This window comes from Sphaerisporangium perillae (genome assembly GCF_023276435.1).
Classification (GTDB): domain Bacteria; phylum Actinomycetota; class Actinomycetes; order Streptosporangiales; family Streptosporangiaceae; genus Sphaerisporangium; species Sphaerisporangium perillae.
Map to the genome: position 1 here is coordinate 171,073 of NZ_JALLPO010000009.1, position 55,572 is coordinate 226,644.

The 55,572-nt window shown below is 70.6% G+C and carries 53 protein-coding genes, 4 tRNA genes and 2 riboswitches (1 of these 59 only partly in view); of the genes, 20 read left to right on the top strand and 37 right to left on the bottom strand.

The window, feature by feature from the left end; genetic code table 11:
- Window positions 1–251: 251 nt before the first annotated feature.
- Both MYF83_RS11265 and MYF83_RS11270 read right to left on the bottom strand, forming a co-directional pair.
- Window positions 252–1,235, bottom strand: a complete 984-nt coding sequence (locus MYF83_RS11265) for an integrase core domain-containing protein (protein ID WP_248960195.1) — start codon at window positions 1,233–1,235, stop codon at window positions 252–254.
- A gap of 313 nt (window positions 1,236–1,548) precedes the next feature.
- Complete coding sequence (locus MYF83_RS11270; RefSeq protein ID WP_248960196.1) at window positions 1,549–2,019, bottom strand: DUF3293 domain-containing protein; 471 nt, start codon at window positions 2,017–2,019, stop codon at window positions 1,549–1,551.
- A 45-nt stretch (window positions 2,020–2,064) separates the two neighbouring features.
- A riboswitch (SAM riboswitch) is annotated at window positions 2,065–2,182 on the bottom strand.
- An 81-nt stretch (window positions 2,183–2,263) separates the two neighbouring features.
- Window positions 2,264–2,372: riboswitch (SAM riboswitch) on the top strand.
- Window positions 2,373–2,422: 50 nt separating this feature from the next.
- On the opposite strand from MYF83_RS11270, the gene MYF83_RS11275 reads away from it, so the two are divergent.
- Window positions 2,423–3,385, top strand: coding sequence for a DUF3293 domain-containing protein (locus MYF83_RS11275; RefSeq protein WP_248960197.1), 963 nt, complete (start codon window positions 2,423–2,425; stop codon window positions 3,383–3,385).
- A gap of 69 nt (window positions 3,386–3,454) precedes the next feature.
- On the opposite strand, the gene MYF83_RS11280 is transcribed toward MYF83_RS11275, so the two are convergent.
- Together MYF83_RS11280 and MYF83_RS11285 are read right to left on the bottom strand one after the other, a co-directional pair.
- Entirely contained in the window at window positions 3,455–3,727 is a 273-nt protein-coding gene (locus MYF83_RS11280) for a hypothetical protein (RefSeq protein WP_248960198.1), read from the bottom strand.
- A gap of 205 nt (window positions 3,728–3,932) precedes the next feature.
- A complete protein-coding gene (locus tag MYF83_RS11285; RefSeq protein WP_248960199.1) occupies window positions 3,933–4,154 on the bottom strand; it encodes a hypothetical protein in 222 nt (73 codons plus the stop codon).
- Here MYF83_RS11285 and MYF83_RS11290 point away from each other — a divergent pair.
- The 3 genes from MYF83_RS11290 to MYF83_RS11300 all read left to right on the top strand — a co-directional run bounded on the left by MYF83_RS11290 (window position 4,137) and on the right by MYF83_RS11300 (window position 6,008).
- Window positions 4,137–4,838 carry a hypothetical protein gene (locus MYF83_RS11290; protein ID WP_248960200.1) on the top strand — a complete coding sequence of 234 codons (702 nt, stop codon included), beginning with the start codon at window positions 4,137–4,139 and terminating at the stop codon, window positions 4,836–4,838. The two genes, MYF83_RS11285 and MYF83_RS11290, sit on opposite strands and share 18 nt — an antisense overlap.
- Before the next feature lie 301 nt (window positions 4,839–5,139).
- Window positions 5,140–5,364: a hypothetical protein gene (locus tag MYF83_RS11295; RefSeq protein ID WP_248960201.1), complete on the top strand. Its 225-nt coding sequence runs from the start codon at window positions 5,140–5,142 to the stop codon at window positions 5,362–5,364.
- A 2-nt stretch (window positions 5,365–5,366) separates the two neighbouring features.
- Complete coding sequence (locus MYF83_RS11300; protein ID WP_248960255.1) at window positions 5,367–6,008, top strand: IS3 family transposase; 642 nt, start codon at window positions 5,367–5,369, stop codon at window positions 6,006–6,008.
- A 69-nt stretch (window positions 6,009–6,077) separates the two neighbouring features.
- Here the strand turns inward: MYF83_RS11300 and MYF83_RS11305 are convergent.
- Window positions 6,078–6,149, bottom strand: a tRNA-Val gene (locus MYF83_RS11305).
- Between the two features lie 443 nt (window positions 6,150–6,592).
- Between MYF83_RS11305 and MYF83_RS11310 the strand changes: the two genes are divergently transcribed.
- Window positions 6,593–7,006: an SsgA family sporulation/cell division regulator gene (locus MYF83_RS11310; protein ID WP_248960202.1), complete on the top strand. Its 414-nt coding sequence runs from the start codon at window positions 6,593–6,595 to the stop codon at window positions 7,004–7,006.
- A 131-nt stretch (window positions 7,007–7,137) separates the two neighbouring features.
- Here MYF83_RS11310 and MYF83_RS11315 read toward each other — a convergent pair whose 3' ends face one another.
- Window positions 7,138–7,770, bottom strand: coding sequence for a DUF305 domain-containing protein (locus MYF83_RS11315; protein ID WP_248960203.1), 633 nt, complete (start codon window positions 7,768–7,770; stop codon window positions 7,138–7,140).
- Window positions 7,771–7,869: 99 nt separating this feature from the next.
- Between MYF83_RS11315 and MYF83_RS11320 the strand changes: the two genes are divergently transcribed.
- On the top strand, window positions 7,870–9,291 hold the full coding sequence (locus tag MYF83_RS11320) for an LVIVD repeat-containing protein (protein WP_248960204.1): 1,422 nt from the start codon (window positions 7,870–7,872) through the stop codon (window positions 9,289–9,291).
- Between the two features lie 26 nt (window positions 9,292–9,317).
- Here the strand turns inward: MYF83_RS11320 and MYF83_RS11325 are convergent, their stop codons facing one another.
- Both MYF83_RS11325 and MYF83_RS11330 read right to left on the bottom strand, forming a co-directional pair.
- Complete coding sequence (locus tag MYF83_RS11325) at window positions 9,318–10,148, bottom strand: aminotransferase class IV (RefSeq protein ID WP_248960205.1); 831 nt, start codon at window positions 10,146–10,148, stop codon at window positions 9,318–9,320.
- A gap of 279 nt (window positions 10,149–10,427) precedes the next feature.
- A complete protein-coding gene (locus tag MYF83_RS11330) occupies window positions 10,428–11,438 on the bottom strand; it encodes a chorismate-binding protein (RefSeq protein ID WP_248960206.1) in 1,011 nt (336 codons plus the stop codon).
- A gap of 168 nt (window positions 11,439–11,606) precedes the next feature.
- On the opposite strand from MYF83_RS11330, the gene MYF83_RS11335 reads away from it, so the two are divergent.
- The gene (locus MYF83_RS11335; RefSeq protein ID WP_372500131.1) at window positions 11,607–12,461 is read left to right on the top strand and encodes an NAD(P)-dependent oxidoreductase; all 855 of its coding nucleotides are present in this window, start codon (window positions 11,607–11,609) and stop codon (window positions 12,459–12,461) included.
- Between the two features lie 7 nt (window positions 12,462–12,468).
- On the opposite strand, the gene hutH is transcribed toward MYF83_RS11335, so the two are convergent.
- Both hutH and MYF83_RS11345 read right to left on the bottom strand, forming a co-directional pair.
- Window positions 12,469–14,016: a histidine ammonia-lyase gene (gene hutH / locus MYF83_RS11340; protein ID WP_248960208.1), complete on the bottom strand. Its 1,548-nt coding sequence runs from the start codon at window positions 14,014–14,016 to the stop codon at window positions 12,469–12,471.
- 57 nt (window positions 14,017–14,073) lie between these two features.
- A complete protein-coding gene (locus MYF83_RS11345; protein WP_248960209.1) occupies window positions 14,074–14,784 on the bottom strand; it encodes an ArsR/SmtB family transcription factor in 711 nt (236 codons plus the stop codon).
- Window positions 14,785–14,808: 24 nt separating this feature from the next.
- Between MYF83_RS11345 and MYF83_RS11350 the strand changes: the two genes are divergently transcribed.
- The 4 genes from MYF83_RS11350 (at window position 14,809) to MYF83_RS11365 (ending at window position 15,322) form a co-directional block, all read left to right on the top strand.
- Entirely contained in the window at window positions 14,809–15,015 is a 207-nt protein-coding gene (locus MYF83_RS11350; protein WP_248960210.1) for a hypothetical protein, read from the top strand.
- A 39-nt stretch (window positions 15,016–15,054) separates the two neighbouring features.
- Window positions 15,055–15,127: transfer RNA gene (locus MYF83_RS11355), tRNA-Gly, on the top strand.
- 32 nt (window positions 15,128–15,159) lie between these two features.
- Window positions 15,160–15,230, top strand: a tRNA-Cys gene (locus MYF83_RS11360).
- A gap of 17 nt (window positions 15,231–15,247) precedes the next feature.
- Window positions 15,248–15,322: transfer RNA gene (locus tag MYF83_RS11365), tRNA-Val, on the top strand.
- A gap of 172 nt (window positions 15,323–15,494) precedes the next feature.
- Here MYF83_RS11365 and MYF83_RS11370 read toward each other — a convergent pair.
- From MYF83_RS11370 to MYF83_RS11405, 8 genes are all read right to left on the bottom strand, one after another.
- On the bottom strand, window positions 15,495–16,379 hold the full coding sequence (locus tag MYF83_RS11370; protein ID WP_248960256.1) for an ATP-binding cassette domain-containing protein: 885 nt from the start codon (window positions 16,377–16,379) through the stop codon (window positions 15,495–15,497).
- Window positions 16,379–17,323, bottom strand: coding sequence for an ABC transporter ATP-binding protein (locus MYF83_RS11375; protein WP_248960211.1), 945 nt, complete (start codon window positions 17,321–17,323; stop codon window positions 16,379–16,381). Before MYF83_RS11375 ends, MYF83_RS11370 begins: the two co-directional genes overlap by 1 nt.
- A complete protein-coding gene (locus MYF83_RS11380; protein WP_248960212.1) occupies window positions 17,320–18,204 on the bottom strand; it encodes an ABC transporter permease in 885 nt (294 codons plus the stop codon). The genes MYF83_RS11375 and MYF83_RS11380 overlap by 4 nt, the downstream gene beginning before the upstream one ends.
- The gene (locus tag MYF83_RS11385; RefSeq protein ID WP_372500132.1) at window positions 18,201–19,196 is read right to left on the bottom strand and encodes an ABC transporter permease; all 996 of its coding nucleotides are present in this window, start codon (window positions 19,194–19,196) and stop codon (window positions 18,201–18,203) included. Before MYF83_RS11385 ends, MYF83_RS11380 begins: the two co-directional genes overlap by 4 nt.
- Before the next feature lie 57 nt (window positions 19,197–19,253).
- Window positions 19,254–21,011, bottom strand: coding sequence for an ABC transporter substrate-binding protein (locus MYF83_RS11390; RefSeq protein WP_372500136.1), 1,758 nt, complete (start codon window positions 21,009–21,011; stop codon window positions 19,254–19,256).
- Between the two features lie 775 nt (window positions 21,012–21,786).
- Complete coding sequence (locus tag MYF83_RS11395; RefSeq protein ID WP_248960214.1) at window positions 21,787–23,244, bottom strand: ATP-binding protein; 1,458 nt, start codon at window positions 23,242–23,244, stop codon at window positions 21,787–21,789.
- Entirely contained in the window at window positions 23,241–24,899 is a 1,659-nt protein-coding gene (locus MYF83_RS11400; RefSeq protein WP_248960215.1) for an NAD(P)/FAD-dependent oxidoreductase, read from the bottom strand. Before MYF83_RS11400 ends, MYF83_RS11395 begins: the two co-directional genes overlap by 4 nt.
- A gap of 84 nt (window positions 24,900–24,983) precedes the next feature.
- Window positions 24,984–26,411, bottom strand: a complete 1,428-nt coding sequence (locus MYF83_RS11405) for an L-fucose/L-arabinose isomerase family protein (protein WP_248960216.1) — start codon at window positions 26,409–26,411, stop codon at window positions 24,984–24,986.
- Between the two features lie 273 nt (window positions 26,412–26,684).
- On the opposite strand from MYF83_RS11405, the gene MYF83_RS11410 reads away from it, so the two are divergent.
- The 3 genes from MYF83_RS11410 (at window position 26,685) to MYF83_RS11420 (ending at window position 28,770) form a co-directional block, all read left to right on the top strand.
- Window positions 26,685–27,221 (top strand): hypothetical protein, encoded by a 537-nt coding sequence (locus MYF83_RS11410; protein ID WP_248960217.1) that lies wholly within the window; start codon window positions 26,685–26,687, stop codon window positions 27,219–27,221.
- Window positions 27,222–27,266: 45 nt separating this feature from the next.
- A complete protein-coding gene (locus tag MYF83_RS11415) occupies window positions 27,267–27,818 on the top strand; it encodes a hypothetical protein (protein WP_248960218.1) in 552 nt (183 codons plus the stop codon).
- Window positions 27,819–27,948: 130 nt separating this feature from the next.
- A complete protein-coding gene (locus MYF83_RS11420; RefSeq protein ID WP_248960219.1) occupies window positions 27,949–28,770 on the top strand; it encodes an SAM-dependent methyltransferase in 822 nt (273 codons plus the stop codon).
- Window positions 28,771–28,970: 200 nt separating this feature from the next.
- Here the strand turns inward: MYF83_RS11420 and ptsP are convergent, their stop codons facing one another.
- From ptsP to MYF83_RS11465, 9 genes are all read right to left on the bottom strand, one after another.
- Entirely contained in the window at window positions 28,971–30,620 is a 1,650-nt protein-coding gene (gene ptsP, locus MYF83_RS11425) for a phosphoenolpyruvate--protein phosphotransferase (protein WP_248960220.1), read from the bottom strand.
- Entirely contained in the window at window positions 30,613–30,897 is a 285-nt protein-coding gene (locus tag MYF83_RS11430; protein ID WP_248960221.1) for an HPr family phosphocarrier protein, read from the bottom strand. The genes ptsP and MYF83_RS11430 overlap by 8 nt, the downstream gene beginning before the upstream one ends.
- 80 nt (window positions 30,898–30,977) lie before the next feature.
- Window positions 30,978–32,018, bottom strand: coding sequence for a zinc-dependent dehydrogenase (locus MYF83_RS43690; RefSeq protein WP_248960222.1), 1,041 nt, complete (start codon window positions 32,016–32,018; stop codon window positions 30,978–30,980).
- Window positions 32,015–32,506 carry a PTS mannitol transporter subunit IIA gene (locus MYF83_RS11440; RefSeq protein WP_248960223.1) on the bottom strand — a complete coding sequence of 164 codons (492 nt, stop codon included), beginning with the start codon at window positions 32,504–32,506 and terminating at the stop codon, window positions 32,015–32,017. The genes MYF83_RS43690 and MYF83_RS11440 overlap by 4 nt, the downstream gene beginning before the upstream one ends.
- Window positions 32,499–32,816 carry a PTS sugar transporter subunit IIBC family protein gene (locus MYF83_RS11445; RefSeq protein WP_308201434.1) on the bottom strand — a complete coding sequence of 106 codons (318 nt, stop codon included), beginning with the start codon at window positions 32,814–32,816 and terminating at the stop codon, window positions 32,499–32,501. The genes MYF83_RS11440 and MYF83_RS11445 overlap by 8 nt, the downstream gene beginning before the upstream one ends.
- Window positions 32,813–33,973, bottom strand: coding sequence for a mannitol-specific PTS transporter subunit IIC (mtlA, locus tag MYF83_RS11450; RefSeq protein WP_248960224.1), 1,161 nt, complete (start codon window positions 33,971–33,973; stop codon window positions 32,813–32,815). The genes MYF83_RS11445 and mtlA overlap by 4 nt, the downstream gene beginning before the upstream one ends.
- A 63-nt stretch (window positions 33,974–34,036) precedes the next feature.
- Complete coding sequence (pfkB, locus tag MYF83_RS11455) at window positions 34,037–34,978, bottom strand: 1-phosphofructokinase (protein ID WP_248960225.1); 942 nt, start codon at window positions 34,976–34,978, stop codon at window positions 34,037–34,039.
- The gene (locus MYF83_RS11460; RefSeq protein ID WP_248960226.1) at window positions 34,975–35,736 is read right to left on the bottom strand and encodes a DeoR/GlpR family DNA-binding transcription regulator; all 762 of its coding nucleotides are present in this window, start codon (window positions 35,734–35,736) and stop codon (window positions 34,975–34,977) included. The genes pfkB and MYF83_RS11460 overlap by 4 nt, the downstream gene beginning before the upstream one ends.
- 170 nt (window positions 35,737–35,906) lie before the next feature.
- Window positions 35,907–36,542: a hypothetical protein gene (locus tag MYF83_RS11465; RefSeq protein ID WP_248960227.1), complete on the bottom strand. Its 636-nt coding sequence runs from the start codon at window positions 36,540–36,542 to the stop codon at window positions 35,907–35,909.
- A gap of 316 nt (window positions 36,543–36,858) precedes the next feature.
- Here MYF83_RS11465 and MYF83_RS11470 point away from each other — a divergent pair, with 316 nt between their 5' ends.
- Window positions 36,859–37,878 (top strand): N-acetylglucosamine kinase, encoded by a 1,020-nt coding sequence (locus MYF83_RS11470; protein WP_248960228.1) that lies wholly within the window; start codon window positions 36,859–36,861, stop codon window positions 37,876–37,878.
- 56 nt (window positions 37,879–37,934) lie between these two features.
- Here the strand turns inward: MYF83_RS11470 and MYF83_RS11475 are convergent, their stop codons facing one another.
- Window positions 37,935–39,584 (bottom strand): glycoside hydrolase family 10-like protein, encoded by a 1,650-nt coding sequence (locus MYF83_RS11475; RefSeq protein ID WP_248960229.1) that lies wholly within the window; start codon window positions 39,582–39,584, stop codon window positions 37,935–37,937.
- A 279-nt stretch (window positions 39,585–39,863) separates the two neighbouring features.
- Here MYF83_RS11475 and MYF83_RS11480 point away from each other — a divergent pair, with 279 nt between their 5' ends.
- A complete protein-coding gene (locus MYF83_RS11480; protein WP_248960230.1) occupies window positions 39,864–41,507 on the top strand; it encodes a glycoside hydrolase family 3 N-terminal domain-containing protein in 1,644 nt (547 codons plus the stop codon).
- 281 nt (window positions 41,508–41,788) lie between these two features.
- Window positions 41,789–42,697 (top strand): MurR/RpiR family transcriptional regulator, encoded by a 909-nt coding sequence (locus tag MYF83_RS11485; protein ID WP_248960231.1) that lies wholly within the window; start codon window positions 41,789–41,791, stop codon window positions 42,695–42,697.
- An 88-nt stretch (window positions 42,698–42,785) separates the two neighbouring features.
- Here the strand turns inward: MYF83_RS11485 and MYF83_RS11490 are convergent, their stop codons facing one another.
- The 7 genes from MYF83_RS11490 to MYF83_RS43695 form a co-directional block, all read right to left on the bottom strand.
- Window positions 42,786–43,211, bottom strand: coding sequence for a hypothetical protein (locus MYF83_RS11490; RefSeq protein WP_248960232.1), 426 nt, complete (start codon window positions 43,209–43,211; stop codon window positions 42,786–42,788).
- Window positions 43,212–43,358: 147 nt separating this feature from the next.
- On the bottom strand, window positions 43,359–43,526 hold the full coding sequence (locus tag MYF83_RS11495) for a hypothetical protein (protein WP_248960233.1): 168 nt from the start codon (window positions 43,524–43,526) through the stop codon (window positions 43,359–43,361).
- 280 nt (window positions 43,527–43,806) lie between these two features.
- Entirely contained in the window at window positions 43,807–44,520 is a 714-nt protein-coding gene (locus MYF83_RS11500) for a hypothetical protein (RefSeq protein ID WP_248960234.1), read from the bottom strand.
- 334 nt (window positions 44,521–44,854) lie between these two features.
- A complete protein-coding gene (locus MYF83_RS11505) occupies window positions 44,855–45,913 on the bottom strand; it encodes a hypothetical protein (protein WP_248960235.1) in 1,059 nt (352 codons plus the stop codon).
- A 239-nt stretch (window positions 45,914–46,152) separates the two neighbouring features.
- Entirely contained in the window at window positions 46,153–49,293 is a 3,141-nt protein-coding gene (locus MYF83_RS11510) for an ATP-binding protein (RefSeq protein WP_248960236.1), read from the bottom strand.
- Window positions 49,290–50,003 (bottom strand): hypothetical protein, encoded by a 714-nt coding sequence (locus MYF83_RS11515; RefSeq protein ID WP_248960237.1) that lies wholly within the window; start codon window positions 50,001–50,003, stop codon window positions 49,290–49,292. The genes MYF83_RS11510 and MYF83_RS11515 overlap by 4 nt, the downstream gene beginning before the upstream one ends.
- A gap of 4 nt (window positions 50,004–50,007) precedes the next feature.
- Window positions 50,008–51,045, bottom strand: a complete 1,038-nt coding sequence (locus tag MYF83_RS43695) for an endonuclease domain-containing protein (protein ID WP_248960238.1) — start codon at window positions 51,043–51,045, stop codon at window positions 50,008–50,010.
- 200 nt (window positions 51,046–51,245) lie between these two features.
- On the opposite strand from MYF83_RS43695, the gene MYF83_RS11525 reads away from it, so the two are divergent.
- The 3 genes from MYF83_RS11525 to MYF83_RS11535 all read left to right on the top strand — a co-directional run bounded on the left by MYF83_RS11525 (window position 51,246) and on the right by MYF83_RS11535 (window position 53,238).
- Window positions 51,246–51,428, top strand: a complete 183-nt coding sequence (locus MYF83_RS11525) for a hypothetical protein (RefSeq protein WP_248960239.1) — start codon at window positions 51,246–51,248, stop codon at window positions 51,426–51,428.
- Between the two features lie 296 nt (window positions 51,429–51,724).
- Entirely contained in the window at window positions 51,725–52,642 is a 918-nt protein-coding gene (locus MYF83_RS11530; protein WP_248960240.1) for a lytic polysaccharide monooxygenase, read from the top strand.
- Window positions 52,639–53,238, top strand: a complete 600-nt coding sequence (locus tag MYF83_RS11535; protein WP_248960241.1) for a DUF305 domain-containing protein — start codon at window positions 52,639–52,641, stop codon at window positions 53,236–53,238. The genes MYF83_RS11530 and MYF83_RS11535 overlap by 4 nt, the downstream gene beginning before the upstream one ends.
- A gap of 432 nt (window positions 53,239–53,670) precedes the next feature.
- On the opposite strand, the gene MYF83_RS11540 is transcribed toward MYF83_RS11535, so the two are convergent.
- Together MYF83_RS11540 and MYF83_RS11545 are read right to left on the bottom strand one after the other, a co-directional pair.
- The gene (locus tag MYF83_RS11540; RefSeq protein ID WP_248960242.1) at window positions 53,671–55,077 is read right to left on the bottom strand and encodes a GH12 family glycosyl hydrolase domain-containing protein; all 1,407 of its coding nucleotides are present in this window, start codon (window positions 55,075–55,077) and stop codon (window positions 53,671–53,673) included.
- An 85-nt stretch (window positions 55,078–55,162) separates the two neighbouring features.
- Window positions 55,163–55,572, bottom strand: the end of a protein-coding gene (locus MYF83_RS11545; RefSeq protein ID WP_248960243.1) for an SDR family oxidoreductase. Its footprint extends 1,114 nt past the window's final position; the window shows 410 of its 1,524 coding nt (coding positions 1,115–1,524); its start codon lies off the right edge, out of view — the gene reads right to left on this strand; its stop codon occupies window positions 55,163–55,165.

Sequence of the window (55,572 nt, forward strand, 5' to 3'; positions counted from 1 at the left end):
CCCTTTGGCGTCCCCGGAGCTGTCCGCCTCATTCGCGGACATGCGGTTCGGCAGGGCTCGTGCGGTCTTCGCTGACTTTCGCTGACTGCGATCAGCAGTGAAGATCAGAAAGCCGCCGGCAAGCGATCCGAGGGAGATCCCTCCGGGGGCGGTCCGTCGACATTGCCCTGGACAGCAGTAGGACCCTGAAGGGTGTCAAAATTCGGCCATGAGTGTTGACTTGCGGCCTTCGCAGCCGAGCCTGTCCTTGGTCAGCCTGCTCTCTCGTACTCGTTGATCAGACCGCCGAGGACTTGGCGGCGTTCGATCCAGCCGACCGGGAGGCGGATCAGGTCTGCGCCGTCGGCGGGAGGTCGAAGATCCAAGGATCGGTGTGGCCTGTGCTGGTTGTAGTGGGCCGCGTATTCGGTCAGCATCATCCGCAGGTGCCACTCCCCGAAGATCAACATCCGGTCAGTGCACTCGCAACGCGCTGTCCGCACCCACCGCTCCGCGAACGCATTCGCGCGAGGCGAGCGGGGCGGGATTTTGATCACTCTTGTGCCATTCCCGGCCATGACCTCATCGAAGGCCCGCGTGAACTTGGCGTCCCGGTCGCGGACAAGGAACCGAAACTCGCCAGCACGGTCCCCTAGATCGATCAGGAGGTTGCGGGCCTGCTGGGCGACCCATGCTCCGTCTGGTCTGGCGGTCACGCCCAGGACGTGAACGAACCGGGTTCCGACCTCGGCCACGAAGAAGACGTACAAGCGGCGCAGCGTAACGGTGTCGACCGAGAAGAAGTCACACGCCAGCGTGCTGGCTGCGTGGGCGCGGATGAAATCGCGCCACTGGTCATTGCCGCGCCGAGGTGCAGGCTCCAGGCCGGCCCGCTTCAAGATCCGGCGGATCGTCGCACCGCTGACCCTGTACCCGAGATTCTTCAGCTCGCCGCGTATCCGCTCGTACCCCCACGACGAGTTCTCCCGGGCCAGCCTCAGCACTAGCGCCACGATCGTCGGGTCGGTCGGTGGCCTGCCCGGTTTTCGCTGAGGATAGGTCCACTGGCGGGCGACCAGTCGCTGGTGCCAGCGCAACAGTGTGCCTGGCGTCACCAGCCGATGCACACGTAGCGCCTTCGGCAGTGGTCTGACCAACGCGGACAAGATCGCACGATCGGCCCACGACAACCGCGGCCGGTCCACCTGACGGCGTAGGACGGCGACCTCATGACGCAGCACCAGGATCTCCAGCACCTTCGCGGCATCGTTACGAGCCAACAGGGACAGCCAGCCGACCAATCAGCAGAAGATCAAATACATCAAGTGCAGCGCCACGACTGTCGAGGATGCCAGACCCAGCCACCTCTTCGAGAGCTATCGATTACACATCACCGCAGCTCACGACCTCGCGGCAGAGTTTTGACACCCTTCAGGGCTGTGAAGTAGGCCCGAGTTACGGAAGCCGGGCCATCGCCCCCGCTAGCACTCCCTCTGGCGGACGAGCTCTGCCACCGGCACCCGTCGATGTACTCACTGAGTCAGCCATGTGCTGAGACCCGCTCCTTTCTCACCAACGCCGGTCCCACCGGCCTCCGTCGCAGCATGTACGAGTGGTCCAGCCGGACGTGGCGGTCCGGCCGTCCTGGCAGGACAGCAGGTGCCAGGCGTCGGGGGTCCAGGCGAAGATGGCGTCCTGGCCGTAGCGGCGGCCGATGGCGCGGGCCTTACGGTCGTCGAGACCGGCCACGGCGACGCTGTCCTCCGCGTGGCCGGCGGTGAAGTCACCGCCTACGGCGGGCCGCCATGTCAGGCCGAGCGCGTCGAGTTCGGCGACGAGCGCGGTTTGTGCGCGGGCGTTGACGGCGGCGGCAGCCATGCGGCCGCCCGGGTTGAACCCCGTGATCACGTGCAGGGTGACGTCGCCGAAGGGTGTGGCGCCTGTGCGTACCCCGGGCGCGGCAGGGGTCAACTCCAGGACGTGGTCATCCAGCCAGAAGCGGACCGTCGCGGTGCCGTACATCTCCCAGGTCGAGGTCATGAGGGTCCTTGTCGTTCCGGGACCCCCTTACCCCGCGGGCAGGGAGATCCGCGCTTGCCCCTGCCGTGCCGGCAGCGGCCAGGTCTTCCCTGGAGGGCACCTTGCGCGGTTAGGCGAGGTTGCCAGCCGAGGATCGTCCAGGGGCGCAATCGGCTTCGTGACCCGGCGCAGATGTTGGCACACCACGCCTGCGCCTGTCCAGAGATTGACCATTGCCCGATCGCGTCGCTAATGTCCCGGTCTGGGTCACGAGTTCCAGCGTCAAGCCCCGGCTCGCTGGACGGCATCCCGCCCGCTGCGGGTGCCCCGGGTGACGACCCGCTCCACGCAGGGAGCGTGGAGAACGGCGGATCACCGGGGCCGCAGGTTACCGGGGTCCACGTGGATCTCCGGAGATGTGCCCATGACCGTCCCCAGCGACTCCTACGCCCGGCGCCACAAGTACTGCCCCGGCTGCGACATCTTCTTCAGCCTCGTCGGTTTGGGTGCTGCCGAGCCCATCACCGAAGCCGACCCCGGCGTCTACTACGCCGAATGCCGCCATTGCCGGGCACGCTGGCACGTCCACCGCCCCGGCACTCCAGAGCGCGAGCGAGCCGAACCCGAGGTCGCCAAGCGGCCTATCGAGCAGCCCGACATGGCCGCGGCATGGTCCGGCGGCGTCCTGCGCCTCACCCTGGACGGGCATGTCCATGAGGCAGCCGCGAGGGCCGTCCTTCCGAAAGACGCTGACATCGTCGCCCACCCCTTCACCGAGGGCGCCCACGTGCTGACCGCGTGGAACCCCGGCGGGAGGCCTGGACGGCTGGATGAGAACCTGGCCACGCACGCGGCTCTGCTCGCGCGCCTGCGCGACTACGACTGGCACCTCCTGGCCGAGGCCGCCTCCCGTCACCCCGGCTTCGCCTGGGCCGAGCAGTCGGTCGTGATCGTCGGAGCGGGCGAAGACCAGGTCACGGCTCTCGCGCGGGAGTTCGGCCAGCCCGCTGTGCTGCGCTGGACCCCTGGGCTGCTCACCGCTATCGACACCGCCACCGGCGCGTCGCTCAGCCCCGGCGAGCCGGTCGTCGTCGCCCGGTTGCCCCATCGCCCGTGCGTGATGAAGGGCGAGGTCCGCGACGAGGTCTGCCGCAACCCCGGCGGGCCGTGGATCAGCAGGGCCATGCAGTACGCCAGGGACTGGAGCGAGCGGCGCACCTCTTTGTTCGCCGCCCTCGGCTGCGACACCTGCCTGGGCGGACCGGCCGAGGGACCGATGGGCAAGCGAGCCGACTCCGGCCGCCTTCAGGATCGGCAGGCCGTGCCCAGCCGGTACGGAGTCGGCCGCCGCCCCGACACACCTCCACGAGCATCGCGTAAGCCCTGAAAGTCCTCACGCAGCCGTTACACCCGCCTGGCCGCGAACGAGCAATCCATGATATATTGTGTACTCTATTCACATCACTTTCACCTGTGCCTGACGGTTCAGGTGGATATGTTCATCGCACCTAAGCCACCAGAGGGTTGGCGCATGGGAAACGGCTACGGAACCTGCATCTACTGCAACAACGGACGCTGCGACCTGTGCAGTGGCAGCCGCTGCTCGTGCGCCGACCAGCAGCACCGTCGTTAGTCCTGGATCCCCGAACCCCGTCCGATAAGGGAAAACGATGACGACCATTCGTATCCGGATCGACCACCAGTGGATCACGGTGGTGTCCGCCGGCATCGGCACCGCCTCGGGGGCACGGCCCGCACCGGCCGAAACCCCCATCCACGTCATCGGCGGTACCGGGACGGACGGCTCCTGGCCGGCCGAGTATGGCGAGCCTGGCCGCGCGACCCCGGCATTCGCGCTCACCGGCCTGACCCACGATGAGGCCTGCGAGCTTGGTCCAGACGGACTCCAGAGGTGCACCGTGCCCGATTCCCGATCACTCATCCCCGCCGACGCAGTCGCCCCGCTTGCGCTGCTCCGCTGGCACGACCACGGGAGACGTGCGATCCCTGCCGATGAGGCCGACGACCTGCTCGACCTGCCACCGAAAGAGCTCTGGAGCTGGCTCGGCGGTGACCACGAGGCCCTCGTCCCCTGCGGGAGGAGGTACTGCCGGATCGTCCTCCATGACGGCGGGCGTGTGGACCGGCTCGATCATCGGCGTGACGATGCCCTGAAGGACACCTGCGGCAGAGTCGTGAAGTTCCTACGGGCATCTCGCGGCCTGACCAACGTCTGGCCGTGGGCATCGCCTGATCGCCGCGACTGGCGGCGGGAGGCCCTCGACCCGCACGCCGGCGCTCTGATCGTCGGATTCCTGCTTCATCAATGGCGCGGTGATCCTTCACCGTCCGATGAGAAGTGGGAGCGGATTCGCTGGGGCATCGGCCCGAAGAGCCCTGTCAAGCCGCCCGCCCTTGGGGAGTTTCCGGCCCGGCGTCCGCCCTACCTGGGGACCGGATTTCCCGGCGGCGTTGCCATGACGAGCCCCGGCATCTGGAGGAAAGCCCAGGAATCGGGAGCTCAGCGCAGGGCATGCACCATCTGCTGGGAGTACGGGGTCCGCGATTTCATGGCGGACATCTGCAGGCGCTGCACCGACCTGATCAGCAGCAGGCAGAAATTCTTCACCCAGCCCGGACACCCGCTGGCGCTCGATGACCTTCGCTGCGCGCTCATCAGCCTGTCCGTGCTGTCTCCGGCGCTCAGGACCCTTCCCGACGAGGACCTTGAGTCCAACGACCCTCTGCTCAAGGATGCGATCCGCGCGCTGCTGACGGCCGACGGCTACCCGGAATCGCTGGCACGCCTCATCTGGCCCGAACCTGGGAAGGGCCGCTGAGGGACCTTGCGCGCTGACCGTTCCCTTCTCGCCCCGAAGCGGGCAAGGGAGTTCACGAGGTCCAGGTCGGCGAATGGCACGACCAATTCCCGCCCTGGACCTCGGCCACCTTGCCGGGCGTCTCAACCGGCTGACCGCGTAGATCCCCAAGCCCCCCAACATCCGTCACAACCGCCCCCTCTAGAAGATCGGACACGATATTGAGCACCAGCCCGCGAGAGCAGCCGAACCTCAACATCGGGGAAGCTCGCGAAATGTTCGCCGCCGCTATCGGAAGCGCGGTTCTTATAACTGGGTGCAGATGGATCGGCTTGCGGAGGACAACAGCGGTGATGGCGGAGGCGGGAAGCTGAGCGAGTCCGAACGCGAGGAGCTGGCGCGGCTGCGTCGGCAGAAGGCCGAGATGGCCCGCGAGTACGCCAGGGAGAAGGCGGCCTGGGACAAGGAGCGCGCCGAGCTGAAGATGGAGCGCGATGTTCTCAAACGATCCGTGGTCCTGTGGGTGAAGGACTCGATGGGCCGTTGATCGTGGCGGCTTTCATCGCGTCCCAGAGGACCGAACACGGTGTTCCTCACGAGATCTCTTGCCGGGCGCTGGGAGTGTCGCCCTCCTGGTTCTACAAGTGGAAGACACGTACCCCGACCGCGCGGGAACAGCGGCGCGCCCGCTTGGATGAGGAGATTGGCAAGCACTTCACCGCCTCTGGCGGCACCTACGGGTCCCCGCGGATCGCTCGTGACTTGCGGGAGGTGGGTTGGCGGGTGTCGGAGAACACGGTCGCTCCGCGGATGGTCGAGCTCGGCCTGGCCGGGCGCACGCCCAAGAGGCCGCGGTCTTTGACCCGTCAGGGTAGGCGGGCCGCTGCGCCGGACCTGGTCAGGCGGAAGTTCACGGCGGTCGCGCCGGATGTGCTGTGGGTGGGCGACGGGACGATGATCCACACCGGCGAGGGGCCGCTCTACCTGGCCACGGTGGAGGACCTGTTCTCCCGCCGGCTGCTCGGTTTCGCCATGTCCGAGCACCACGACGCCGCGTTGACGGTGGCGTCGTTGCAGATGGCCGTCGCGACACGGGGCGGCGACGTGGACGGGGTGATCTTCCACTCCGATCGCGGCTCGGAAGCCGAAGCGATGGACCGGATCTTCCCGAACGTCGACGACGGAGCCTAGTCACTCAGTTGGTCACTCGGAAGATCAAAAAGGCCGCTTCCCCGAAAGGGGAGCGGCCTTTGAGCTGGGTGGGCGATACTGGGATCGAACCAGTGACTTCTTCGGTGTGAACGAAGCGCTCTCCCGCTGAGCTAATCGCCCTCCAGTGCCGGACCCTCGCTCGGAGGGCTTGCCGACGGGGAAAACCATACCTCACTCCGAGGGCTCCTGGCGAAGCGGGCCGAGGATCCGGAAGGAAAGGTTGGCCGGAGTCCGGCGGCGTGGCGCCCTGTTGTCATAGCATCGTCATGCCCCATACTCATCCGAATCGCACCACTTATGATCTTTACCCCGAGACACCCGCAGATGCACCGAAGGACGGCAGGATCGACGCGCAAAACCCTTGCAAACACGCACCTCTAAGCGATGTTTGACCAGGTAGAGGCACAAATGTCGCGCTGTGATATGCGTTACAGAAGGGCCCAGGAGCGGAATCTCTCCTGCAGGTCTCTTCGTTTCGCAGACACAGCTCCGAGCGAAGTCCTTCAGAGCACCGCAACCCAAGCCCCGCGCAGGGGACCCACCGACGAAAGGTTTGGCTGACGATGAACGCCACCGTCTCTGCCGAGCTGGGCCTTCGACTTGTGGTCCCCGACCGTACGACCGTCCCCCTCCTCGCCGGCCTGAGCTATACGGCCGACGACCCGTACGCCATCAGGATGGCCTTCCACGTGGGGAACGACGAGCCGGTCGAGTGGATCTTCGCCCGCGAGCTGCTGACCGTCGGCATCGTCCGGCGGGTCGGCGACGGCGACGTCCAGGTGTGGCCGGCGCGGGCGGACGGCGAGCGCACGCTGAACATCAGCCTCACCTCGCCCTTCGGGCAGGCGCTGTTCGAGGTCCCGCTGCCGCCGCTGACCGAGTTCCTGCACCGCACCTACGAGCTGGTCTCCGCCGGCCGTGAGACCGACTTCATGGACCTGGACGAAGAGCTGACCAACATGCTGTGGAGTTCCTGACCGACTCCTCGCCCGCTTTTGCACCGCCTCCGACCGGCAGGCGGTAAGGCGCGCCCGGCGGGCCCACCGTGAGGCCGTGAAGCCAAAGGGCTGTGAAGCCACGAGCCGTGGGGCCGGGAAGCCACGAAGCCCTATCTCATCAGTTTCCGCATCCTGCCGATCTCCACGCGCTGCCCGGAGGCCATGTCCTGGGCCATCTTGCGCATGATCTGGTCTGTGCCGCCCGAGAGCTCCTCCCCCGCCATCTTCACGGCCCCCTCGTGATGCCTGATCATCAGGCGCAGGAACAGCGCGTCGAACGCGGTCTCGCGTGAGGAGCGCAGCCGGTTCATCTCCGCGAGGCTCGCCATGCCGTACCCGCCCGGGTCCGGTGTGGCGGCGTGGTCGTCGTGGCCGTCCCCGGCGGCGCGGCCGAGTGACCGCAGCCACCGCGACATCACGTCGATCTCCGGCCGCTGGCCCACCGCGATCCGCTCGGCGATGCGCCGGAGGCCCCGGTTGGAGGTGCGGGAGGGGGCGAGGCCGGCCATCTCCAGCGCCTGCCGGTGGTGGGGGATCATCCGCTGGGTGAACAGCACGTCGGTGGCGGACGGTCCTGGACCCGACAAGCCGACCCGCTCGCCGGGCCTCGCCGTGCGTCCCTGGTCGCCGGGCGCGCCCGGGACGATCACCGGCGCGTCGGTGCCGGCGACCAGGGGCGTACCGGTCCGCGGCCCCTCGCTTGTGCAGCCGGCGAGCGCGCAGGCCGGCCCCGATGCCAGCACAACCGTTACGAAAACCCTGCACATGCGGCCCCGGATCGACATAACTTCCATACTGGGGCACTTTCCCAAATATGGACGAGCAACGGGGGCATTGTGGGCATGCGGCGAATCGGTGCGATGGCGTCTGCGGCGGGCGCGGTCCTGCTTCTGGGGGCCTGTTCCGGCGGCCCGCAGCCCTCCGCCCCCGCCGCCTCCCGCGAGTCGCCCGGCGCCCCGCCGTCCGCATCCGCATCCGCCTCCGACGCCCGGCACAGCGCCAACGCGAGGATCGTGGCGAACGTCCCGCTCTCCGCGCCGTTCGACGGCGAGGAGGCCATCGGCACCGACCTGGCCTTCCAGGGCAACTACGCCTTCGTCGGCAACTACGAGGGCTTCACGATCCACGACATCAGCGACCCGGCCAAGCCGAAGGTGGTCACCCGGGTCGCCTGCCCTGGCGGCCAGAACGACATCTCGGTCACCGGGAACCTGCTGTTCCTCTCAGTGGACGACCCCAGGGACGGCGACACCTGCGACAGCAGCGGCAGCCCCGACCCCGACGGCGGCTGGGAGGGCATCCGGATCTTCGACATCTCGGACAAGACCCACCCCCGCTACCTCAAGTCCCTCGCCACAGCGTGCGGGTCGCACACCCACACGCTGGTGCCCGGTAAGGATCCCGGCAAGGTCTACCTGTACGTCTCCTCGTTCGGGCCGGACGCCGGGTCCACGACCTGCAAGCCGCCGCACGACTCCATCGCGATCGTCGAGGTCCCCGTCGGCTCCCCCGCTCAGGCGAAGATCGTCGCCCAGCCGGTGCTGTTCCACGACGGCGCCGCGGACGACGACACCACGCCGGGCGCCACGAGTGGCTGCCACGACATCACGGTGTACCCGGAGAAGGACCTGGCCGCCGGGGCGTGCCTCGGGAACGGCATCCTCATGGACATCTCGGACCGGGTGAACCCCAAGGTCCTCCAGGAGGTCACCGACACCGAGAACTTCTCGATCTGGCACTCGGCGACGTTCAGCAACGACGCGAGCAGGGTCGTGTTCTCCGACGAGCTCGGCGGCGGCGTGGCCCCGGCGTGCGACGCCAAGACCGGGCCGACACGGGGGGCCGACGCCGTGTACGACATCACCGCGGACCGCAAGCTGGAGCGCCGCGGATTCTTCAAGATCCCTCGCTACCAGACGGAGACCGAGAACTGCGTCGCGCACAACGGCTCGCTGCTCCCCGTGCCCGGAAAGACCATCATGGTGCAGGCCTGGTACCAGGGCGGCGTGTCGGTGATCGACTTCACCGACGCCGACCACCCCAAGGAGATCGCCTACGTCGACCCCGCCCCCCTCAGCGGCCCCGAGGAGCAGCCGAGGCTTGGCGGATCATGGTCGGCGTACTACTACAACGGCTACATCTACTCCAGCGACATCACCAAGGGCCTGGACGTCATCGCGATCGACGACCCCCTCACCGACCCGGCGAAGAAGGTCAAGGTGACCGAGCTCAACGCCCAGACCCAGGTGTCCTACCCGGAGTGATCACCGGCAGGCGCCGGGAGTGACGATCAGGGGTCGATGTCGGCCGCGCTGCGCTCGGCGAAGACGCGCATCGCCTTGGCGGTGACCGGCCCGGGCGTCGCGGGGAGCACGGTGTCGTCCACGAGCCGGATCGGCTGGACGTCACGGGTCGTGGAGGTCAGGAACGCCTCATCGGCCTCGTACAGCGCCGAGATCGGCACGTCGGCCTCCTCGCCGCCGTTCCACTCGAGCACCAGGGCGCGCGTGACGCCGGCCAGGCAGCCGGAGGCGAGCGTGGGCGTGATCAGGTGGCCGTCGCGGACAATGAAGATGTTGCTGCCCGTGCCCTCGCACAGGTTGCCGGCCAGGTTCTCGAAGATGGCCTCCTGGCCGCCGCGCTCCTTGGCGTACGCGAGCGCCTTGGCGTTGTCACCGTAGGAGGTGCTCTTCACCCCCGAGAGCGCCCCGCGCTCGTTGCGGGGCCAGGGGACGACGGTGACGGCCGCGCTCTCGGGGAACGGCGCCTGCGCCCCCACGATCACCACGGCGGTGGTGCCCTGGTTGCCGCGGTCGGAGCCGAGCGGGCCGTTGCCGCTGGTGTAGGTGACCCGGATGCGGCCGAGCGGCCACGGCGGCGCCGCCGCCAGGCAGGCGCGCACGCCCTCGGCGATCGCGTCCACGTCGGGCGCGGGCAGGCCGAGGCGCTCGGCTGAGAGCTTCAGCCGGTCCAGGTGCCGGGTGAGGGCGAACGACTCGCCGTTCAAGCACTTGATCGTCTCGAACACACCGTCCCCGACCATCAGCCCGTGGTCGAAGACGGAGACGCTGGCCTGCGTGGGATCGAGCAGTTCGCCGTTGACCCAGACCGGAACGTTCATCAAAGCTCCTTGAGCGTGGAAACCCCCGCCTTCAGGCAGGGAAGGAAGCGCGGCGCGGTGCCGCAGAGTTCGGTAATGTGTGCGGCGGCGAGGATAACCAAGCCGCCGAATGCGTGACCAGCAGTGCCCTCGCCGCCGGGCTGGCGGAGAGGTGAAACGCCTGTAGAGCTGGTGTAAGACCTCAAGGAGAGTCCTCTCTGGCAGGCGACTGGCTGTGAAGCAGGAAGCCCAGCCCGTGAGGGTTGGATTCCCCCCCGTTCACGAGGGAGATGATGTCAGCTATCGGTTCTCCATTCTTGCTGCGTCAGGCATCCCGGAGGCGAGTGCGACGAGACGGGACGCTTTGAGCTCGGTCTCCTGCCACTCGCGCCGCGGATCGGAGCCCCAGGTGATGCCGGCTCCCGTGCCGAAACGGATGAGATCGTGCTCGATCCAGAAGGTGCGGATGCCCACGGCCAGCGCGGCCTCGCGCCGGTCGGCGTCGACCCAGCCCACTGCCCCACAGTACGGCCCCCGGGGCTCAGGTTCGAGTTCATTGATGATACGAAGCGCCGAGGACTTCGGCGCGCCGCTGATCGATCCGGCGGGGAAGGTGGCGGCGAACAGTTCCGGCCAGCCCTGCCCCGCAGCCAGTGTCGCCCGTACGGTCGAGACCAGGTGCACCAGGCCGGGATGCTCCTCGACCTCGCACAGGGCGGGAACTGTGACGGAACCCACCTCGGCGACCCTGCCGAGGTCGTTCCGCACCAGGTCCACGATCATCACGTTCTCGGCGTGGTCCTTGTCGAGCAGGTCATCGGCGGTGAGGCCCGTTCCCTTGATCGGCTTGGACTCGACGACGTTCCCCTCGCGCGAGAGGTACAGCTCCGGCGAGGCCGACACGATCGACAGGCCGGGCACCATGACGGTGGCGGCGTAGGGCGCCGGGTTGTCCCGCGCCAGCCGTCCCGCCAGCACGAGCGGGTCGGAGCCGGCGGGCAGCCGCGCCGTGAGGATCCGGCAGAGGTTCGCCTGGTAGACCTCGCCGTGCTCGATCTCGTCGCGGATCCGCCGCACGCCGTCCTCGTACCCCCGCTGGTCGAGCGAGGTGGTCCACTCCAGCGTCGCGGGCCATGGGCCGGTGGGCTCGGGGAGCGGCGCCGGCCGGACCTCGTCGAAGCGGGCACAGGTGACCTTGCCTTCGTAGGTGACCACGACGGCCCACCAGCCGGTCCCGTCGAGGGCGCCGAGATCGGTGGTCACATCCCGCAGCCCGGTGGCCCACCGGCCGCCGACATGGGCGAAATACACCTCTCCATTGTCTCGCGACCTGGGGGTGCCCTGAATACGTCTCCGCGCGACCGGCACGGCCCCGGCGGGCCGCCGAGCACGTCCGCCTCGCGACATTCCTCCCCCGAATGGGTGCTATGCCATCTTTGCGCTGGTGACCGGCCCGGCGGATGGCATAGCGTCGCGACAGTGATCGCATTTCTCGGACTGGGGCGCATGGGCGCCCCCATGGCCCGCCGTCTCGTGGACGCCGGGCACGACGTGACGGTGTGGAACCGTACGCCCCGTGCGGTGCCGGGCGCCGCGACCGCCGCCTCGCCCGCCGAGGCCGTCGCGGACGCCGGCCTGGTCATCACCATGTTGCGCGACCCGGCGGCCGTCGAGGAGGTCCTGGAGGCGGCGGCGCCACGGCCCGGCTCGCTGGTGGTGGAGATGTCCACCATCGGGCCGGAGGCGGTCTCGCGCCTCCGCTCGCTGCTCCCCGGCGGCGTCGGACTGGTGGACGCTCCCGTGCTCGGCAGCGTCCAGCCGGCCGCCCAGGGCACGCTGACGGTGCTGGCCGGCGGGTCGGACGCCGACCTCGCGCGCTGCCGTGACGTCCTGGCCGTCTTCGGCACCGTCCGCGAGGCGGGCCCGCTCGGGGCCGGCGCGGCGCTGAAGCTGGCGGTGATGAGCACGCTGGTCCCCGCCCAGGTGCTGATCGCCGAGGCGCTGGCCTACGCGGCCGCCCGCGGCGTCGACCGCGTCGCGCTGCTGGAGGTGCTGTCCGCGACGCCGCTCGCACCGCTGGCGGAGCGCCTGCGGCCCGCCGCCCTGGACGGGCCCGCCGAGACCCGCTACGCCCTCGGCCTGGCCGCCAAGGACCTGACCCTGGCCGCCCACGAGACGCAGACCATCGCGGCCGCGGCACGCGAGCGCCTCGACGAGGCCGCGCGGGCAGGCCTCGGTGACAGCGACCTCACGGCCATCCTCACCTCCCCCACGCTGCGCGCCACGACCCGCCAGGGGGATCTGGGAGCGCGCGACGGCGAACCGGCGGAGTGAGCGCGGCTCAGGCGAGCGGGCCGGTGACCGACTCGGCGGCGGTGAGCAGCGTGCCGTCGCCGACCAGCCGCACGACCGACTCGACCTCCGGGGCGAGGAACCGGTCCGGCCCCGGCCCCGGCACCTCCTGGCGCAGGGCGGCGACCACGGCGCCGGTCGCGGGGGCGGCCCGCAGCGGCCGGCGCAGGTCGATCGCCCGCGCGGCGGTCAGGATCTCGATGGCCAGCACGCGCGTGAGCCCGTCGATCGAGCGCCGCAGCTTGCGGGCGGCCGACCAGCCCATGGAGACGTGGTCCTCCTGCATCGCCGAGCTCGGGATCGAGTCGACGCTCGCCGGGACGGCGAGGCGCTTCAGCTCCGACACGATCGCCGCCTGGGTGTACTGGGCGATCATGTGCCCGGAGTCGACGCCCGGGTCGTCGGCGAGGAAGGCGGGCAGGCCATGGCTGCGCGCGACGTCCAGCATCCGGTCGGTACGCCGCTCGGCCATCGAGGCGACGTCGGCCACGGCGATGGCGAGGAAGTCCAGCACGTAGCCCACCGGGGCGCCGTGGAAGTTGCCGTTGGACTCGACCCGGCCGTCGTCGAGCACCACGGGATTGTCGACGGCGGAGGCCAGCTCCCGGCCCGCCACCGTGGCGGCGTGCGCGGCGGTGTCCCGGGCCGCGCCGGCGACCTGGGGCGCGCAGCGCAGCGAGTAGGCGTCCTGCACGCGGGTGCACGAGTCGTCCCGGTGCGAGGCCATGATCCCCGAGTCGCGCAGGAGCGCCCGCAGGTTGGCGGCGGAGGCGGCCTGGCCGGGATGGGGGCGCAGGGCCTGCAACTCGGGCGCGAACACTCGATCGGTGCCGAGCAACGCCTCCACGCTCATCGCCGCGCTGAGGTCGGCGGTCTTGAGCAGCCGCGCCAGATCGTCCAGGGCGAGCACCAGCATGCCGAGCATGCCGTCGGTCCCGTTGATCAGGGCGAGGCCCTCCTTGGCGGCCAGCTCGACCGGCTCGAGACCGGCGCGCTTCAGCGCCTCGGCGGCGCTGGCGGGCTCGCCGGCGCGGTCGCGTACCGGCCCCTCCCCCATCAGGGCGAGGGCGACGTGGGACAGCGGGGCCAGGTCGCCGGAGCAGCCGAGGCTCCCGTACTCGTGCACGACCGGGGTGATCCCCGTGCTGAGCAGCCCCGCAAGGGCCCGCGCGGTGGACGGCCGGACCCCGGTGTGCCCGGTGGCGAGGGTGTGCAGGCGAAGCAGCATCATGGCCCGGACGACCTCGGTCTCCACCTCCGGACCCGACCCGGCGGCGTGCGAGCGGACCAGGGAACGCTGCAGCTGCGCGCGCAGCTGCGGGTCGATGTGCCGGGTGGCGAGCGCGCCGAATCCGGTCGAGACACCGTAGGCGGGAGTGGGGCTCTCGGCGAGCTCCTCGACGCGCGCCCGGGCCCTGGCCATGGCCGCGACCGCCTCGTCGGTGAGGCGCACGGCGGCGCCGTGCCGGGCGACCCTGATGACGTCGGCGAAACTCAGCGGCTCCGGACCGATCTCCACGACCTCGCTGTCGCGCATGGTGTCACTCTCTCGCTTAGGTAACTGGCATATCGCATGTTAGCCCCTTACAGCCCCTTAATAGGAGAACATCGCGGCCAGGCCCTTTCGTCCCAGGTCCGTCACCTCCAGCACCCGCCTCGCCGATCCCCGCCGGTACCAGTCGCGCTCCAGCAGCGACCTGGTGACCGCCGCGCCGAGGGCGCCCGCCAGGTGCGGCCGGCGCTCGGTCCAGTCGAGGCACGCGGGCGCGAACCTGCGCCGGGAGGCCCGCGCCGCGGCGACGTCGACGCCCAGCTCCGCCAGGGCCGCCTCGCCCGCCGCGGTCAGCTCGAAGGCGTCCTGCCCGACCAGGTGCCCGGCCTCGACCAGGTGGGTCAGCAGCTCGACTCCGGCCCGTCCGGCCAGGTGGTCGTAACAGGTGCGCGCCTCCTCCAGCAGCCGGGCCTGCCGGGACTGGCGCAGCGAGCGTACGGCCGGGCGCGGGCTGACCCGGGCCAGCACCTCCAGCACCTCGGCCACCTCTGGGCCGGACAGCCGGTAGTAGCGATGGCGGCCCTGCGTGGCCACGGTCACCAGCCCGCCGGCCAGCAACCTGGCCAGGTGGGAGCTCGCCGTGGCCGGGCTCACCCCCGCGAGCCGGGCGAGCTCCCCGGCCGCGAGCGCGCGGCCGTCCAGCAGCGCGGTGAGGACGGCGGCCCGGGTCGGGTCGGCGATCAGTGCGGCGACCTTGGCGATATCGGCGTCGTTGGCGACGTGCTCGGCGACCATGCTTCGACGGTAGCCCAACCATGGTTGCACCAGGATCGAAGCATGGACGGACACCCGGCCCGTTCGCGCTGGAGGCGGCTCGGCCGCTGCTACCTGCACCGGTACGCGGCCGCCGGCACAGGCGCCTGTGATCTCCCCCGCGACCCCGGCTGGACGCTGCGGCGCATCGCCGAACATGTGGCGGGGATCACCTGGTACGCCGAGCGGGTCGGCGGGCTTCGGTTTGGGGAGTTGGCCGGAATTCGCTAGAGTTCTCTGCGTGAGGCCGGGTGTTCACCGGCCGATCACGCGGACGTGGCTCAGCTGGTAGAGCATCACCTTGCCAAGGTGAGGGTCGCGGGTTCGAATCCCGTCGTCCGCTCGGAGAGGCCTTGCCGCGACGAGGCCTCGCCCGGTGGAGTGGCCGAGAGGCGAGGCAGCGGCCTGCAAAGCCGCGTACACGGGTTCAAATCCCGTCTCCACCTCTGTTCCACCGCAACGCGGGCGATTAGCTCAGTGGGAGAGCGCTACCTTGACACGGTAGAGGCCACTGGTTCAATCCCAGTATCGCCCACCACAGAATCCCCAGGTCAGACGCCTGGGGATTCTTCGTTTCCCGATCGACCCCGCCCCGCTCCTCCCCAGGTCATCGACCGCGACGCGTCTTCCGCGCCCTCGACGGCCGGCCCCTCACCGTCGAGCCGGACGACGGCGAGAGACCTGGATCACCGAGAAGGCGGCGGACGGCCTCAAGCGGCGGGGCCGCCGCAGTCGTCGAGTCCGGCGCACGCCACGAAGTGGCCCTCGTCGGCCGCAAGGAGCCTGCCGGTCGCGCCCTTCTGGTGGTAGAGGCAGCCGTCGGCCGGGGCCGCCTCCTCCCACGGCGAGCCCAGCCGGGGTACCGCTGACAGCAGTTGCCGGGTGTACGGGTGCAGCGGGTCGCCGAAGACCTTCTCGGTCAGTCCCATCTCGACCACCGTCCCGTGGCGCAGCACGACCGTGCGCTCGGCGAGGTAGTTGCCCAGCGACAGGTCGTGGGTGATGTACAGGACGCCGAGCCCCCGGGCCTTGAGGTCGGCGAGCAGGTTCAGCACGTCGATGCGGGTGGAGGCGTCGAGCATGCTGGTGATCTCGTCGGCGACCAGCAGCTTGATCTCCAGCAGCAGTGCCCGCGCGATGAGCAGGCGCTGGAGCTGGCCACCGCTGAGCTGGTGCGGGAACTTGTCGAGCACCTGACCCGGATTGAGGCGGACCGCCGCCAGTGCCTCCTCGACGCGATCGTCCCAGTCCGGCACCGAAGGGAAGTACTGCTCCTTGATCATCCGAAGCACGCGGTCGGCCTTGAACACCGGGTTGTAGGAGCTGAACGGGTCCTGGAAGACCCCCTGGACGCTGCGGTAGTAGGCCTTGCCGGGCTTCACCGGGGCGCCGTCGAGGGTGATCGACCCCGAGGTGAGGGAGGTGAGGCCGAGGATCATCCTGCCGATCGTGGTCTTGCCGCTGCCGCTCTCCCCGATGAGGGAGACGACCTCGCCGGTGCCGACGTCGAAGCTCACGCCATCGACGGCGGTCATGGTCTTGCCGCCGAAGGCTCCCACCTTGTAGACCTTCGTGACGTCATGAAGTTCGAGCATCATGCCTTCCAGCAGGCGACGAAGTGATCGGGCTCGACCTCGACCGCCGGTGGCTCCTCCTCGGCGCACTTGGCGAACGCGAGGGGGCAGCGGTCCCTGAACCGGCAGCCCGAGGGCGGGTCGAGCAACGAGGGCGGGCTGCCCGGGATGCCGGAGAGCCTCTTGTCGGCGTACCGCACGCCGACTTCCGGTAGCGAGTTGATCAGCAGCTGGGCGTACGGGTGCCGTGGCGCGCTGACGATCGTGTGCGCCGGGGCCTTCTCGGCCAGCTTCCCGGCGTACATCACCATGATCGTGTCGGCTATCTGATAGGTCAGCGAGATGTCGTGCGTGATGAAGATCATGCTCTTCACGAAGCCCGCGTCGCGGAACCCGACCAGCGCCTTGGCCACCGCCTTCTGCGTGGACACGTCCAGCGCCGAGGTGATCTCGTCGGCGATGAGCAGCGACGGGTTGAGCAACGTGGAGATCACCATCACCATGCGCTGCTTCATGCCGCCGGACAACTCGATCGGGTACCGGTCGAGCACCTCGCGGGGCAGCGAGACCTGGTCGAGGCGCGCGTGCAACTCGTCGCGGTCCAGTTTCACCCCCCGCGACCTGACCAGCTCGCCGACCATCTTCCCGATCTTCCGGGTCGGGTTCATGGCGCTCATGGAGTACTGCGGGATCAGCGAGACCTTGTGGAACCGGTAGGGGTTCATACGGGCGTCATCCCCGATCGGGAGCGTCTCGCCGTCGAGTTCGACGGTGCCGCCGATGTGCTTCATCCGGCCGTCCATGCGGATGAGGCCCTTGCCGAGGGTGGTCTTGCCGCAGCCGGACTCCCCCGCCAGGCCGAGGATCTCGTTGTCCGCGACCGAGAACGAGATCCCGTCGAGCGCCTTCACCTCACCCTTCAAGGTCCGGTAGTACACCTTGAGGTCGGTGACCGTGAGACTCATGTCTCCCTCAGTTTCGGGTTGAAGACCTCGTCGAGGCCGACGTTCGCGACGTACAGGGCACCGACCACCGCGGTGATCCCGGCGCCCGGCGGGATGAACCACCACCACAGCCCGAGATGCAGCGCGCTCCACTGGTGCGCGTTCTGCAGCATCAGCCCGAGCGACACACCCTCGGTCGGGCCGAGCCCGATGAAGTCGAGTGAGGAGGCGATCAGGATCGATCCGCCGAACAGCAGGATGAAGGTCATGAACAGGTAGGAGCTCATGTTCGGCGCGATCTCCCGCAGGATGATCTTCCTGCTGGGCATGCCGCTCAGCCTGGCGAGGTCCACGAAGTCCCGCGTGCGCAGCGAGAAGGTCTGAGCCCTGATGGCCCGCGCCGCCCACGGCCAGGAGGTCAGGCCGATGAACAGGGCCTGCACGCCGACGCTGCGGATGCCGAGGTAGGCGTTGATGATCAGCAGCACGGCGAGGGTGGGGATGACCAGGATGATGTTGGTGAGCATGTTCAGCACCTCGTCCACCATGCCGCCCCGGTAGCCCGCGATGAAGCCCACCGCCATGCCGATGACCGCGGCTATCCCTCCGCCGAGGGCGCCCACCTCGAAGGTGGTGCGCAGCCCGTACACGAACTGGACGAAGATGTCCTGGCCGAAGGTGTTGGTGCCGAACCAGTATTCGGACGAGGGCGACTGCATGGGCAGGCCGACGTAGTCGTTCGCGGCCCGGCCGAGCAGGACCGGGCCGATCACCGCGGTGCCGAGCAGGATGAGGATGACGCCGAGCCCGACGAGCAGCTTGCCGTTGCGCAGCGCGAAGTAGAGTGCCTCGCGCCGGACGGCCGTCGGCGTCTGCGGCAGCGCCGTGTCGATGGTGGTCATGCGGCGGCACCGGCCATTCCCGCCCTGGTGCGCGGATCGACCACGACATAGACGACGTCGATGATGAAGTTCGCGATCAGCACGCCGAGGACGATGAAGAGGAACGTCCCCTGCAGCAGGAAGAGGTCCTGGTTCTGGATCGCCTTGAGGATGAGGCTGCCCAGCCCCGGGTAGGAGAAGACGATCTCGGTCACGAGGGCGCCCGCGACCAGAACGCCCAGCTGCAGCGCCAGACCGGTGATCTGCGGGAGGACCGCGTTGCGGAACGCGTACCTGCGGATGAGCCGCTGCGGCGCTCCCAGCGCGGCCAGGTAGTTGGAATAGTCCGATTCAAGCTCATAAATGATCATATTTCGCATGCCGATCGCCCAGCCACCGAGCGCGACCAGGAACAGGGAGGCGAACGGCAGCGTCCAGTGCAGCGCCAGGTCCCCGAGGAACTCCCACGACCAGTTCGGCCGCATGGCGAAGCTGTAGCCGCCGGCCACCGGGAAGATGCCCGCCACGACGCCCAGCCCCCAGGCCAGGATCACCGCGAGCCACATGTACGGCATGGCCGTCAGCACGTAGCCGATCGGCAGCACCGAGTTGTCCAGCAGCTTGCGCCGGGCCGCGTACGCGCCGAGCCGGTTGCCTACCACCCAGCTCAACAGCACGGCCGGGATCATCAACGCCAGGGTGTACGGCACCGCGCCGAGGATGACGGTGGACACGGGGGTCGGGAACACCCAGACGCTGATCCCGAAGTCGCCGTGCAGCAGCGCGGCCCAGAAGTTGAGGTACTGCTTCCAGATGGGCAGGTCGAAGCCGAACAGGTTCGTGTAGTAGGCCCGCATGGCCTCCACGGCCTCCGGCTGCGTCACCCGCGCCCGGGCCAGCATGCCGGCCACGGGATCGCCGGGCATGAACCGGGGGATCATCCAGTTGATCGTGACGGCCATGAAGAACGTCAGGCCGTAGATGAGCAGCTTCCTGCCGAAGTATTGGCGCACGAATCATCTCCAGAAAGCCCCCTCCCGGTGACCCGGGAGGGGGCGGATGGCGTCCGGTCAGGGAGTGGCGGGCTGCAGCCGCGTGATCGTCTCGAAGCCGCCCAGCTCCATCCAGTTACGCCACATCGCGGGTGCGGACTTCGGCGTGCCGGCCGCCGACGTCGGCCAGTTCTTCCACATGGCACTGCTGACCTGCGACCACAGGCCGTTGTACCAGAGCGGGATGTTCGGCATCTCCTCCAGCTGGATCTTCTGGAGCTGGGAGGTGAGCGCCTTCATGCCCTCGACGTCGTCGGCCTTGACCTGGTCGAGCTTCTGCACCAGATCCCAGGCCTTCTTGTTCTCGTACCGGCCGAAGTTGACCGTGTTCTGCACCTTCTGGATCGGGAGCTGGAAGACGTACTCGTAGTAGGTCCAGGGGGAGTTCGACAGCTGGCGCTCGTTGTTGATCACGAGGTCGAACTTGCCGGAGCCGCGCTTCTCGACCAGGGCGTTGAAGTCCGGGAAGTCGGGCGTGATGGCGATCCCCGACTCCTTGGCGCTGGCGGCGATGACCCGGATGGCCTCCATCCAGTCGGTCCAGCCGGAGGGGACGATGAGGCTCAGGTTGATCTTGGAGCCGTCCTTGTTCTCCACGAACCCGTCGCCGTCGCGGTCCTTGTAGCCGGCGTCGGCGAGCAGCTTCTTGGCCTTGTCCTTGTCATAGCCGAAGCCGTTCTGGCTCACCACGTTCTGGTCGATGTACTTGTCCCACTGGGGCAGCAGTCCGGTCGGGTTCGCGGCCTTGACGAGGTTCCCGTAGACGCCTTCGACGATCTTCTTGGTGTCGATCGAGTTCGCGAGGGCCTTGCGGAAGGCCGGGTCGTCCAGCGGCTTCTTGGTCGTGTTCGGCACCAGCCACGCCGTGTTCGCCGAGAGCATGTACGGCGGCTCGGGGTAGTAGGTCGAGATGCCGAAGTTGCCCTTGACGAGGTTCGCCGCGCCGGGCAGGAAGTTGTTGCTGAGGTCGAGGCCCTTCTGCAGCAGCAGGCCCATCGCCACCTCGTTGCTGGAGTTGACGATGTCGACGATGTACTTGGGCTTGGGGTCCATGCCCAGAGCGGTCTTGCCCCACCAGTCGTCACGCTTCACCCAGGCGACGCGATCCTGGTCGTGGCTGAGGTACTTGTAGGCACCGGTGGCTACCGGGTTCTCGTTGACGCCGTTGAGCACGTCCTCCTCGGAACGGCCGCTCCACACGTGCTGCGGCACTATCGCCCTGCCGTACAGGTTGAAGTCCCACTCCTGGTAGTTGGCCTTGGAGAAGGTGAACTTCACCGTCTGGTCGTCGACGGCCTCCGCGCTCTTCAGCCAGTTCCAGATGTTCGCGTAGGGGATCGTCTTCATCTTGCCGAGCTCGAAGGTGAAGACGACGTCCTTGGCCGTGAAGGGCTGCTTGTCCGACCAGGTGACGCCCTTGCGGAGCTTGAGCTCGTAGGTCGTCTCGTCGGTCCACGAGCCGCTCTCGGCCAGCCACGGGGTGAGCTTGCCCGCGTTCGGGTCGAAGTGGAAGAGCGTCTCGTAGGCGAGCCCCTTGGTTCCCGTCGCGGAGTCCCACTCCCGGATCGGGTTGAAGTTGGCCGGCGGGCCCCACTGCGTGCCACTCGTGTAGAGCGTCTCGTTCCGGGGCAGCGAGTTGGGGTTCGCCGGACCGGCGGCGGGCGCGCTCGCCGCGTTGGAGCCTTGAGTGGGGGGCGTGGAACCGCCGCTCGAACAGGCCGCGGCGACCAGACCGGCCACCACGAGCGGGATCAAGAACCGCGCTCGGTTTCGCATCATTCTTCTCCTTCCTCCGCGACCGATCGCGGAGGGTTCGAACTTCCTTCTGGGCTCCGATGGATTCGATCCGAGGGATGGAACGTGGGTTGCGAGAGCGCTCCCAGGAGCGATCGCTCACGCGGTTCGGGGGTTTGGGAGCGCTCCCAATGGCGATCGCTCACGCTCCCTACCTATGCACGCCGCACGGCATGGAGCAGCCGTCCACGACGCGTCGCCGAGCCTTCCGAGCAGGCTGTGATTAACCGGATAAGTAGAGCCGAACGTAAATTTCAGATGTCGTGCCCGTCAATAGCTGTGACGTGTTCGAGACATCCCGCCGGGTGCGGCGCACGCCGTTATTGGCAGGGTGATCCGATGTATCCGGTCGTTGCCGCCGGCCGCGGGCGCGATCCGGCGCGTCGATCCCGCGCGCCGCGAAACGAGATTACATGGCAAGCGCATCAGGCTAACCGGTTAAGTTTCTATCCTCATAGGGCCGGGCCGGGACGCGAAGAACAGGGAGTTGATCGGAGGTATCTCCGGCCGCGGCAGCGGGACGACGTCACCGCGGCCGAGCTCCCGGCCGGCGTTTCCCGATCACATCCTCCGCCAGGTGAACTTCGGCGGCCACGCGTGCGTATCGGTCACTAGGCCGGGGTGCGAGCCGGTGGGCGCAGGGACGAGCCGTCCGGCCCGCACCCGCGCGCCGGCGCGCACCGACTACGGCAGGAGAAGAAACCATGAGCGACGCCACGGCCACCGTCACGACTGTGCCCGTCCGTGCCGCGCGCGGCTAGGAGGGGGCGATCGGGAGCAGGACGCGGAAGCGGGTGTCGCCGGGCTCGGACTCCACGCGGATGTCGCCGTGGTGCTTGTTCACGATGATGCGGTAGGAGATGTCCAGGCCCAGCCCGGTCCCCTCGCCGACCGGCTTGGTGGTGAAGAACGGCTCGAAGATGCGCGGCCTGATCGCGGCGGGGATGCCCGGCCCGGTGTCCGCGACCTCGACGAAGATCCGGTCGGCGTCGTGCCCGGTGCGCAGGGTGAGGGTGCCGCCCTCCGCCTTCATGGCCGACAGGGCGTTGTCGATGAGGTTGGTCCACACCTGGTTGAGCTCGGCGGCGTAGGCGGGGATCGGGGGCACCGTGCGGTCGTAGTCCTTGACCGTGCGGATGCAGCCGGGGATCTTCGCCTGCATCATCGTCAGCGTGGCGTCGAGCAGGTCGTGGACGTTGACGGTCTGGTAGGGCGCCCGGTCGATCTGGGAGTACTGCTTGGCGGCGGCGACGAGCGCGGACACGCGGGTCACGGCGTCGTCGATCTCGCTCATCAGCTGCTCGGTCTCGATCGTGTAGGTGAGCCAGCGGATGGCGGCCTCGAGGTTCTCCCCGCCGACCGCGCCGGTGATCTGCTCCAGCCACCGCACGTCGATGCCGCCGGTGACCAGGGTCGAGGCGAGCTCCCAGCCTCCGGCGACGTCGTGGTCGTCGAGCCACTCGCTGAGCTCGTCCTCGGCGTCGGCGGTCGCGAGCGCCGACAGGGGCGCCGCGCTCGCGGCCCGCTTGACGGCCTCCTCCTGCAGCTCGACCAGGTCGTGCAGGCGGCTGCCGTCCAGCCGCCCATCGGCGATCATGGCGAGCTTGTGGCGCATGCCGGCGACCCGCTCGCGCAGCACGGCGGTGGCCCGGACGGCGGCGGCGGCCGGGTTGTTCAGCTCGTGGGTCAGGCCGGCCGACAGCGAGCCGAGCGCCAGCAGCCGCTCGCGCTCGCTGACGATCGTCTGGTTGGCGCGCATGCCGACGAACATTCCCTCCAGCAGGTGCGTCGCCATCGGGAACCACTCGCGCAGCGACTTGGCGAGCACCTTCGCGGGAATGGCGTACAGCTCGACGTCGCTGATCGCCCGGAGGCTGCTGGAGTAGTTCTGCCCGACCTGGTCGCCGAGGTAGGCCTGCATGGCGCCCGCGTAGACCCCGCGCTGCTCGGTGCGGCTGACCTCCACCTCGTCGCCCTGGACGCGGCGGGTCAACGCGATCGTGCCGCTGAGCAGGACGTAGAAGCAGCTCGCCGGCCGGCCCTCCTCGTAGATCGAGGTGGCCGCCGGGTAGCGCTCGACGTGCCCGTGCTCGACGAACCGCGCGAGCTGCGCGTCGTCCAGGGACTCGAACAGGAACAGGGTGCGCAGCTCGTCGGCGGTCAGGCCCTCTCCGCTCGCCTCGCCGCACCCGGCGTTGTCGGCCGGCTCGATCATTGGGCCTCCAGGTAACGGTGGACCAGCGACACCGCCATGGCGCCCTCGCCCACGGCGGAGGCGACGCGCTTGACCGAGTCGGCCCGCACGTCGCCCGCGGCGAAGACGCCCGGCATGCTGGTCTCCAGGTGGTAGGGGTCGCGGGGCAGTGTCCATCCCGGGGGCCTTCGGCCGTCGGCCAGCAGGTCGGTGCCGGTGATCACGAAACCCCGGTCGTCGCGGAGGACGGCCTTGCCGAGCCACTCCGTGCGCGGCTCGGCGCCGATGAAGACGAACAGCCAGGAGGTGTCGACGGTGCGGACCCGCCCGGAACGGGGGTCGCACAGCGTCAGCCGCTCCAGGTGGTCCCCTCCTTCGCCGTCGACCACTGCGGTGTGCGGGTGGATCTCGATGTTGGGTGTGTCGGCGATCTGGTCGATGAGGTACTGCGACATCGACCGCCGCAGATCGCCGCCCCGGATGAGGATGTTCACCTTCTTGGCGTACCGGGAGAAGTGCACGGCCGCCTGCCCCGCGGAGTTGGCGCCCCCGACGATGTAGACCTCCTGGCCCGAGCAGCTCGGGGCCTCGGTGGACGCCGAGCCGTAGAAGACGCCCCGGCCGGTCAGCGCGGCGATGCCCGGCGCCTCCAGCATGCGGTAGGACACGCCGGTGGCCAGCACCACCGTGTGCGCCGTGATCAGGCTGCCGTCGCCGAAGCGCAGCAGCCGCGCCGACCCGCCGGACTCCAGCCCGACGACCTCGCGGGTGGTGAGGATCTCGGCGTTGAACCGCAGCGCCTGCCGCCGGGCGCGGTCGGTGAGCTGGGCGCCGGACACCCCGTCGGGGAAGCCGAGGTAGTTCTCGATGCGGCTGCTCTGCCCGGCCTGGCCGCCGGTCGCGCGCTGCTCGAGCAGCACGGTGCGCAGCCCCTCGGACGCGCCGTACACCGCCGCGCCGAGCCCCGCCGGGCCTCCTCCGACGACGACCAGGTCGTAGAACTCGCCGGTCGGCGTGGTGGTCAGCCCGACGTGCGCCGCGAGGTCGGCCTCGGTGGGCTTGACCAGCGAGGTGCCGTCGGGCGTGACGACCAGCGGCACGTCGTCGGCGGTCAGGCCCGCCGCCGACAGCAGGCGGCCGCCCTCGGCCTCGTCGGCGAGCAGCCAGCGGTAGGGCACGAGGTTGCGGGCGAGGAAGTCGCGGACGGCGAACGACGGCGCCGACCAGCGGTGGCCGATGACGCGGGTCTCGGTGACCGCCTCGTCGGGCGCGGCGAGCCAGGCGTCCAGGAGCGCGTCGACCACCGGGTAGAGCTTCTCCTCCGGAGGGTTCCACGGCTTGAGCAGGTAGTGGTCGAGGTCGACGATGTTGATCGCGTCGATGGCCGCGTCGGTGTCGGCGTACGCCGTGAGCAGAACGCGGCGGGCGCGCGGGAAGATGTCCATCGCGGCTTCCAGGAACTGGATGCCGTTCATCTGCGGCATGCGGTAGTCGGCGAGCATGACGGCCACCTGCTCGCCTCGCAGCTTGATCTCGCGCAGCGCCTCCAGGGCGGCCTGGCCGGAGTCGGCTCGCACCACGCGATAACGGTCGCCGTAGCGGCGGCGGACGTCTCGGGCCACCGACCGGGAGACGGCAGGGTCGTCGTCGACGGTCAGAATCGCCGGGTTTGACATGGCATCAATGAAAGCATGCCTGGAGGTAAAACCGGTGCTGTGTGATGATCCCGTCCGGCACACCAGGATCGCGGGTCACAACGCTCACGGACGCACCTCGACCAGCTCGACGTCCATGAGGTCGGCCAGGGCGCGCAGCTCGGTGGTGCGGTGGCCGGTGCCGAGGGCCCAGTGGTGGGAGATGCCGGTGGCGCTCCAGGCGTCGGTCCACTCGCCCGGATCGCAGCCGAAGTCGACCCGGGAGGTGGTGTTGCCGATCTGGAGATGCGGCCCGTCGACGACCTCCCCCTCGGACACGACGAAGGCGAACCGCCCGTCCCTGCCGTGCCGCAGGCCGAACGCGGTGACCGGGCCGTGGGCGACGTCGAACTCCACCGACACCCCGAACCCGCGCTTGCCGTGGTAGACGCCGAGGCCGCGCAGCAGCGGGCGGTCCGCGCTGATGGCCAGGTGGGCGGGGCCGTCGTGCCCCATCTCGACATGGCCTCGCGCGAAGTCCAGTGCCTGCAGCTCGGTGAACGACCCGCCGCCGCCGAGGCGATCCATGATGAGCATGGCAAGGGACGTGCGCAGCTCGTACTCGCCGCAGGCCGGGATGCCGCGCGCGGTGAGCAGCGAGGCCCCGAGGATCATGCCGGCGCCGAGCCGCTCGTGGATCTCACCGTCCAGGCCGCGGTGGTAGTAGGCCAGGCTGTCGAGGGCGAAGTCGTCGGCCAGCCGGTCGAGCCCCACCGACACCCGGGCGGCCCAGGAGAAGTCGTCGTCGTTCACCGAGCCGTCGAGCTGGAAGATCTCCCTGGCGAGCTCCATGCGCTCCTTGACCTCGGAGTCGGCGACCTTCTCCACCCGCACGCGAAGGTCGTCGAACTCCAGGACCTCGACGTGGCCGCCGAGGTTCACCGGCACCAGCGTCAGGTCGGTCGCGACGTCGAGCATGCCCGGATACAGGTGGCCCATCAACCCGTGACGGCCGCGCCGGAGCGCCGCGCGCACCCCCGCCGCCCGCACCCAGCGCTCGATCTTGGCCCAGGCGCGCTCGTCCTCGAGGTAGCCGGACACCGAGCGGAAGGGGATGCCGGCGCGGATGAAGGTGTTGGCCATCTCGGGCAGCGGGCACGCCCCGCAGTACGCGAGCCACTGGCCGGTGTCGAAGGTGGCGTGGTCCATCGACTCGGTCGGCTGAAGGTTGATCAGCAGCACGGGCGCCCCGCTGCGCTGGGCCACGGGCAGCAGCATGGTCGCCGTCATGTAGGTGGTCAGGAAGCCGACGATGATGTCGCACCCGGCCCCGCGCAGCCGCTCGGCCGCGGCCGCGCCCTCCTGGGCGCCCGCGATGAAGCCGACGTCCACCACATCGCAGCCCAGGGCCCGCATGCGCTCCGACACCCGCTCGGCGGAGCGGGTGAGCTGGGGCAGCAGGTCGGGGAACTGCGGCCAGTAGGCCCCGAGGCCTCCGGCGACCAGCCCCACCTTGGTGCGGGGCGGGGCGATGCGGGCCGGCGCGGTGCTCATGCGGTCTCCTCTCGCGCGCGGGCGGCGCGGAAGCGGCGGGGGGAGTAAAAACGTTTTACTCGGCTGTGCGGGACGCTAACCCCGGCGCTCTGCGCTTGTCAATGGAGGGTGAACGCCGCGTTTCACGAACGTTCCGGACGGGCCGCCCAGAGAGACGCGGCCGGGCGCGCCCGCGGGCCGGAACGGCCGGCGCGCGGTGCCCCCAGGGCCGCCAGGGGACGCCGCCAGTGCGCGGCAAGCCGCTTCCAAGACGGGCCCGCCAGCATCGGTCCCATGACGCATCCGACGACGCAGGCCGGCTGGGCGATGGGAAGGGGCCGCACTCCCGGGCCCATGGGCATGTACGTGCTCCTCGTCTGCTGGGTGATCCTGGGGCTGCTGCCCGTGCTCTTCTCCACCCACGACCTGATGCTCGCGATGGGCCGGGCCGGGGCGGCGGGCCGCCTCACCGTCACCTCCTGCCAGGCCCTCGGCGAGGGGCGCTACGACTGCAAGGGAACGTTCGTGCCCGACGACGACAGCCTGCGGACCACCGTCGTCCAGGCGGCGCCGGAGTCACGCGTGGGCCAGAGTTTCCGGGGTCGGCTGGACGTGGAGACCGACCGCGTCGTCCGCACGGGGACCGCCGGGGTGCTGGCGTCGCTGGCGCTCCTCGGCCTCACTCCCCTGGTGTACGCGGGACTGCCGTACTCGGTGATGTTCGCGCTCGGACTGCGCCGGGGACGCAAGGCCGCGGGCGTCGCCGGCCTGGTGGTCGCCGGGGTGTCCCTCGCGCTCGTGATCATCGGGGTGGCCGCCGCCTACGCCTGACGCGGCCCGCGCGCCGGCGGGCCCCGATAGGTAGAGTCACGGGCGATGTCCACGCACACGATCACCACGCAGTGGGACGAGATCCCCGAGAACGCCGACGAGGCCGCCCTGGTCCACGGAGGCGCCTTCCGCACGTTCCGGTGCTTCTGCGGCACCCCGCTGCCCACCCGCGTCGCCGCCGAGCTGCACGCCACGGAGACCGGCCAGTGCACGGCGTGCCTCGGCTCGGCCGACGAGGAGCTCGTGCCGGGGTTCGTGCGGCGCTGCTCCGCCTGCGCCGCCACCGGACGGCGCAACGTGCAACTCGTGTGGGAGGTCGCGCACAGCGAGGCCGAACAGGTGATCACGCTCGACCTGGTCCGCGGGATCATCGAGGGCTTCCCGGGCCCGTTCAAACTGTCGGAGGTGGCGGACGCGACCCGCCTGGCCCTCGGCCTGCCGGTCGGCCGCCTCCCGGTCGGTCCCCGCGTCCGCGACCTGCTCCGCGAGCTGGAGGCCGCCGGCGAGCTGGTCATGCTGTCGGCCCCGGACGAGATGCTGCGCGGGCCCTCGGTGGTGCTGTACCGCGATCCGCGGTGGCAGCGGGTCTCCCCGTGACCGCCGCCTCCTGAAAGCGCCGCCCCCGCGCGTATGAACAGTCCTCCGAACGCGTCCGTGCCGGTGGCCGCGAGCGCTACGCTGACCCGGTAAAGATCAGCACAAGTCAGGCTGAGAGGGTGCAATCCCGGTGACCGACGGCACGTCCTCCCCCGGCCGGGCGCAGCAGGCCAAGATCGACCCGACCGTGCCGCACTCGGCCCGCGTCTGGAACTACTGGCTGGGCGGCAAGGACAACTTCGCCTCCGATCGGGAGATGGGCGACCAGATCCTCGCGGTGATGCCCGATCTGGTGGACTCCGCGCGCGCCGACCGGGCGTTCCTCGGCAGGGCCGTACGGTTCCTGGTCGCCGAGGCCGGCGTCCGCCAGTTCCTCGACATCGGCACCGGCCTGCCCACGGCGGACAACACCCACGAGGTGGCGCAGTCCATCGACCCCTCCTGCCGCGTCGTCTACGTCGACAACGACCCGATCGTGCTCACCCACGCCCGCGCCCTGCTCGTGGGCGCGCCCGAAGGCGCCACCGACTACATCGAGGCCGACCTCAACGAGCCGGACGAGATCCTCAGGCACGCCGCCGGCACGCTCGACTTCGGCCGGCCGGTGGCGCTGATGCTGCTGGGCAGCCTGAACTTCGTCGTCGACACGGCCAAGGCGCGGGCCATCGTGACGCGGCTGCTGGAGGCCCTTCCCTCCGGCGGCTACCTGGCCGTCGCCCACCCCACCGCCGAGGTGCACGGCGAGGCGATGACCGAGGCGGTGCGGCAATGGAACCAGGCCGGGTCGGCCCCGATGACCTTGCGAAGCCCCCAGGAGCTGGCCGGGTTCCTCGACGGGTTGGAGGTGCTCGAGCCCGGCGTGGTCTCCTGCTCCAAGTGGCGGCCGGAGCCGGACGACTTCGACGCCCAGCAGGAGGTCTCGCAGTTCTGCGCCCTAGCCCGCAAGCCCTGACCTCCTGCCACCGCGCCCTGGCCGGCAGGCCCTGACCACCTGCCACCGCGCCCTGGCCGGCAGGCCCTGACCTCCTGCCACCGCGCCCTGGCCGGCAGGCCCTGACCACCTGCCACCGCCCTGCCGGCAAGCCCTGACCACCACCTGCCGTCGTCGCCCGCGCGCCATCCTCCGCCGGGCTTGGACCGCCTGACCGGTGATCAGCCCGCGGCGTCGCCGGCCGCCGCCCGGGCCTCGGCGGGGCCCTCCGCGGCGAGGGCGCGCCGCGCGCCGGCCTCGCACTCCGCCAGGGAACGGCGGGCCAGCGCGTCCCGCACGTCCGGCACGGCGGGGGCGGCCATGGAAAGGCTCCTTACGCCGAGCCCGGCCAGGACGGTGGCCAGGAGCGGGTCCGCGGCCGCCTCTCCGCACACGCCGACGGGCTTGGACGCCTCCCGTCCCGCCTCGGCGCACATGGCGATCAGCTGGAGCAGCCCCGGCTGCCAGGGGTCGAGCAGGTCGGCCAGCTCGCCGTGCTGGCGGTCGGCGGCGAAGGCGTACTGGCCGAGATCGTTGGTGCCGATGCTGAGGAAGTCCACCACCTCGAGCAGGCGCCGCGCGTGGAGCGCCGCCGCGGGCACCTCGACCATCGCCCCGACGTGGCGCAGGCCGCGCTCGCGGGCGCGGCGGGCGAAGGCGGCCGCCTCGGCCACGGTGCTCACCATGGGGGCCATCACCCAGGTCTCGGCGTCGCTCCCGCGGGCGGCCTCGGCGAGGGCGTCGAGCTGGGTGTCCAGGATCTCCGGCCGCACCCGGCTGGTGCGCAGCCCCCGCACCCCGAGAGCGGGATTGGCCTCCCCGGGCAGCCGCAGGAACGGCAGCGGCTTGTCCGAGCCGGCGTCCAGGGTGCGGATCACGACCCGCCGGCCCGGCAGCGCCCGCAGGACGGCCGTGTAGGCGGCCACCTGCTCCTCGAAGGACGGGGCGTCGCGGCGGTCCAGGAACAGGAACTCGGTGCGGAACAGGCCGACCCCCTCGGCGTCCTCGGGGGCGCGCAGGTCGTGCGCAGAGCCGATGTTGAGCAGCAGCGCCACCGGGTGCCCGTCGGCGGTCCGCCCGGGGCCGTGCCCCGCGGCCCTGCGCTCCCGGCGCGCGGCGGCCTCCAGCCGGATCGCGGCGGCGACGTCCTCGGCGATGCCGACCTCGACGTACCCGGTGTTCCCGTCGACGCCGAGCAAGGTCCCGTCGTCGATCCCGGCGGCGTCGCGGCACGCCACCACGGCGGGCAGGCCGAGGGTCCTGGCAAGGATGGCGGTGTGGCTGGTGGGGCCGCCCTTCTCGGTGACCAGCGCTAGGACGGTCGCGGGGTCGAGGCCGGCGGTGTCGGCGGGCGCGAGGTCGTCGGCGATCAGGATGTACGGGTGCCCGGGATCGGGCACTCCGGGCATGGGCAGGCCGAGGACGGCCGCGACGGCCCGGTTGCGGATGTCGTCCAGGTCTCCCGCGCGGTCGGCGAAGTACCCGCCCGCGGCAAGCAGCGCCTCGCGGTGGCGGGCGCACGCGGCGTCCAGCGCGTGCGCGGCGCCGAGGCCCGCGGCGATGCCCTCCTCGGCCGATTCGAGTAGCGCGGGGTCGGCCGCGATGAGGCTCTGCGCCTCGAGGATCTCCCTGGCCTGGGGGTTCGACGCCCTGGCCGCGTGCCTTTCGAGGTGCTCGGCGACGTCCCGCAGGGCCTGCGCCGCGAGGGCGGACTCCCGGGCGGGGTCGGCGACCGGCCCCGCCGGCGGAAGCACCGGCGGCCCGGCCATCCTGTACGCGGGGCCCGCCGCCCGTCCGGGACTGACACCGAGGCCATGGACCGCCTCAGGCATCGGCCGGCTCCTCGGCGTCCAGGTCGCGCGACAGCAGCTCGGCGAGGGAGTCGAGCGCCTCCTCCGCGCCGGGGCCGTCGGCCTGCAGGATCACCGCCGTGCCGTGCTCGGCGCCGAGGGCGAGGACGCCGAGCATGCTGGTCGCCGGGACCGGCGGCCGGTCGCCGACCCGGATGCGCACGGCCACGCCCTGCCGGGCGGCGGCCTGGACGAACATCTTCGCGGGCCGCGCGTGCAGACCGCTGCGGGAGCCGATGATGACGGTCTTCTCTGGCATGGTGGCTTCCTTCGGGCTTCTCCGGCTTTGCGGGGTTCGCCGGGCCATCGGGGCGGGTGATCGGTGGCCCGGCGTGGTGGTCACGGTTCGACGGTGACCTTGATGGCGGTGCCGCGGGCCACGATGTCGATGCCCTGCATGACCTCGGCGAGCGGGATCCGGTGGGTGATGAGATCGGCGACCGGGACCGCCCCCGTGGCGATCAGCTCGAGCGCCCTGGCATTGTGCCGGGGGCTCGACCCGTTGGCGCCGACGATGGTGAGCTCCCGGTAGTGCACCAGGTTGGAGTCGAGCGCGATCACGGGGTCGTCCTTGGGCAGGCCGCCGAAGAAGCTGATCCTTCCCTGGCGCGCGACCATCTGGAGCGCCTGCTGCTGGGCGGCCCCGGACGCGGCGGCCGTGATGACCACGTCGGCGCCCCTGCCGCCGGTGAGCTTGAGCACCTCGTCCACGACGTCGACGTCCTGGCCGCTGATCGCGGCGTCCGGCTGGACGCGTTCGGCGGCCATGGCGAGCCTGCCGGGGTTCAGGTCGGCCAGGAAGACCCGGCCTGCCCCGCGTGACCGGGCGAGCCGGACGTGCAGGCAGCCGATCGGGCCGGCCCCGAGGATGACGACGTCGTCGCCGTCCCCGACCCTGGCCAGTTCCTGCCCGTTGAGCACGCAGGCGAGCGGCTCGGCGACCGAGGCCTCGGCGAAGCCGACGCCGTCGGGGATGCGGTTGAGGCCGTCGACGGCGAGGACCTTGCCCGGCACGATCGTGTACTCGGCGAACCCGCCGTCGTAGTGGTAGCCCATGGACTCCTGGTTCGGGCAGACCGTCTGCCTGCCGCGCAGGCACTCCTCGCAGTGGCCGCACGGGATGGCGGCGATCACCTGGACCCGGTCGCCCACCGCCCAGCCGGTGACCCCCGCGCCGAGCTCGGCGATCTCCCCGGCGATCTCGTGGCCCATGACGCGGGGCGGGCGGATGTGGTGGTGCCCGAACTTGTAGATCTTGACGTCGGTGCCGCAGGTGGAGCAGTTGCGAACGCGGATCTTGACCTCGCCGGGTCCCGGCGAGGGTTCGGGCGCGTCCTCCACGCGGATGTCACCTGGGGCGTGGAAGCGGGCGACCTTCACTCGGAGGTCTCCTCTCTCTGTGTGCGGTCCGGGGCGGGCACGCCGGCGTCGCCGGGGCTGAGGAGGCGGATCACCTCGTCGGCGTCCGCCGCCTCGCGCAGGGCCTTCGCCCGGTCGGGGTCGAACAGGATCTGCGCCAGCTCCGACAGCAGCCGTACGTGCCCGTCGCCGCGAGCGGCGATGCCGACGCACAGCACGACCGGCTCGCCGTCCCAGTCGACGCCGGCGGGGAAGCGCAGCACGCTGATGGCGTCGTGGTGCACGGCGTCCTTGCCCGCGAGCGTGCCGTGCGGGATCGCCACTCCCTCGCCGACGTAGGTGGAGATGGAGCGCTCGCGCTCGACCATCGTGTCGATGTACGGCTCCTCGATCGCGCCGACGTCGAGCAGCGCCTGGCCGCACTGCCGGATCGCGTCGTCGCGCGAGGCGGCCTCGGCGGTGAGCCGGATGGCCCTGCGGTCCAGTGGCAGCGGCGCCGCGTCAGGCATCGACCGTGCCGCCGTTCTTCATCGTGGCGATGAGCCTGGTCACGGCGGGGTCGCCGATGAAGACCTGGAACGGCACCAGCACGGTGCCCGGGGCGCTCGCCCTGGCGCGGGCGGCGAGCCCGGCGTGGCAGACCACGATGTCGGCGTCGTCGGGGATGGAGTTGACCGGCGTGTGCCTCACCTCCACCGACAGCCCCGAAAGGGCCTTGCGGAGCTGCGTGGCCAGCATCACGCTGCTGCCCATGCCGGCGTCGCACGCGACCACGATCTTCTTGACGTCCTTGCTGTCGATGCTCGGCATCTCGGTCATACCTCTCTGGTGACGGAGTGGGCTTGCTTCTGGTCCTCGCCCTGCCCGTTCACGGTGTCGGTGTCGGTGGCGGAGGTGGCGGTGTCGGGGCCGGTTTCGGGCTCGTCGCCGTTGGCGCGGCCGAAGCCCAGCAGGGCGGAGGCGACCACGAACGACACCGCGGCGGCGATGAGGATGCCGGCGATGACACCGAACCATCCGCCCTTGGGGGTGACCGCGAGGTAGGCGAAGATGCTACCCGGCGATGGCGTGGCGACCAGACCGGCCCCGGTGACCATGAAGACGAGGACGCCCGACGCTCCTCCGGCGATCACCGCGAGGATCAGCCGCGGCTTCATCAGCACGTACGGGAAGTAGATCTCGTGGATGCCGCCGAGGAAGTGGATGATCATCGCGGCCGGCGCACTGGGCCGCAGCAGCCGGGGGCCGAAGAGCATGTACGCGAGCAGCAGGCCGAGCCCGGGGCCGGGGTTGGACTCGAGCATGAACAGGATGGACTTGCCCTGCTTCACGGCCTCCGCCACGCCCAGCGGCCCGAGGACGCCGTGGTTGATCGCGTTGTTCAGGAAGAGCACCTTCGCGGGCTCGATGAGCACCGAGGCCAGCGGCAGCAGCCCGTGGTCGATCAGCCACGAGACGCCGTGGCCCGCGGCGTCGGTGATGACCCGGACGACCGGCCCGATGCCCCAGAGTCCGACGATGGCCATCGCCGCGCCCACGATGCCGGCGGTGAAGTTGTCGACCAGCATCTCGAAGCCGGCCCTGGTGCGCTGCTGGATGTAGCCGTCGACCTGCTTGATCACGAAGGCCGCGAGCGGGCCGACGATCATGGCGCCGAGGAACATCGGGATGTCCGCCCCGACGATGACGCCCATGGTGGCGATGGCGCCGACGACCGCGCCGCGCTGCCCGTGGACCATGCGCCCGCCGGTGTACCCGATGAGGATGGGGAGCAGAAGTTTGATCATCGGGCCCACGAGGGCTTCGAGGGTCTTGTTGGGCAGCCATCCGGTGGGGATGAACAGCGCGGTGACCAGGCCCCATGCGATGAACGCGCCGATGTTCGGCATGATCATGCCTGCGAGGTAACCGCCGAAGCGCTGGATGCTCGCCTTGACGCCGGTCCCCTGGACCGTCGGGGTATAGGCATCTGCCATGTGAGGTGCTCCTTCCGGGGTTGCCGGCGTGCCGCCGGCGTGGGGGGTGGAAACGCGCCGCTGTCAGTCCCCGGACGTCAACGGCTTGGTGGGATCTGGTTCGTGGACACGGACGAGGTCGCGCCGGATGTCGGCGGGCGAGGGCATCCGGCTGCCCGGCAGCGCCACGGCGGCCGACGCCCACGCCAGCGCCTCGACGAGGGCCGCCTCGCCGCGGGCTCCGGCGGCGAGGAACCCCGCGAGCATGGCGTCGCCCGCGCCGACGGTGCTGCGCGGCTCGCTCACCGGGCACTCGCCGTGCCAGGCCCCGCCGTCCTCCACGAGGAGGGCGCCGTCCGGGCCGAGGCTCGCCAGGACGGACCTGGCCCCCATCGCCCGGAGCTTGCCCGCCGCGTCCATCGCGTCCCCGAGCGACGCGATGACCGCCCCCGTGGCCTCGGCCAGCTCGTGCCGGTTGGGCTTGACGAGGGCGGGAGCCGAGGCGACGGCCGACACCAGGGCGGGCCCGCTGGTGTCCACGGCGACGTTGATGCCCGCCCGGGTGAACCGCCGGCACAGGCGCGCGTACATGTCCACGGGAACCTCTGGAGGCAGGCTGCCTGAGGCGACGACCCAGTCGGCCGACTCGGCTGCGCTGAGCACGGCGTCCGCGACGGCGTCCAGCTCGGCGGCCGATAACGCCGTGCCCGGCTCGTTGATCTTGGTGACCGTGCCGTCCGGCTCGGCCAGCGCGACGTTGGAGCGGGTGGCCCCCGCGACCGGCACGGTGATCATCTGGATGCCCTCCTGGGAGAGCAGGCTGACCAGCTGGTCGCCCTCCGCTCCGCCGAAGGGGACCACGGCGCACGACCTGACCTGGTTCGCCAGCAGCGCGCGGCACACGTTCACGCCTTTGCCGCCAGGGTCGAGGCGGGCGGTCGCGGCCCGGATGACGGCGCCCCGGGTCAGGGTGGCGATCTCGATCGTCCGGTCGAGGCTGGGGTTGAGGGTCAAGGTGAGGATCATGCCCGCACCACCTCAGGGCCGGCCGCCGCGATGTCGGCCACCGTCGCAGGGTCGAGCGCGCTGTCGGTGATCACCACGTCGATCTCGTGCAGGGAGGCGAAACGCGCGAGGTAGGTGTCGGCGAACTTGGTGTGGTCGGCCAGCAGGACGCTGCGCTTCGCCGCTTTGATCATCGCCCGCTTGATCGCCGCCTCGGCGGGGTCGGGCGTCGTGAGGCCCTTGGCCACCGAGCAGCCGTTCGCGGCCATGAAGGCCACGTCGACATTGAGCCGGGCCAGCGGGCGCAGGGCCCAGTCGTCGACGGTGGCCAGCGTGCGGCCCCGCACCCGGCCGCCGAGCATGATCACGGTCAGGTTGGGACGGGCCGCCAGCACCGTGGCCAGCGGCGGCGAGTTGACGATGACCGTGAGCTCCCGGTCGGCGGGCAGGACCTGCACCAGCCGGCCCGTCGTGGACCCGGCGTCGATGATGATCGCGCCGTCCTCCGGCAGCTCCGCCACCGCGGCCTTGGCGATGCGCTCCTTCTCCGCGGTCATGACCTCGTCGCGGGCCGCCAGCGCGGGTTCGAACCCCAGCCGCTCGACCGGGATGGCACCGCCGTGCACGCGGCGCAACACGCCCGCACGTTCGAGGGCCGTCAGGTCGCGGCGGATCGTCTCCGTGGTGACGGAGAACTCCTCGCCCAGGGTCACCACATCCACCCGGCCGATGGCCCGCGCGCGCCGCAGGATCTCCTGCTGCCGCTCCTCGGCGTACATCGTGTTGATTCACCGCCGTTTCAAGTTGGTTTCATCTTTGTTTATACCCGTCCTTGTGGGAACGTCAAGAGTTTTCCCAACGTCCATCGCAACCGGCACGGAACAACTCAGACGAACCCGAAGCCACCCCAACAGCACGGAGCAGCCAGGCGGACCCGAAGCCGGTCGCCTCAGACGCCGGACAGCGCCAGGATGGCCCAGGACGAGCCGGCCCCCGCGAGCGCGCCGGCGGCCACCTGGGCCACCGTGTGGTGCGCCAGCCGTACCCGCGCCCAGCAGACCAGCGCGACGATCAACGCCCCGGCCGCCAGCGTCGGCGCCGCGGGCAGGACGCGGGCGAGCACCAGCACGGTGCCCGCCGACACGGCGGCATGAAAGGAGATCTTCCACTTCAGGGTGACCGGCACGGTCACCGCGAGACCGGCGAGCATCGCGCCCACGGTGGCGACCAGGAGCCGCGGAGCGCCGAGACCCGCGAGGAGCAGGAGAGCCACGAACACCGCCGCGACCGCCACCAGCAGCGGCACGGTACGGCGCGAGCGGTCCACGATGTGCCGGGAGTCCAGCTTCCCCGCGCGGACACCGAGGGCGATCACCAGCGCCGGGATGCCCCCGCACAGCAGGGAGGCGACCAGGCCCCACCAGAACCCCGTCCGCCCATCCGACACCAGGCCGACCACCGGCGGCAGCCCGATGACGAGCACCTGGGGAGCGAAGATCTCGGTGACCCACCGGGCGATCCGCCCGGAGACCGCCGAGCCTCCCCGCGTCCCTTCCCCGGCCCTCGCCACCCGCTGGTCCCCCATCGCGCTCCCCCGTCAAGACGTCCCAGAGTCACGCAGCCTGCCATATCGGAGCGCCGATCTGGCCGCCCGGCCCCGCACCCGGCGGCGCGCCGCCAGACGGCCGCCCCCCGGCCCTCACGACCACGGATCCTTGGCCCGGTCCGGGGCGCCACAGCACCGATCCTTGACCGCGTCCCGGGTCGTCACGACCGCCGATCCGTGACGCGGTCGCAGGCATCACCACCGTCGATCCGTGGCCGGGGGCGCGGATCGGCGGCGACCTATACTTCGTGGGAGATCACCGTCCACGACGTGGGAGAACCGTCCAGGGAGGCGTATGCGATCGGCTGAGCCGCTGGTGGTGGGGGTCGACGGCGGCGGTACGAGCACACGCTGCCTGATCGCCACGCTCAGCGGCGAGATCGTCGCCCGAGGGCGGGCGGGCGGGGCCAATCCCCGCTCCGCGCGCGACCCGGGCGGCAACCTCGCGCGCGCCCTCACCGAGGCCCTCTCCCAGATCGGCCCGCGGTTCACGCCGGGTGACGTCGCGGGCGGGGTGTTCGGGCTCGCCGGCGCCAGCGAGGCGGGCCGCAGGCAGGCCCACGCCATGACCGCCGACGCCTGGCGCGCCGCGGGACTGCCCGGCCTCCCCGTCGTCGTCCCCGACATCCTGGTGGCCTTCGCCGGCGCGACCCCCGCCGCGTCCGGCAGCGTGATGATCGCCGGTACGGGCGCGGTGGCGGCCCGCATCGAGGACCGCGAGATCGTGCGCCGGTGCGACGGCTACGGATGGCTCCTCGGGGACGAGGGTTCAGGGGTGTGGATCGGGCGCCGCGCCGTCCAGTCGGCACTGGCGGCGATCGACGGCCGGGGCGCGCCGACCGCACTCGCCGGCCGCGTCCTCCCCACCCTCCAGACCGACACGCCGTCCGCCGCGCCGTCCGACACACCGGACCTGGCGGGCGAGGCGCTCTGCCAGGCGATCATCGCGGCGGTGTACGACCGCGAGCCCGCGCGCCTCGGGATGCTCAGCCCTGTCGTGGAGGCGGCGGCCCGCGAGGGAGATCGGGTGGCGCTCGACATCCTCGACGACGCCGCCCGCCGTCTCGTGCGGACCCTCGAAGCGGTGGGCCCGGGCGATCCCGCCCTGCCCGTCGTCTTGGCCGGCTCGCTGCTGACCCACCCCACGCTGGTCGCCGAGCGGGTCAGGGACGCGCTGCTGGGCCGTCCCGTCGTCCTGGCCAGGGACGGCGCGGCGGGAGCCGCCGCGCTCGCCCTGCGCGCCGCCCGGCCGGGCGGGCAGCCTTCCCCGATCGCCGAGGCCGAGGCCGCACACCGCCGCCTCCTCACGACCTGACGGCCCGCCCGCCGCCGTACGGCGCGCGGCCTGGCGAATGCCCAGGGGCGGGGGAACTAGCGCGTCCGTCGTGAAGAGCTCGGGGCGCTTTGGCGGTTGGCGCGGTCGAGGGCGGTCACCCGGTAGCGCGAGCCGTCCTTGCCGCCGGGGTCGGTGTACTCGCCCCGGCGCCCGCCGGGCACCACCGCGACCAGGTGGCCGGCCAGATCCGTCTTCAGATCCGCGAGGTCGCGGGCGGCGTCCGCACCCGCCCCGGCCGTGGCCGTGTCGTCCCCGTCGAACCGGTAGATCGCGTAGAGCCGGGGCTTGGCGTGGTGGGTGGCGTGGAAGGAGAGCTCGACGCCCTTGCCCGTCAGGCGGGCGTGGGTCAGGGAGGGCCGCCGGGGCGGGGTGCCGGAGGCCAGGCGCGGGAGCACCGGGCCGAGCGCCGGTCGCGTGTAGTGGTCGTTCTGGAGCCGGGTGGTGGAGCCCAGCCGGTCGGCGCGCAGGTCGCCCGCGCTGTAGTAGATGTCGCCGCCGATCTCGGGGTGGTCGCGGTTGAACGTCAGGTGCCGGGACAGCTCGGCCGGGTCCTGCCAGGCGGCGGGCTGGCCGGCGACCCCGACCTTGTAGGCCGCCTGCCCGACCCACAGCTGGGTGCCGGTGTCGGCCACGACCTGGGACCACCAGGGAGCGAGCGCCGCGTAGTCGGCCGCCGGCAGGCCGATGTTCCAGTAGATCTGCGGCGCGACGTAGTCGAGCCAGCCCTTCTTCACCCAGCCGCGGGTGTCGGCGTGCTGGTTGTCGTAGGACTGGGAGCCGGAGGTGGCCGAGCCGAGCGGGTCGGTGGCGGCGTTGCGCCAGATCCCGAACGGGCTCACGCCCCAGGCGATCTCGGGCTTCTCCTCGCGGACGCGCCGGCTCATCTCCTGGATGAGCAGGTCGACGTTGCTTCGCCGCCAGGCGGCCTTGTCGGGGAAGCCTGCTCCGTGGCGCGCGAAGGCGTCGGCGTCGTTGAACTCCTGTCCCGCGACGGGATACGGATAGAAGTAGTCGTCGAAGTGCACACCGTCGATGTCGTACCGGGTGACCGCGTCCATGATCGCGTCCTGGACGAACGCGCGGACCTCCGGCAGCCCCGGGTTGTAGTACAGCTTGCCCCCGTACGCGACGCCCCAGCCCGGGTTGCGGCGCACCGGGTGGTCGGGGACGAGCTGCGCCGGGTCGGCCTGCATGGAGACGCGGTAGGGGTTGAACCAGGCGTGGAAGGCGAGCCCGCGCTCGTGAGCGGCCTCGATCATGAACTCGAGCGGGTCGTACCCGGGATCCTTTCCCTGGACGCCCGTCAGGTACTGCGACCACGGCTCGTACCGCGAAGGCCAGAACGCGTCAGCTGTGGGCCTGACCTGCACGAACACCGCGTTGAGCCGGCGCGATGCGGCCAGGTCGAGCCAGGAGAGGAACTCGGCCTTCTGCTGCTCCGCGGACAGGCCGGTGCGCGAGGGCCAGTTGATGTTGACCACGGACGCGATCCACATGCCGCGCATCTGCCGCGCGGACCAGTCGGCCGGGGTGCCGGTGCCGGTGGCGCTCAAGGCGTCTTCGGCGCCGGCACCTCGCCGGCCAGGGAGCGAGGCGGCGCGCGCCTGCCCGAGGGTGAGCGGGGTCAGCGCGGCCGCGGCCAAGCCGCCCAATATGGCCCTGCGGGTCAGCGGACGGCGGTTCATTCGGCCTCCAGGCGGCGTGGCGACGTCGATCCCTTGGACGTCGATCCCTTGACGGCTCCGGCGATGAGGTCACGCGGCCGACCATGGCCTAGGCGTCGACTGCGTCCTCCGGCGCGAACATGGCAGAGAACTTCCATAGGATCAATGACTCTGAAGAAAATTGTCACCAGGCCGTGACCTAACCGGGAGCAAATGAAGGAAAACTTCATAGAAGATACGCGGAAAGCTGCTTAACGCCACATCCGTTGCAAAGAGGGCCAACCACCACCGGAAGTCCGCATGCCGCACAGTCCCGATCTCGACCGTCTCGCCGCCACGGTCCTGCAGCCTGGGTTCGACGGAACCACGCCGCCCGGCTGGCTGCTCAGGCAGCTCGCCGGCGGCCTCGGCGGCGTGGTGCTGTTCGCCCGGAACATCTCCGCCGACACCGCCGGGCTCGTCCACCGCCTCCGCCAGGAGAGCCCGCGGGCGATCGTGGCCGTGGACGAGGAAGGCGGCACCGTAACCCGCCTGGAGGCCGCGACCGGAAGCTCCTGGCCCGGCAACGCCGCCCTCGGCGTCATCGACGACACCACCAGGACCGAGCGGACCGGCAGGGAGATCGGCCTCCTGCTCGGCGCGGCCGGCATCACCTTGGACTACGCCCCGGACGTCGACGTCAACGCCGATCCCGACAACCCGGTGATCGGCATACGGTCCTTCGGCTCCGGCGCCGAACTCGTCGCCCGGCACTCCACCGCCTGGATCACCGGGCTGCAGAGCACCGGCGTCGCCGCCTGCGCCAAGCACTTCCCCGGGCACGGCGACACAGTCACCGACTCCCACCTCGCGCTCCCGACCGTCCACGCCTCCCGGGAACTGCTGGAACGCCGCGACCTGCCGCCGTTCCGCGCCGCCATCGCCGCGGGGGTCAAGGCGATCATGTGCGGCCATCTCATGGTGCCGTCCCTCGATCCCGAACTGCCCGCCACCCTCAGCCGCCGCGTGCTCACCGGCCTGCTGCGCGAGGAGCTGGGGTTCCAGGGGATGCTGGTGACCGACGCGATCGAGATGAAGGCCGTCGCCGCGCTGCTCCCCCCGCCCGAGATCGCCGTGCGGGCGCTCGCGGCCGGAGCCGACGCGATCTGCGTGGGCGCCTCCTCCCCCGGCGGGGAGAACGTCACCGCGCTGCGCGACGGGATCGTCCGGGCCGTCCACGACGGCACCCTGGCCGATTCCCGCCTGGCCGAGGCGGCGGGCCGCGTCCAGGCCCTCGCGGCCTGGCACGAAGCTCAGCGGGAACGACGACCCGGCGCGCCCGGCGGGACCACCGACGAGGCACCCTCTCGGGCATTCGGCGGGACAAGCCCCGGAACGTCCGGCGAAGTGCCATCCGCAGCATTCGGCGAGGCGTCCAGAGCGTGGACGATCGAGCCCGACCCGCGATACGGCGTCTCCCGGCTCGGCCTGGACACCGCACGGCGGGCGCTGCGGGTAACCCTCGGCAGCGGCGCGACCATCGACACAGGCGTGTCCCCGGTCACCGGCCGGCCCCTCCGCCCCCCGGTGCTCACCCGGCCGCCGCAGGTGATCGAGATGACCGCCCGGCCCCACCAGGCGATCGGCGGCACCCTGCCGTACGGACCCGGCGAAGCCCTCGCGGCACGGCTCCCCGGCACCGAGCGGACGGTCCTCACCCCCGAGCGGCACGAGCTTCCCCCGCTGCGCGAGCCGGACCAGGCGCCCCTGGTCGTCGTCACGCACGACGCGCACCGGCACGGATGGATGAGCCGCGGCCTGGCCGAGATCCTCCGGCACCGCCCGGACGCCATCGTCATCGAGATGGGCCTGCCCGGCCCACCCGTGGGCGCCCTCTACCTGGCCACCAACGGCAACTCCCGCGTCTCATCACTCGCCGCCGCCGAATGGCTCACCGGCCGCTAGAGAGCAGAAGACCGTGCCCAGCGCGTCCCGGACGCACATGCACATGCTCCCCTCAGGGAAGGCCGCCCTGGCTACCCGCCCGGTCGCCTCCGGAATCTCCATGAACGACTCCGGGCGCATCGACACTCCGCCCGCCCTCTCCTGCTCCATCCCATCTTGTGGAGACCTGACCGGAGCGTCATGAAGTGATCACCGAGAGATCCGATTTCGCCAACGGCGTCCTAAAGGATGGGGCCTTCTACGGCTTCCCGGTAATGTGTCGGTAACAGAAAAGGAATCGCATGATCGACCCGCAACGCTCGACCCCGGAGAACCTGGTCGCCCGGGTGCGGGCCGTACTTCCCTCGCTCACACCTTCGGCCCAGATCATCGCCCGGCTCATCCTGGACGACCCGGCGACCGTCGCCCGCAGCACCATCACCGAGCTCAGCGCCGCGTCCTCGACGAGCGAGGCCACCATCGTGCGCACCGCGCGGGTGCTCGGGTTCTCCGGGTACGCCCAGCTCAGGCTCGCGCTGGCCGCGGCGGCCGCCGCCACGCGCCAGGGTCCCGACCGGCTCGTCCCGGGCGATCTGGCCCCTGACGACCCGCTGTCGGACGTGATCGCCAAGGTGACCCGGGCCGAGCGGGAGGCCATCGAGGACACCGCGGCGCAGCTCTCCCCCGAGCGTCTCGGCGCCGTGGTGGACGCGATCATCGGGGCCCGCCGGGTCGACGTCTACGGGGTGGCCGCCTCCGGGCTCGTGGCGGCGGACATGGCGCAGAAGCTTCTGCGCATCGGCCTGTCGTCCCACGCGTTCACCGACGCCCACCTGGCGCTGACCAGCGCGGTGCTGCTGAAGTCCGGGGACGTCGCGGTCGGCGTGAGCTGCACCGGCGAGACGCCCGACGTCCTGGAGCCGATGCGCCTGGCCCACAAGGCCGGGGCGACGACGGTCGCGATCACCAACAACCCCCGCTCCTCGCTCGCCGAGGTGTCCGACCACGTGCTGATCTCGGCCGGCCGGGAGACGGCCTTCCGCCCCGGCGCGCTGGCCAGCAGGATCAGCCAGCTCCTGGTCGTCGACTACGTCTTCGTCGGCGTGGCCCAGCGCACCTCCGAGGTCTCCAACGACGCCCTGCGCACCACCCGCGACGCCGTAGATCAGTTCCTCACCGAATCCCGCGCCCGCCCGCGCCGCCCGTCATAGCAGGCGGCCTCTCGCGTGCGGGCCCGTGCGCGTTCCGTGCTGGACGCTCGTCCGTGTCATGACTGTCATCGCCGGTTACGCCGGGTTCTCAATGAGCCTTGTGGAGGCACTCGTCCATGATCAGGCCGAGGCCGATGCCGACCAGCCATGAGTCCTTGGCGATGCCGACGCCCTCCTGGGTGGGGCGGATGCTGCCGGGCTGCCTCAGCCCCGGTGTGCGGAGGTAGAGCCCGATCAGGCCGGCGCCGAAGGCCGTGAGGCCCAGGCCGGCGAGGGCCGAGGGGATCACCGGCACGAGCAGCGCCGTCCCGAGCGCCAGCTCGGCCGTCGACAGGAGCCGGGTGAACACGACCGGGTCGATCTTCTTCAGGAACGGGTAGGCGCCGGCGGCCATGCCGTGCAGCCCCGTCGCCGTCTGCTCGTCCGCGTTCGTCTTGCTGAGCCCGGAGTTGAAGATGTACACACCGGTGGCGATCCGCGGGGGCAGGTGATACGGGGCTGCGAGAAACCGCATGGTTCCTCCCATGGCGTCTGAGGCGGTCGTCGGTCATCCGACCCATACCCACCCGCCTTACCGCCTACCAGCACAGCTGTGGCATTTGTGCTGGTAGGGGCACCGATCACGTCAATCCAGCCCCCGCGTGGCCCCGGTTCCGGAGCGTCAGCCGGAGTGGCGGGAGCGGAGGAGCTTGGAGACCACCGTGTACGCCAGGAAGACCACGCCGATGATGAGGACCCACTTGAGGATGCCCGCGACCAGGCTGATCACGGTGCCGAGCAGCATGAAGCCGACGATGACGGCGGCGATGAGGAGAAGGATTCGAGCCATGACCTCAGGCTAGATCGCCGTACCGTCCCGCGATATGCCCGCGGGCCGAGTTCAGGGACGAGTCAGGGTCCGCCCTCAGGGTCAGGTGAGGGCCGGCCGGATGGGACGTCCCGGCGCCCGGACCCCGCCGGACCCGGCCTGGCCACGGCCCTCCCGGGCGCCGTGCTCAGAGCCCGCCCGGGGATCATGTCGCGGGCTCGGAGACGGCTGCGGGGCGACGCGAAATGGCCGGCCCCTGGGTGCCGGGGCCGGCCATGCGCGGTGGGGGTGCCGGTGGCGCTCAGAGGACGGCGCAGCCGATCCTCACCGGGACCCTGGCCGACCAGCGGCCGGAGAGCACGTCGAAGGCCTGGGCGTAGCCGTTGGCGGCCTTGCCGGGAGCCGAGCAGTCGAAGACGCCGGTCTTCTTGCCGAAGCTGCCGCCCGCGAAGCCGCTGTGCGCGGTCGCGTTGACGGTGCCGCTCCAGAACAGGCGGCCGGTGTTGTAGCGCAGGTAGAGCCGCACCTGGCCGAAGTTGTAGTGGTCACCGCTGATCTTGATCCGGGCGATGTCGTCGACCGAGGTCGTCGTCGAGGTGCCGTCCCCGTTGTCGGTCGGGGCGACGGTGTACCGGTTGATCCACAGGCGGGCCGAGACCTTGCGGTTGCCCGCCTGCGCGTTGTCTGCGGCGGCCTGGGAGCGGACCGCGGGGGTCACGCAGACGTCGTCGCCGGTGAAGGCCTCCCGCCAGACGTAGCCGGTGACGCAGGTGTGCGCACCGAAGGCACCGGAGGTCCAGCGGCCCGCGGCGGCGGCGTTGTCCGAGCGGGTCTGGGTGCGGTTGGCCGAGGTGACGCAGACGTGGTCGGCGGGACGGGCCTCGCGCCAGACGTAGCCCTCACGGCAGGTGTCGGGGCCGAAGTCGCCGGTGGCGGCGGAGGCGGACGTCGCGGGGACGGTGACGGAGAGGCCCGCGACGGCGGCGACGGCGAGACCGAGCAGGGTGCGCTTCATCGTTGTCTCCTCGAGTGTGGGTGCTGTCTCCCGGCCCCGGTGGCTCCCGGGCGCCTTGCACACTCAAGTGATAGAACCGGTCACCTGCAGGTTCATAGACAGGCGCTTGACGTCATCGGCTGCAAGCGCCATGCAAGGACGGCAAGCCGCGCAAGCGAGCGCCCCGCCTGCCGGCCGGGTTGTCCCGCCCTCCGGTTCACCGGCTCAGCACGCCACCGTCCACCGCGCCCGCCCGCCGACGCGTCGTCGTCCCGCCTCGCCGCGCGTCGCACGGGGTCGTCCCGCGTCGCACGTCCCGCGTCGCACGGGGTCGTCCCGCGTCGGACGGGGTTCGTCAGACCGGGACGGCGAACAGGACGCGGCGGCCGCGGAACTCGGTCAGGCTCCACAACTGCCTCTTCTCGATCCAGCAGGTGAGATCCTCCGGCCCGACCGGGAACTTACGCACCTGGGGGGCCTGCCCGTCCGCGACGACGAGGAGCGAGCCGTTCTTGACCGCCGAGGCGGCCTGGCTGAGGTACCAGCGTCCCTCGTGGGAGAGCGCGCCCTGGATCTTGGCCGCCGGCAGCGTGAAGGCGTGGGCCGCAGGAGCCAGCCCGTCGGCTCCGGCCGCGAGCGTGCCGTCCGCCTCCAGGCGCCAGCGGACCACCCGCCCCACTCTGCCGGGTTCGTCCGCGGGGTCCACGTACTCCCCGGAGACGAGCAGGTGCGGGCTCTGGGTCCGGTCGACGGCGGCGAAGGAGAACCGGGCGGCGCCCGTCGCGCTCCAGAAGTCCACCTGCGGCATCACGTAGCGGTACCCGAAGGCGTGGTACTTCCCGCCCTTCAGGCCGATCTTGTCGTCGTCGCCGTCCACCTCGTAGATGTGCCGGGTGTCGAAGACCCGGATCCCGCGCGAGGTGTCGGCGACGTAGAGCAGGTCGCCGTACCAGGCGACGCCGCCGGCGTGGATGTTGATCGGGTTGTAGGAGGAGCCCTTGGGCTCGACCAGCAGGACGTGCCGGTACTTGCGGGTGGCCGTGTTGAGGAACGAGACCCGGACGCCGCGCTCGGTCGCCTTGCCGTCCGGCTTCCAGTACCAGGTCACCGCGAAGGCCTGGACGTCCTTGTGACCCGCCTCCGAACTGCTGGCCACCCCCTGCGGGTACCAGTCGGTGGTGTCGTTGTCGCCCGCGTCGAAGCAGTACCAGTCGGCCGGCTTCGGCGCCATCGAGCCGAACGCCGTCGTGCTCCCCTTGCGTACGGCGGTGCGGTTGGCCTTGGCGAGCACCGTCGCGAGGTCACGCGCCGGAAGCGCGCCGGCCAGCGTCCCGACCGCCTGCGGAAGGTCACGGGTGTCACGCCGTAACTGGAACGGCCCCGGATCGGTCCCGGTCATGAGGCTCGGGCTCATGCGGATGCCCCCATCGCGCTTCGGGAACGGGAGCAACGTCGCGACAGCGCCGACGCTCCCGCTCGACCAATGATCAACCTCGACAGTCTCCCCCAGGAGCGACATATCCGTCTACGTAATGACTCATCGGGCACTACTCCCCCGCAGGACCGACCCCCGCAGGTGCCGGTCCGGCCCCGGCGGTCCCGCGGGAGCCGGAAGGTGTCCGTCCGGCCCCGGCGGTCCCGCGCGCCGATGCGTCAGGGCGTCGTGGCCGTCGAGGAGCCCTTGGCCCGGGCGACGACCTCCTCGGCGGTCAGCGCGTTCTGCGGATGGTGGCTGAGACAGAGCGGCGCCTGGAGTTTCCGGAACGGCGCCCCCTCGACCGCCGCGTAGAACTGCCCGGCGCCCAGGCGGGCGATGTCGGTGACCTCGCTGCCCTTCGCCCGGGCCATGTCCTTGGCGGCGGCGATCTGGACCGGGCTGTGCAGCAGACCGAAGAACTGCGTCGCCGCGTTCCCCGGGATCCGGTTGTGCAGGCCCTTCGGCGCTTGGGTGGCGAAGACCAGGCCGAGCCCGTACTTACGTGCCTGAGAGGCCAACGCCAGCGTGCTCTCCGTACACGCCGTCGTCGACCCGGAAGGCGCGAACGTCTGGGCCTCGTCCATCACGAACAGGCCGCGCAGCGGGCGGTCAACGGCCGGATGCTTCTTGATCCAGGCGAACAGCGCCATCTGCAACTGGTTGACGAAGCTCTGCCGCTGCTCGTCGGACTGCAGGCCGACGAGGCTGATCACCGAGACGCGGGCCCTCTTGCCCTCCGGCGGGGTCAGCAGGACACCCGGATCCATGGACGCGCCGCCGCCCCCGAACAGCGGGTCGATGACCATCGCCGCGGTCAGGTTCTGGGCGATGTCGGCCGCGAGTTTGCCCGCGTGCTGGAGTTCGCTCACCCCGTCCGGCAGGGAGGACAGCAACGTGATGAGGCCTCTCAACGTGGTCACGCCCTGCCGTCCGTAGTACAGCAGGGCCTCCCGGAGCACGGCCTGGCCCTGGTGCGCCTTGGGGGTGTTCCCCAGGAGCTTCGCCCGGGGGGCGAGGGCGGCCACGGCGGCGTTCACGGCCTCCCTGAACTCGTCGACGTCGTCGACCACGCCGCTGAAGTCGGGCAGTGGCTGGAAGCTGAGCGGACGCCCCCCGTCGCGCAGCGGGGTCCACACCACGACGTCGGTGCCGGCCAGGTAATCCTCGGCCTTGGCCGGGTCGTCGCCCTCCCACTCCGGCGGTTCCTGCGGCCATCGGTCCCCCAGGCGCGCCAGATCGTTGTTGGGGTCGAGCACGATGGCCGAGACACCGCGAAGCGCGCACTCCTCGACCAGACGGCGGATCAGCACGGTCTTACCTGACCCGGATCCGGCGAAGATCGCCGTGTGCTTGCGCAGCGCCTCCAGGTCCACGGTGACGGGCGTCCCGTCGGTGGTGGTCCTGCCGAGGGTGACCGGCGGAACGGCGTTGACCTGCGCGTTCTCCGCCGAGGACCGCACCGGGGTGGGAGCGGGCTCGTCCTGGCCGGCCGGATCGGCCCACAGGTCGCCGAGCGCCTCGTTCAGCATCTTCACCCCGGCGGCCGGTTTCCTGGCCAGGAACCACGCCTGCAGGTTCGGGTGGTTCTCGGCGAGCAGGTCCCGGAGCCCGGCGAGCGTCCTGAGATCGTCCTCCTCGATGCGAAGCGTCCTGCCGCCCGCCCGTTCGAAGGCCGCGACGACCTCGACGGTGCGGGCTCCGCGTGACCACTCCAAGTTGCGCAGCACGAACAGGCGCCGTTTCGGCACCTCGGCGTTGAGCCCGGCCGCCACGCAGGCCGTACGGAGGCGGTTCAGCGCGGCGTTGGGATGTTCGGCGGCTACCGCGCGAAAGGCCCAGTGCGCCTCGTCCTCGGTGTCCTCCACCAGGCTGCGGCGCAGGCGCGCGTGCAGCGACGGCTTGGAGCTGGGCGGGGCGTCCTGGCTGAACGCCTGGCCTGCTTCGCCTTGCGCCGCGACCCAGGCGGTGAGCCCCGCGGCGAGCAGCCCGGGCATCACGGCGTCCTCGGTGCGGAGGTCGAGCGTGACGTCCGCCGCGTCCCTCAGCTCGGCGAACCGGGCGTCCAGGGCCGCCAGATCATCCGCGGGCACCACGTCGCTCCCCTGGCGGCCGTCCCCGGTGGCCGTCGTGATCGGGCCGGCGAGGCTCTCCAGTTCCTTCACCTCGCCGGAGGCCAGGCACGCCTTGACATAGCCGTCGATCTTGATGAGGAGCTGCCGCGGAGTGAACTCCGGGGCACTGTCGAACGCGGACGGCTTGACCGGCCACGTCGGGTGGGGAGGATGGAAACCGATCTTGCGGAAGGTCTCCCCGAAACGCTTCTCGACCAGGAGCCGGCCGATCTTGGAATCGGGGATCGTCATCAGCGGTACGGCCTGCCGGAACCGGTCCTGGACACTGTCCGTCGCCACCTGCTCGACGAGCGCCCATGTCGCCGGAAGGCAGGACAGCACGGTCAGGGTGCGGCGCGTCACCTCCCTCAAGGACATCAGACCGCCCGCGATCGCCTCGATGACGAGCGCCTCTCGCCGGTCGTACCGCGCCTCCCCTGTCGTGGAGATGAACGACTGCGCGATGAGCGTGTCGACCTGGTCCACCGCGACGACCGACGGCCCGGTGAGCGCCAGCAGCCGGGAAAGGTCGCGCACGATCTCCTGCGCCGACTTGCTCCCCCGCCGTATCCCCCACTGGGCGCGCTCGCCCTGCTCCTCCTCCGGCTCGGAGGAGAGGTAGGTGTGCCCGACGTCCTGGGCCCGCAGGTCGTCGGAGGCGCACAGCACCAGTGCGCGCACGGTGTCCTGGGCGTCCCGTCCGACCTGCTCGTCGAAGCGGCGCAGGGCCTCGACGAAGGAGTACAGAGCCTCCCTGGTCAGCGACGCCCTCCCGATCAGCTTCAGGCGTGCCACCCTCTGCACGCCGACCATCGACGACAGCCGCCGCAGGAACATCCTCAGCTGGCTGTCACCGTCGATCTCGCGTGCCAGGCTGTCGAGCATCGAGACCACGACGCTCTGCCAGAAGTCCCTGGTGTCGAGCAGGCCGACCAGGAAGAAGTACCCGCCCTCGTTCTGCGTCCTCTCGCGCAGCCATCCGAGCAGATGCGTCTTCCCCGAGCCGCGCTGCCCCTGCATCACCACTCCGATGGGGCTCGCGTCGAGGCTGTCGTTCGCCTCCGCCAGCCCGTCGAGCAGCACCTGGGTGGTGGGCCGATGCAGGCCCTCGACGTGGAACCGCGAGGGCCGCCACACATCGTCGGGCACCTCGGCCCAGTTGAACCTGACCGCTCCCAGAGCGCGCCGTTCCTCGCCGGTCATCATGCTCCGATCCAGATGAGGTGCTTGTCCTGGTCGCCGATGGTCACCGCCGCATCGCGGTCCCGCTGAGAGAGCCCTTTCTGGTTCGCCTCGGGAATGAAGGTCACGTCCGGCTCGTCGTTCAACCGCCTGAACGCGGCGTCGACCTCCCCTCTGGGCAGGTCGGAGAGAAGCGATCGGACCTTCGTGACGCCGACCCACGTACCGGGCTTGTCCGCCAGCTCGGCGTAAGCGGCTCGGATCCGCCCCTCGATGTCGTGCACGGCGGACGACGATGCGGCGGGCGGTGCCGACGCCCGGGAGGACACCGGTGACGCCACCGGCTCGGCGGGCCGGGCGGGCGACGCCACCGGCTCCGGGGCGCAGGCCGGTGTGAAGATGTCGGCGAGCCGGTGATCGGTCCTGTCCATGAAGTCCCACAGGCCACCGAGCACGGCGTGCAGCGCGGCTCCGGCCGACCCCGGTTGCCGCTTGACCCCGGCGCGGAGCTCGTCCCTCAGGCGCGCCCAGCCCGCGTCGGTCAGGACATGGACGTACGCGCGTCCCTGCTTCCTGCTGTCGACGAGCCTGAGTGCGTTCAGCTTCCTGCGGTTCTCCCCGTCGACCTTCAGGCCATAGCGCTCCTGGAGATCTGGATTGGAGACCTCCCCGGCTTCCCGCATGAGCGCGAGCAACGCGGCCACCTGGGGGAACGACAATCTCTCGTCGGGCACGTCATCATCCTTCCAACGTTCCGCCGCGACGGCCGCGGAGGAAGCGTTCCACCTGGCCGACGACGGCGTCTGTGTCTGTCAAAACCTGGGCGTTCGTGATGCGCAACACGGCGTAGCCGTTCGACCGAAGCTGCCCGTCACGGTGGCGGTCCGCCAGGTGGCGGGCCGGGGCATGGTGCTCCAGCCCGTCGATCTCGACGACGCACCGCTCCCGGCTCCACAGCAGGTCGACCCTGATGGGGTTGGCGAGCGGATGTGGCCGGTATGTCTGGTTCCACGCGCGTCCGGCCGCCCAGGCACGCGACGACAGCGCCGCCTCCAGCGCCTTCTCGGCGCTGCTCGCCGGATGCGGCATGCCCGCGACGGCCGGGTAAGCGATGGCGGCCTGAAGACGTCCCTCCGCCCGCGGAACGCCTTGGGCGGGACGCGCCGCATCAGTGGGAAGGCGAAACCTCACCGTTTCCACCCGGTCCACCCATACCAGGGGCGCACCGGTGAGCCAGATGGCGAGACCGCCCCGGCCGGCGAGCCATTCGCACCCCGCGACCAGCACTTCCTCCTGCCCCTCGGCGAGGCCACCGGGAACGTTCAGGAGGATCGCCGCCTGGGGGCGATGAAAGGCGGCCGCCAGAAGCCGGGCGAGACCGGCCGCACGAACTTCGGGGGTGAATCGGGAGGAACGCGATGCGACGCCCCGTAAGGACGACTCGGCCAGATCAGCCAGGAACGGCCCGAAGTGGGGGCCGGTCGACGCCGCGCGCAGGGCGAGTGCTCGTACGGCGGTCACCGCCGCGAAGCTGGGCGCGTCGATGCCTTCGGCGCCCGGAAGCCAGGCCGGGAACAATTCGACGGCGGCGGTTTCCAGGGCGTGGAGTGCGGCGGCGACCATTTCCGGTACGGAACGTGCGGGGGCCGCCGAGTAGCCCAGAATGGCCGGGGCGTCGTCAGCGAGCGGTTCCGCGAGCAGGGCCGTGATGTCGGTGTTCGCCCCGGAAAGGCGTACGACACGTCCCTTGGATAGCTGGTCCCACGACTCCGCCACACCGCTTCCTTTGGTTCCCGATCAGGGCAGCCTGCCGAGGTTATCCATATTGCGAGCGAAGTGCACGCATTCACGGGAAACTCATGGGAATGCCGTGGGATACGAGATTGATGAGCGCAAGAAAGGCATGCCGACGTTCGAATGAGGAAATCGGTTTACCCGACCGGTGTATCGATACGGGCAATTGCACGGGAATTCATGTGCCCGTATCCGCCGGGACGACCGACCGGCACCGATGCCCCCGAGCCCGGCCTCCGGGTGACGGCCGAGCCGCCGCCATCGGCCGCCACGGCGGCTGGCAAGACGGCTCCACCATTTTGCTGCGCTACATCCGCGACGTCGACCGCTGGAAGAAGAACCCCATACACGGCGCCGGGCTGTGAGGCGGTGGCGCCGCAGCAGGTCAACGCGCGGAAGGGGTGCCGGTGGAGCAGGTAAACGCCCAAAGCGGGCCAAGGGCGGGCCTGCGAGGCGGCACCCTGCGCTACCGATCGGACACTGTTTGATCTCAATCGCCTGCGATGCGATCGGCGGATGTGCCCCGAATACCGTGCTGGCCGATCATGTTCGGGCTGAGTATTAATAAAGTTTCTTGCCTAGTCTTCGAACGCCTCCTCTTCTGGGTCCGTACCTAGTGACACCTAGGACCTCTCACCCTCACCTTGACAGAGGAGCTCAAGTGCACAAGCGACACAAGGCCGTCGCCGCTACCGCCGCCTTCACGGTCGCGCTCGTCCTGCTGCCAGCCCAGGCCGTCAGCGCCCACGGGACGATGTCCAACCCGCCCAGCCGCGTCTACGTGTGCAAGGACGAAGGCCCCGAGTCGCCGAAGTCGGCCGCCTGCAAGGCGGCCGTCGCGGCGAGCGGCACCCAGGCGTTCTACGACTGGAACGAGGTGTCCCTGCTCGAAGTGGGCGGCAGGCACCGCGAACTGATCCCCGACGGCAAGCTCTGCAGCGCGGGCCGGGACAAGTATCGAGGGCTGGACCTCCAGCGCGCCGACTGGCCGGCGACGAAGGTCTCCCCCGGCTCGTTCAAGCTCACCTACCACGCCACCGCCCCGCACGCGAACAGCAACTTCCAGTTCTACATCACCCGCGCGGGCTGGAACCCGACCCTGCCCCTGAAGTGGTCCGACCTGGTCTCCATCGGGACGTTCAACAACCAGAACCCCACCACGTTCACAAACTGGACCGTCACCCTGCCACAGCGCACCGGGCGGCACATCCTCTATTCGATCTGGCAGCGTGTCGTGGGCAGCAACGAAGCCTTCTATACCTGCTCAGACGTGGACTTCGGCGGCGGCACATCAAGCGCCACCCCCACATCCACCAGGACGACCACGGCGAGCCCGACCCCGAAGCCCACATCCACCGCGACGACCACGGCGAGCCCAACCCCGAAGCCCACATCCACACGGTTGCCGACCCCCACCCCGACCTCGACAAAGCCCGGCGGCACCTGGGCGGCGGGCCAGGCGTACCGGACAGGCGATCGAGTCACCTACGCGGGCGTGACCTACCAGTGCCTCCAGTCGCACACCGCCATCGCGGGATGGCAGCCCCCCAACGTCCCCGCTCTCTGGCGCCGGCTTTGACCAGGGCGGCCCCGCCGCACGCCGGTCGGCGGGGCCGCACCCGGCGAGCACACGCGAAAAGACGCCTCGCGGCCATCGTCGTCGCCGCTCTGCTGCTTTCCGGGTGCGCCTCGCAGAACGCCGAGCCGGTCGACGCCGACGACGTGATGTTCCTGCAGATGATGATCCCGCACCACAGGCAAGCCATCGAGATCGCCGCGCTGGCCGAGGCGAAGGCAGCCGATCCCACCCTGCGGACCCTGGCCGCGGCGATCAAGGTGACGCAGGACAGCGAGGTACGGCGGATGACTGCCTGGCTCCACTCCTGGGACCAGCCGCTGGCCGCGCCCGCGGACGCGCACGCCCACCACGGCGGCATGCCCGAGACCGACCGCCGGCAGATCGCCCTGCTGCGCAACGCCACCGACTTCGACCGCGACGCCCTCAACCTGCTGATCGCCCACCAGGACGACGCGGTGCAGATGGCCACGGGGGAGATCCGCAACGGCGCCAACCAGCAGGTCAAGCAGTGGGCCGAACAGGTCGAGCAGTCACGGAAGGCACAGATCGACCAGATGCTTCACCTTCTCGACCAGGGCACGCCGGACCCGGGCTGACTGGCGCCGGCGGGCTATCTGTCCGATTGGCTACAGGCAGATGGCGCTAATCAGGTAGCGGGCGTTGACCACCTCGAACAGCAGCCCGCGGCCGGTCTCGTCCAGCTTGCGGTAGCCGAACTCGTCGACCTATGCGGATATCCGCATAGGTGGAGTGGCCGCGGGCGCGGACCTCAGGGCCGGAGCCGCGCAGAGGCGGCGACTTCAGGGCCAGAAAACCCGGGACACGACGGCACTATTAGGAAGTTCCTCCTCCTAATGGGATCTGGCCGGCCACGACCGTGAGCGGCTCGGCGAGCTCGGTGGGCAGGGGCAGGTCCTGGCCGGTGGCCACCGCGAGGGCGGCCGGCCTGGGTGCGCCTGGATGGCGAAGGCCGGGTGCGGCGGGTGCCGTATCCGGCCTTCGCCGGTCGGTGAACGGAGGGGACGGGATCAGCCGACGGCGCAGCCGGTGCCGTTCAGGGTGAAGGCGGTCGGGGAAGCGTCGCTGGAGGACCAGGTGCCCTGGAAGCCGAACGAGGTGTTGCCGCCGGCCGGGATGGCCCCGTTGTGCGCGGCGTTCTTGGCCGTCACGGCCGCGCCGCTCTGCGAGAGGCTCACGTTCCAGCTGTTGGTCACCTTCTGGTCACCGGGGAAGGTGAAGCCCAGAGTCCAGCCGTTCACCGCGCTCGAGCCGGTGTTGGTGATGGTGATGCTCGCGGTGAACCCGCCAGGCCACTCGTTCTTGGTGTAGGCGACCCGGCAGGAGCCGTTGCCGCCTCCCCCGCCGCCACCGCCGGAGGCCGTGGTCACCGTGACGGTGTTGGAGGGGGCGGAGGTGTTGCCCGCGGCGTCGCGCGCCCGCACCGAGAAGGAGTACGACGTCGAGGCCGACAGCCCGGTGACGTTGTAGGACGTGCCGTTCGCGGTGCCGACCACGGTGGAGCCCCGGTAGACGTCGTATCCGGTCACGCCGACGTTGTCGTTCGACGCGTTCCACGACAGGTTCACGCCGCTGGAGGTGACGTTGGAGGCGCTCAGGTTGGCCGGCGCGCTGGGCGCGGTCGTGTCCCCGCCGCCACCGCCACCGCCGCCGACGCTGTAGGAGAAGCTGTTGACGGCCAGCCCGGTGCCACCGACCCAGGGCTCGAAGCCGGCCTGCACGCTGGTGATGTACCAGGAGCTCTGCGCGTAGCCGCGGCTCAGCATGTCGTTGTAGAAGGCCGAGACCGGGAAGCTGATCGAGCCGGTCGGCGAGGTGCGCACGTACGACACCACGTTCCAGCCGCTGTTGCCGTACCAGACGTCCCAGGTGCCGCCCGCGAGGCTCACCGTGGCGACCCTGGATCCGACCGGCTGGACGTTGCCGGTGTGGTTGAGCCAGACCATCAGCTCGGCGCCGGTGTTCTGCCCGTCGGTGCGCGCGGTCGGGTCGAACCAGACGTCGTACGCCGCGTCGTACACGCTGGAGCCGGAGGGGTAGGACATGCTCACGCTGGTCTGGATGCTCGGGAACCTGCTGTCGGTGACCCGCATGGGCAGGCTGCTGCCGGTGCTGCAGTTCGCGTAGTGGCAGCCGGCGTAGATCGCGGGGTAGGAACCGGGAGCGCCGTTCTGCGGCTTGTTGTGGCTCGCCTGGGTGACCGTGAACCCGTTGGAGGTGACGTTGATGCACTGCTGGGTGTCATCGCCCCAGTTGTTGTTGATCACGACGTACTTGCCGCCCTCGAGCGTGGTGGCGCCGTACTTCTCGCAGATCACGGTGTCCGCGCGGGCCTGACCGGTGACCACCACCGTCATGAGGATCGAGCCCACGGCGGCGAGGACGGCCGTCAGGACTCGCAGTGCTCGACGTTTCATCTTGACTCCGGGGGTGGGGGGTGGTGGGAGCGCTCCCATTTGCCTGTGACCCTAGGTCCGGCTCACCGCCGCAGAACAGCACCCGTTAGGGGAGTCGGCTCTGTTCCACCGGTTGAACAGGCATTACGTCCGCCTCTCCGGTGAAACTTTCAACTCCGAGCGCGGCTGCGGCGCGGGCGACGTTGCCGGGCATCCGGCCGAAGACCAGGCCGTGGAACGGATACACGGCCCACCAGTACAGGTGGCCCAGCAGCCCGCGCGGATGGAAGATCGCCCGCTGGCCGTACACCGTCCCGCCGTTCTCGCGGCGGCAGCTCAGCTCGAGCCAGGCGAGGCCCGGCAGCAGCATCTCGGCGCGCAGCCGCAGCAGGCGGCCCGGCTCGATCTCCTCCACCCGCCAGAAGTCCAGCGCGTCCCCCACCCGGAGCCGGGACGGGTCGCGCCTGCCCCGGCGCAGGCCCACGCCGCCGAGCAGGCGGTCGAGCAGGCCGCGCA

Coding starts and splice junctions, on each gene's coding strand:
- MYF83_RS11270 (WP_248960196.1), bottom strand. CDS start 2,019: ATGACCTCGACCTGGGAGATGTACGGCACCGCGACGGTCCGCTTCTGG.
- MYF83_RS11275 (WP_248960197.1), top strand. CDS start 2,423: ATGACCGTCCCCAGCGACTCCTACGCCCGGCGCCACAAGTACTGCCCC.
- MYF83_RS11280 (WP_248960198.1), bottom strand. CDS start 3,727: ATGCCGGCGGACACCACCGTGATCCACTGGTGGTCGATCCGGATACGA.
- MYF83_RS11285 (WP_248960199.1), bottom strand. CDS start 4,154: ATGATCGAGCCGGTCCACACGCCCGCCGTCATGGAGGACGATCCGGCA.
- MYF83_RS11295 (WP_248960201.1), top strand. CDS start 5,140: ATGGATCGGCTTGCGGAGGACAACAGCGGTGATGGCGGAGGCGGGAAG.
- MYF83_RS11310 (WP_248960202.1), top strand. CDS start 6,593: ATGAACGCCACCGTCTCTGCCGAGCTGGGCCTTCGACTTGTGGTCCCC.
- MYF83_RS11320 (WP_248960204.1), top strand. CDS start 7,870: ATGCGGCGAATCGGTGCGATGGCGTCTGCGGCGGGCGCGGTCCTGCTT.
- MYF83_RS11325 (WP_248960205.1), bottom strand. CDS start 10,148: ATGAACGTTCCGGTCTGGGTCAACGGCGAACTGCTCGATCCCACGCAG.
- hutH (WP_248960208.1), bottom strand. CDS start 14,016: ATGCGCGACAGCGAGGTCGTGGAGATCGGTCCGGAGCCGCTGAGTTTC.
- MYF83_RS11350 (WP_248960210.1), top strand. CDS start 14,809: ATGGACGGACACCCGGCCCGTTCGCGCTGGAGGCGGCTCGGCCGCTGC.
- MYF83_RS11370 (WP_248960256.1), bottom strand. CDS start 16,379: ATGCTCGAACTTCATGACGTCACGAAGGTCTACAAGGTGGGAGCCTTC.
- MYF83_RS11375 (WP_248960211.1), bottom strand. CDS start 17,323: ATGAGTCTCACGGTCACCGACCTCAAGGTGTACTACCGGACCTTGAAG.
- MYF83_RS11380 (WP_248960212.1), bottom strand. CDS start 18,204: ATGACCACCATCGACACGGCGCTGCCGCAGACGCCGACGGCCGTCCGG.
- MYF83_RS11390 (WP_372500136.1), bottom strand. CDS start 21,011: ATGCGAAACCGAGCGCGGTTCTTGATCCCGCTCGTGGTGGCCGGTCTG.
- MYF83_RS11395 (WP_248960214.1), bottom strand. CDS start 23,244: ATGATCGAGCCGGCCGACAACGCCGGGTGCGGCGAGGCGAGCGGAGAG.
- MYF83_RS11400 (WP_248960215.1), bottom strand. CDS start 24,899: ATGTCAAACCCGGCGATTCTGACCGTCGACGACGACCCTGCCGTCTCC.
- MYF83_RS11405 (WP_248960216.1), bottom strand. CDS start 26,411: ATGAGCACCGCGCCGGCCCGCATCGCCCCGCCCCGCACCAAGGTGGGG.
- MYF83_RS11410 (WP_248960217.1), top strand. CDS start 26,685: ATGACGCATCCGACGACGCAGGCCGGCTGGGCGATGGGAAGGGGCCGC.
- MYF83_RS11415 (WP_248960218.1), top strand. CDS start 27,267: ATGTCCACGCACACGATCACCACGCAGTGGGACGAGATCCCCGAGAAC.
- ptsP (WP_248960220.1), bottom strand. CDS start 30,620: ATGCCTGAGGCGGTCCATGGCCTCGGTGTCAGTCCCGGACGGGCGGCG.
- MYF83_RS11430 (WP_248960221.1), bottom strand. CDS start 30,897: ATGCCAGAGAAGACCGTCATCATCGGCTCCCGCAGCGGTCTGCACGCG.
- MYF83_RS11440 (WP_248960223.1), bottom strand. CDS start 32,506: ATGCCTGACGCGGCGCCGCTGCCACTGGACCGCAGGGCCATCCGGCTC.
- MYF83_RS11445 (WP_308201434.1), bottom strand. CDS start 32,816: ATGACCGAGATGCCGAGCATCGACAGCAAGGACGTCAAGAAGATCGTG.
- mtlA (WP_248960224.1), bottom strand. CDS start 33,973: ATGGCAGATGCCTATACCCCGACGGTCCAGGGGACCGGCGTCAAGGCG.
- pfkB (WP_248960225.1), bottom strand. CDS start 34,978: ATGATCCTCACCTTGACCCTCAACCCCAGCCTCGACCGGACGATCGAG.
- MYF83_RS11460 (WP_248960226.1), bottom strand. CDS start 35,736: ATGTACGCCGAGGAGCGGCAGCAGGAGATCCTGCGGCGCGCGCGGGCC.
- MYF83_RS11465 (WP_248960227.1), bottom strand. CDS start 36,542: ATGGGGGACCAGCGGGTGGCGAGGGCCGGGGAAGGGACGCGGGGAGGC.
- MYF83_RS11470 (WP_248960228.1), top strand. CDS start 36,859: ATGCGATCGGCTGAGCCGCTGGTGGTGGGGGTCGACGGCGGCGGTACG.
- MYF83_RS11475 (WP_248960229.1), bottom strand. CDS start 39,584: ATGAACCGCCGTCCGCTGACCCGCAGGGCCATATTGGGCGGCTTGGCC.
- MYF83_RS11480 (WP_248960230.1), top strand. CDS start 39,864: ATGCCGCACAGTCCCGATCTCGACCGTCTCGCCGCCACGGTCCTGCAG.
- MYF83_RS11485 (WP_248960231.1), top strand. CDS start 41,789: ATGATCGACCCGCAACGCTCGACCCCGGAGAACCTGGTCGCCCGGGTG.
- MYF83_RS11490 (WP_248960232.1), bottom strand. CDS start 43,211: ATGCGGTTTCTCGCAGCCCCGTATCACCTGCCCCCGCGGATCGCCACC.
- MYF83_RS11495 (WP_248960233.1), bottom strand. CDS start 43,526: ATGGCTCGAATCCTTCTCCTCATCGCCGCCGTCATCGTCGGCTTCATG.
- MYF83_RS11500 (WP_248960234.1), bottom strand. CDS start 44,520: ATGAAGCGCACCCTGCTCGGTCTCGCCGTCGCCGCCGTCGCGGGCCTC.
- MYF83_RS11505 (WP_248960235.1), bottom strand. CDS start 45,913: ATGAGCCCGAGCCTCATGACCGGGACCGATCCGGGGCCGTTCCAGTTA.
- MYF83_RS11510 (WP_248960236.1), bottom strand. CDS start 49,293: ATGATGACCGGCGAGGAACGGCGCGCTCTGGGAGCGGTCAGGTTCAAC.
- MYF83_RS11540 (WP_248960242.1), bottom strand. CDS start 55,077: ATGAAACGTCGAGCACTGCGAGTCCTGACGGCCGTCCTCGCCGCCGTG.